This is a genomic window from Coprococcus eutactus, assembly GCF_001404675.1.
Lineage (GTDB): Bacteria > Bacillota > Clostridia > Lachnospirales > Lachnospiraceae > Coprococcus > Coprococcus aceti.
Genome location: NZ_CYXU01000001.1, coordinates 173015 through 230685 on the forward strand (window position 1 = coordinate 173015; position 57671 = coordinate 230685).

51 protein-coding genes and 1 riboswitch (2 of these 52 running past the window's edge) are annotated in these 57671 nt (G+C 44.5%); of the genes, 37 read left to right on the forward strand and 14 right to left on the reverse strand.

From position 1 onward, the window contains the following. The 8 genes from argJ to ARA78_RS00830 all read left to right on the forward strand — a co-directional run. Positions 1-700 carry the 3' portion of a bifunctional ornithine acetyltransferase/N-acetylglutamate synthase gene (gene argJ / locus ARA78_RS00795; protein WP_055279843.1) on the forward strand. 527 nt of this gene lie to the left of the window's left edge, so 700 of the gene's 1227 nt are visible here — the last part of the coding sequence; its start codon lies off the left edge, out of view; it ends in the stop codon at positions 698-700. A gap of 228 nt (positions 701-928) precedes the next feature. Further along, on the forward strand, positions 929-1819 hold the full coding sequence (argB, locus tag ARA78_RS00800; protein ID WP_015533199.1) for an acetylglutamate kinase: 891 nt from the start codon (positions 929-931) through the stop codon (positions 1817-1819). 328 nt (positions 1820-2147) lie between these two features. Continuing rightward, positions 2148-2765 carry a ComEA family DNA-binding protein gene (locus ARA78_RS00805; protein WP_055279844.1) on the forward strand — a complete coding sequence of 206 codons (618 nt, stop codon included), beginning with the start codon at positions 2148-2150 and terminating at the stop codon, positions 2763-2765. Positions 2766-2794: 29 nt separating this feature from the next. Further along, positions 2795-3481 carry a response regulator transcription factor gene (locus tag ARA78_RS00810; protein WP_055279845.1) on the forward strand — a complete coding sequence of 229 codons (687 nt, stop codon included), beginning with the start codon at positions 2795-2797 and terminating at the stop codon, positions 3479-3481. A gap of 1 nt (position 3482) precedes the next feature. Continuing rightward, positions 3483-4958 carry a sensor histidine kinase gene (locus ARA78_RS00815; RefSeq protein WP_022217180.1) on the forward strand — a complete coding sequence of 492 codons (1476 nt, stop codon included), beginning with the start codon at positions 3483-3485 and terminating at the stop codon, positions 4956-4958. 9 nt (positions 4959-4967) lie between these two features. Next, positions 4968-5903, forward strand: coding sequence for a GerMN domain-containing protein (locus ARA78_RS00820; protein ID WP_242849632.1), 936 nt, complete (start codon positions 4968-4970; stop codon positions 5901-5903). A 108-nt stretch (positions 5904-6011) separates the two neighbouring features. Next, positions 6012-8381: a DNA internalization-related competence protein ComEC/Rec2 gene (locus tag ARA78_RS00825; RefSeq protein WP_055279846.1), complete on the forward strand. Its 2370-nt coding sequence runs from the start codon at positions 6012-6014 to the stop codon at positions 8379-8381. Positions 8382-8462: 81 nt separating this feature from the next. Next, positions 8463-9413, forward strand: a complete 951-nt coding sequence (locus ARA78_RS00830; RefSeq protein ID WP_055279847.1) for a YitT family protein — start codon at positions 8463-8465, stop codon at positions 9411-9413. 90 nt (positions 9414-9503) lie between these two features. Here ARA78_RS00830 and pdxT read toward each other — a convergent pair whose 3' ends face one another. Together pdxT and pdxS are read right to left on the reverse strand one after the other, a co-directional pair. Beyond that, positions 9504-10067 (reverse strand): pyridoxal 5'-phosphate synthase glutaminase subunit PdxT, encoded by a 564-nt coding sequence (gene pdxT / locus ARA78_RS00835; RefSeq protein ID WP_055143955.1) that lies wholly within the window; start codon positions 10065-10067, stop codon positions 9504-9506. Between the two features lies 1 nt (position 10068). Further along, positions 10069-10947 (reverse strand): pyridoxal 5'-phosphate synthase lyase subunit PdxS, encoded by an 879-nt coding sequence (gene pdxS / locus ARA78_RS00840; RefSeq protein ID WP_004848658.1) that lies wholly within the window; start codon positions 10945-10947, stop codon positions 10069-10071. Between the two features lie 263 nt (positions 10948-11210). On the opposite strand from pdxS, the gene holA reads away from it, so the two are divergent. Continuing rightward, entirely contained in the window at positions 11211-12230 is a 1020-nt protein-coding gene (gene holA, locus ARA78_RS00845) for a DNA polymerase III subunit delta (RefSeq protein WP_015533192.1), read from the forward strand. Between the two features lie 153 nt (positions 12231-12383). Here holA and rpsT read toward each other — a convergent pair whose 3' ends face one another. After that, complete coding sequence (gene rpsT, locus ARA78_RS00850) at positions 12384-12647, reverse strand: 30S ribosomal protein S20 (protein WP_055143958.1); 264 nt, start codon at positions 12645-12647, stop codon at positions 12384-12386. A 297-nt stretch (positions 12648-12944) separates the two neighbouring features. Between rpsT and ARA78_RS00855 the strand changes: the two genes are divergently transcribed. The 5 genes from ARA78_RS00855 to ARA78_RS00875 all read left to right on the forward strand — a co-directional run bounded on the left by ARA78_RS00855 (position 12945) and on the right by ARA78_RS00875 (position 19873). Further along, on the forward strand, positions 12945-13625 hold the full coding sequence (locus ARA78_RS00855) for a hypothetical protein (protein ID WP_055143960.1): 681 nt from the start codon (positions 12945-12947) through the stop codon (positions 13623-13625). A 24-nt stretch (positions 13626-13649) separates the two neighbouring features. Next, positions 13650-16202 (forward strand): 1,4-alpha-glucan branching protein GlgB, encoded by a 2553-nt coding sequence (gene glgB, locus ARA78_RS00860; protein WP_022217186.1) that lies wholly within the window; start codon positions 13650-13652, stop codon positions 16200-16202. Positions 16203-16352: 150 nt separating this feature from the next. Beyond that, complete coding sequence (locus ARA78_RS00865; RefSeq protein WP_015533189.1) at positions 16353-16553, forward strand: cold-shock protein; 201 nt, start codon at positions 16353-16355, stop codon at positions 16551-16553. A gap of 389 nt (positions 16554-16942) precedes the next feature. Continuing rightward, positions 16943-17908, forward strand: coding sequence for a PfkB family carbohydrate kinase (locus tag ARA78_RS00870; RefSeq protein ID WP_055279848.1), 966 nt, complete (start codon positions 16943-16945; stop codon positions 17906-17908). A gap of 114 nt (positions 17909-18022) precedes the next feature. Continuing rightward, on the forward strand, positions 18023-19873 hold the full coding sequence (locus ARA78_RS00875; protein WP_055143964.1) for an alpha-amylase family protein: 1851 nt from the start codon (positions 18023-18025) through the stop codon (positions 19871-19873). Here the strand turns inward: ARA78_RS00875 and ARA78_RS00880 are convergent, their stop codons facing one another. Together ARA78_RS00880 and ARA78_RS00885 are read right to left on the reverse strand one after the other, a co-directional pair. After that, complete coding sequence (locus tag ARA78_RS00880) at positions 19874-20926, reverse strand: alpha/beta hydrolase (RefSeq protein ID WP_022217189.1); 1053 nt, start codon at positions 20924-20926, stop codon at positions 19874-19876. 98 nt (positions 20927-21024) lie between these two features. Further along, the gene (locus ARA78_RS00885) at positions 21025-21954 is read right to left on the reverse strand and encodes an AraC family transcriptional regulator (RefSeq protein WP_082423584.1); all 930 of its coding nucleotides are present in this window, start codon (positions 21952-21954) and stop codon (positions 21025-21027) included. Between the two features lie 81 nt (positions 21955-22035). On the opposite strand from ARA78_RS00885, the gene ARA78_RS00890 reads away from it, so the two are divergent. Beyond that, positions 22036-22293, forward strand: coding sequence for a hypothetical protein (locus ARA78_RS00890; protein ID WP_207641790.1), 258 nt, complete (start codon positions 22036-22038; stop codon positions 22291-22293). Then, positions 22290-22916 carry a hypothetical protein gene (locus ARA78_RS00895; protein WP_055279850.1) on the forward strand — a complete coding sequence of 209 codons (627 nt, stop codon included), beginning with the start codon at positions 22290-22292 and terminating at the stop codon, positions 22914-22916. The genes ARA78_RS00890 and ARA78_RS00895 overlap by 4 nt, the downstream gene beginning before the upstream one ends. Before the next feature lie 321 nt (positions 22917-23237). Here the strand turns inward: ARA78_RS00895 and ARA78_RS00900 are convergent, their stop codons facing one another. The 6 genes from ARA78_RS00900 to ARA78_RS00925 all read right to left on the reverse strand — a co-directional run bounded on the left by ARA78_RS00900 (position 23238) and on the right by ARA78_RS00925 (position 28462). After that, positions 23238-24173: a thiamine pyrophosphate-dependent enzyme gene (locus ARA78_RS00900; RefSeq protein WP_055143972.1), complete on the reverse strand. Its 936-nt coding sequence runs from the start codon at positions 24171-24173 to the stop codon at positions 23238-23240. 13 nt (positions 24174-24186) lie between these two features. After that, entirely contained in the window at positions 24187-25368 is a 1182-nt protein-coding gene (gene porA / locus ARA78_RS00905) for a pyruvate ferredoxin oxidoreductase, alpha subunit (protein ID WP_015533185.1), read from the reverse strand. Continuing rightward, entirely contained in the window at positions 25369-25671 is a 303-nt protein-coding gene (locus tag ARA78_RS00910) for a 4Fe-4S binding protein (RefSeq protein WP_004848700.1), read from the reverse strand. Next, positions 25671-26246, reverse strand: coding sequence for a 2-oxoacid:acceptor oxidoreductase family protein (locus tag ARA78_RS00915; RefSeq protein WP_022217194.1), 576 nt, complete (start codon positions 26244-26246; stop codon positions 25671-25673). The genes ARA78_RS00910 and ARA78_RS00915 overlap by 1 nt, the downstream gene beginning before the upstream one ends. Before the next feature lie 225 nt (positions 26247-26471). Next, a complete protein-coding gene (locus ARA78_RS00920; RefSeq protein ID WP_238050442.1) occupies positions 26472-27755 on the reverse strand; it encodes a sensor histidine kinase in 1284 nt (427 codons plus the stop codon). Beyond that, on the reverse strand, positions 27755-28462 hold the full coding sequence (locus ARA78_RS00925; protein ID WP_022217196.1) for a LytR/AlgR family response regulator transcription factor: 708 nt from the start codon (positions 28460-28462) through the stop codon (positions 27755-27757). The genes ARA78_RS00920 and ARA78_RS00925 overlap by 1 nt, the downstream gene beginning before the upstream one ends. A gap of 507 nt (positions 28463-28969) precedes the next feature. Between ARA78_RS00925 and ARA78_RS00930 the strand changes: the two genes are divergently transcribed. The 3 genes from ARA78_RS00930 to ARA78_RS14355 all read left to right on the forward strand — a co-directional run bounded on the left by ARA78_RS00930 (position 28970) and on the right by ARA78_RS14355 (position 32326). After that, positions 28970-31258: a hydratase gene (locus ARA78_RS00930; RefSeq protein ID WP_022217197.1), complete on the forward strand. Its 2289-nt coding sequence runs from the start codon at positions 28970-28972 to the stop codon at positions 31256-31258. A 225-nt stretch (positions 31259-31483) separates the two neighbouring features. Further along, complete coding sequence (locus ARA78_RS00935) at positions 31484-32122, forward strand: sugar O-acetyltransferase (protein WP_022217198.1); 639 nt, start codon at positions 31484-31486, stop codon at positions 32120-32122. 69 nt (positions 32123-32191) lie between these two features. Then, positions 32192-32326, forward strand: a complete 135-nt coding sequence (locus ARA78_RS14355; RefSeq protein WP_262563301.1) for a hypothetical protein — start codon at positions 32192-32194, stop codon at positions 32324-32326. A gap of 119 nt (positions 32327-32445) precedes the next feature. On the opposite strand, the gene ARA78_RS00940 is transcribed toward ARA78_RS14355, so the two are convergent. Together ARA78_RS00940 and ARA78_RS00945 are read right to left on the reverse strand one after the other, a co-directional pair. Further along, a complete protein-coding gene (locus ARA78_RS00940) occupies positions 32446-33402 on the reverse strand; it encodes an SPFH domain-containing protein (protein ID WP_022217199.1) in 957 nt (318 codons plus the stop codon). A gap of 53 nt (positions 33403-33455) precedes the next feature. After that, positions 33456-33902 carry an NfeD family protein gene (locus ARA78_RS00945; RefSeq protein WP_015533182.1) on the reverse strand — a complete coding sequence of 149 codons (447 nt, stop codon included), beginning with the start codon at positions 33900-33902 and terminating at the stop codon, positions 33456-33458. A 264-nt stretch (positions 33903-34166) separates the two neighbouring features. On the opposite strand from ARA78_RS00945, the gene ARA78_RS00950 reads away from it, so the two are divergent. Further along, positions 34167-35816: an AI-2E family transporter gene (locus ARA78_RS00950; protein ID WP_242849633.1), complete on the forward strand. Its 1650-nt coding sequence runs from the start codon at positions 34167-34169 to the stop codon at positions 35814-35816. Positions 35817-35886: 70 nt separating this feature from the next. Here ARA78_RS00950 and ARA78_RS00955 read toward each other — a convergent pair whose 3' ends face one another. Beyond that, complete coding sequence (locus ARA78_RS00955; protein WP_015533181.1) at positions 35887-36072, reverse strand: DUF4250 domain-containing protein; 186 nt, start codon at positions 36070-36072, stop codon at positions 35887-35889. A 169-nt stretch (positions 36073-36241) separates the two neighbouring features. On the opposite strand from ARA78_RS00955, the gene ARA78_RS00960 reads away from it, so the two are divergent. From ARA78_RS00960 to ARA78_RS01040, 17 genes are all read left to right on the forward strand, one after another. After that, positions 36242-37897 carry a putative polysaccharide biosynthesis protein gene (locus ARA78_RS00960; RefSeq protein ID WP_055279851.1) on the forward strand — a complete coding sequence of 552 codons (1656 nt, stop codon included), beginning with the start codon at positions 36242-36244 and terminating at the stop codon, positions 37895-37897. A 91-nt stretch (positions 37898-37988) separates the two neighbouring features. Beyond that, positions 37989-38627, forward strand: a complete 639-nt coding sequence (locus ARA78_RS00965; protein ID WP_055279852.1) for a chromate transporter — start codon at positions 37989-37991, stop codon at positions 38625-38627. Beyond that, positions 38627-39199, forward strand: a complete 573-nt coding sequence (locus ARA78_RS00970) for a chromate transporter (RefSeq protein ID WP_055279853.1) — start codon at positions 38627-38629, stop codon at positions 39197-39199. Before ARA78_RS00965 ends, ARA78_RS00970 begins: the two co-directional genes overlap by 1 nt. An 88-nt stretch (positions 39200-39287) precedes the next feature. Continuing rightward, a complete protein-coding gene (locus ARA78_RS00975) occupies positions 39288-39722 on the forward strand; it encodes a hypothetical protein (RefSeq protein WP_055272672.1) in 435 nt (144 codons plus the stop codon). A gap of 209 nt (positions 39723-39931) precedes the next feature. Then, complete coding sequence (locus ARA78_RS00980; RefSeq protein WP_055272674.1) at positions 39932-40381, forward strand: MarR family winged helix-turn-helix transcriptional regulator; 450 nt, start codon at positions 39932-39934, stop codon at positions 40379-40381. Beyond that, positions 40378-41727, forward strand: a complete 1350-nt coding sequence (locus tag ARA78_RS00985; RefSeq protein ID WP_055272676.1) for an MATE family efflux transporter — start codon at positions 40378-40380, stop codon at positions 41725-41727. Before ARA78_RS00980 ends, ARA78_RS00985 begins: the two co-directional genes overlap by 4 nt. 89 nt (positions 41728-41816) lie before the next feature. Beyond that, positions 41817-41919: riboswitch (cyclic di-GMP riboswitch) on the forward strand. A 170-nt stretch (positions 41920-42089) separates the two neighbouring features. Next, positions 42090-45305: a PAS domain-containing hybrid sensor histidine kinase/response regulator gene (locus ARA78_RS00990; RefSeq protein WP_330375964.1), complete on the forward strand. Its 3216-nt coding sequence runs from the start codon at positions 42090-42092 to the stop codon at positions 45303-45305. A gap of 257 nt (positions 45306-45562) precedes the next feature. Next, a complete protein-coding gene (gene ychF / locus ARA78_RS00995) occupies positions 45563-46660 on the forward strand; it encodes a redox-regulated ATPase YchF (protein ID WP_055223899.1) in 1098 nt (365 codons plus the stop codon). 24 nt (positions 46661-46684) lie between these two features. After that, positions 46685-47794 (forward strand): prolipoprotein diacylglyceryl transferase, encoded by a 1110-nt coding sequence (gene lgt / locus ARA78_RS01000; protein ID WP_055272677.1) that lies wholly within the window; start codon positions 46685-46687, stop codon positions 47792-47794. A gap of 318 nt (positions 47795-48112) precedes the next feature. Further along, positions 48113-48565 (forward strand): division/cell wall cluster transcriptional repressor MraZ, encoded by a 453-nt coding sequence (gene mraZ / locus ARA78_RS01005; RefSeq protein ID WP_015533171.1) that lies wholly within the window; start codon positions 48113-48115, stop codon positions 48563-48565. Between the two features lie 19 nt (positions 48566-48584). Further along, positions 48585-49520, forward strand: coding sequence for a 16S rRNA (cytosine(1402)-N(4))-methyltransferase RsmH (rsmH, locus tag ARA78_RS01010; protein ID WP_015533170.1), 936 nt, complete (start codon positions 48585-48587; stop codon positions 49518-49520). Positions 49521-49547: 27 nt separating this feature from the next. Then, positions 49548-50123, forward strand: coding sequence for a hypothetical protein (locus ARA78_RS01015; protein WP_015533169.1), 576 nt, complete (start codon positions 49548-49550; stop codon positions 50121-50123). A gap of 37 nt (positions 50124-50160) precedes the next feature. Beyond that, on the forward strand, positions 50161-52458 hold the full coding sequence (locus ARA78_RS01020) for a peptidoglycan D,D-transpeptidase FtsI family protein (RefSeq protein WP_022217209.1): 2298 nt from the start codon (positions 50161-50163) through the stop codon (positions 52456-52458). A gap of 189 nt (positions 52459-52647) precedes the next feature. Continuing rightward, entirely contained in the window at positions 52648-54393 is a 1746-nt protein-coding gene (locus ARA78_RS01025) for a peptidoglycan D,D-transpeptidase FtsI family protein (protein WP_055273052.1), read from the forward strand. A 70-nt stretch (positions 54394-54463) separates the two neighbouring features. Then, entirely contained in the window at positions 54464-55423 is a 960-nt protein-coding gene (gene mraY / locus ARA78_RS01030) for a phospho-N-acetylmuramoyl-pentapeptide-transferase (protein WP_015533167.1), read from the forward strand. A gap of 46 nt (positions 55424-55469) precedes the next feature. Further along, entirely contained in the window at positions 55470-56831 is a 1362-nt protein-coding gene (murD, locus tag ARA78_RS01035; protein ID WP_055272681.1) for a UDP-N-acetylmuramoyl-L-alanine--D-glutamate ligase, read from the forward strand. Between the two features lie 38 nt (positions 56832-56869). Further along, on the forward strand, positions 56870-57671 hold the 5' portion of the coding sequence (locus ARA78_RS01040) for an FtsW/RodA/SpoVE family cell cycle protein (RefSeq protein ID WP_242849634.1). 311 nt of this gene lie beyond the right edge of the window; only the first 802 of its 1113 coding nucleotides appear in the window; its start codon is at positions 56870-56872; its stop codon lies off the right edge, out of view.

Below are 57671 nucleotides of genomic sequence, written 5' to 3' on the forward strand. Positions count from 1 at the left end.
AGGCATGTGCAAGGGATCCGGAATGATCAATCCAAACCTTGGGACCGTACTCAGCTTCATCACGACAGATCTGAATATCAGCTCAGAGCTGCTAGGCAAGGTGCTGAAGTCAGATGTGGTCGATACATACAATATGGTGTCTGTGGATGGAGACATGTCTACAAATGACACGGTAATGATATTTGCAAATGGCATGGCGGGCAACGAGGAACTGCTGGAGACCGATGACGACTTTCCTGCATTTGTCGAGGCAATAAGATATATCAACCGCGCATTTGTCAGAGCGATAGCCTCGGACGGCGAGGGTGCTACCAAGATGTTTCAGGTGGATGTGTCGGGCATGCCGGATAAGGATACTGCAAGACATCTGGCAAAGGCGATAGTGGCCTCCAATCTTGTAAAGTGTGCCATGTACGGAGCTGATGCCAACTGGGGCAGAATAGTGTGCGCCATGGGACAGAGCGGCGTGAAGTTTGATCCGTACAGGGTGGATATAGAGATAGCCAGTGTGGCAGGACATCTTGAGATCGTAAAGCATGGAGTGACAACTGATTACGATGAGAAGGAAGCAAGCCACATACTCTCAGAGAAGCAGATAAAGCTCAAGGCGCATATGAATATGGGGGATGAGATGGCCACAGCGTGGGGCTGCGATCTCACATATGACTATATCAAGATAAATGCGGATTATAGAAAGTAAAATCCAGTGAGATAAGCCATATAAAAATGGAAGCAGGTTATAAGATAAAACATATTGCGTAAATTTAAAAATAGATTGTAGTCAATAAATCAAATAAGACTAAATTGAGACGATGCGTTAATCGTTGACATTGATCAGGCTGGAAGATAAAGTTGAAGGCAAAAGACAGATAAACCTAAGGTAGATAAACCGAAGATATATAAATATAGAAGAAAGAAGGACAGAAAAATGGTTATAGGTGATTACACAGTAGATCAGGTAATTGAGAAGGCACAGACACTGATAGAGGCTATGCCATATATCAAGAAATTCCAGGGCAAGACAGTGGTTGTAAAGTACGGCGGAAGCGCTATGCTTGACGAGAATCTCAAGTACAACGTTATCAAGGACGTTGCCATGCTGAAGCTTGTCGGCATGAAGCCGGTCATCGTACACGGTGGCGGCAAGGAGATCAGCAAATGGGTAGAGAAGGTCGGCAAGGAGGCAGAATTTATCAACGGTCTCCGTGTTACAGATGCAGAGACGATGGAGATCGCAGAGATGGTTCTCGGCAAGGTCAACAAGAGTCTTGTAAGTCTCATGCAGAAGATCGGACTTAAGGCAGTCGGAATCAGCGGCAAGGACGGCGGTATGTTTACAGTCAAGAAGAAGTTCCCTGGTGGCAAGGATATAGGTTATGTGGGAGAGATAACAAATGTTGACACATCCATCCTTACATCACTTATCGAGGATGATTTCATCCCGGTTATCGCACCTATAGGAGTGGATGAGAACTACGAGGATTACAACATCAATGCGGACGATGCTGCTTGTGCAGTAGCAACAGCTCTTGAGGCTGAGAAGCTTGTATTCCTCACAGATATCGAGGGAGTATTTATTGATCCAACAGACAAGTCAACACTTATCTCAGAGATGGATATACACGAGGCAAAGGACATCATAGAGAAGGGCGTTGTCGGCGGTGGTATGCTTCCAAAGCTTAACAACTGTATCGCAGCCATGGAAAATGGAGTTTCAAGAGTGCATATACTTGATGGCCGTCTCCAGCACTGCCTGCTTCTTGAGTTCTTCACCCAGAAGGGTATCGGAACTGCTATCCTCAAGGAGCCTTTATTCTAGGATGCGGGGCAGAATATAACAAAGCTTCAAATAATAAAATAGTAAATTATAAAACAGTATATATGACCATGGTGGACAGCCATCTGTAAGGATGGAAGAGCACCGGGCGTATATGCTGTTTTTTTATGTCTGATCTGAATCGGGGAGTTTATAAAAATGTTACATTTTTATGTATTGTAAAAAGTATCAATGAATAAGGGATAAAAGGGCTCTTTTGTGAAAAAAGTAACAAAAATGAAATAAAATAGAAATATATTGTTGTAAATTCAGAGGTGTTTAGATACAATAAACCTGTGTAATTCTGTGCTGACACAGGAGGTGTCGCACGATGAAGAAAATAATTAAAAATTTAGCATATTTATGCGTGCTGACAATGACATTATTGTGTTCCGGCTGTGGAGAAGAACAGGTAACTATATCCGGTAATTCAGAAGAGAATGTTACGGAGAAAGCTTCGCAGCAAGGCGCGGAAGAAGACGGAGCAGACGAGAGTCTAACGATACATTCAGAAACTCCAGAATACATAACAGTTTTTGTATGCGGAGCAGTGAAGAATGAGGGCGTATATGAGCTCGAAGCCGGATCCAGGGCGAATGATGGCCTTGAGGCGGCGGGAGGATTCTCCGATGACGCAGATACCGTTGCGGTGAATCTTGCAGATGTGCTTGAGGATGGTCAGAAGCTGTACTTTCCTGTCGGAGGTGAACAGCTTCCGGATGAGAGCGAAGCCGGGACAGATGCGTCGGAACAGAGACTGGTCAACATCAACAGTGCAGATGCTGCGGAACTTATGACGTTACCGGGAATAGGCGAGACGAAGGCCTCGCAGATTGTTGAGTACAGACGGAAGAATGGAGCATTTGCCTGCAAAGATGACCTTAAGAATGTCAGCGGCATAGGAGACAGTATATATGAGAAACTGGAGACATATATATCGACAGAGTAAATGAGTCTCGGGGTAGAAAGGATGTTAAGATGAAGAAAGTTCTTGTTGTGGATGATGAGAAGTTGATCGTTAAGGGGCTGAAGTTCAGCCTGGAACAGGACGATATGGAAGTGGATACAGCCTACGATGGCGGTGAAGCTATAGAGAAGATAAAGGCAAATGGTTACGATATAGTTCTGCTGGATATAATGATACCTGTATACACAGGAATAGAGGTTTGCCAGATGGTCAGAGAGTTTTCCAATGTTCCTATTATCATGCTCACTGCAAAGGGTGAGGACATGGATAAGATCATGGGACTCGAGTATGGTGCAGATGACTATATAACAAAGCCATTTAATATTCTTGAGGTGAAGGCCAGGATCAAGGCTATACTTAGAAGAAGCAACCGCAAGCAGGCACCTGCAAAACCGTCAAATGTAATGGAGATCAATGGAATGAAGGTTGAGCTTGACAGCAGACGTGTATTTGTCGGTGGTAAGGAGCTTAATCTGACAGCCAAGGAGTTTGACCTTCTTGAGCTGCTCATGGCGCATCCAAACAAGGTATATTCAAGAAATGAACTCCTGAATACGATCTGGGGAGATTCCTACCCGGGAGATGCGAGAACAGTTGATGTGCATGTTAGAAGACTTCGTGAGAAGATAGAAGCTAATCCGGGTGAGCCGGTATACATTCATACAAAATGGGGAGTAGGATATTTCTTCAAGGGCTGATATGAAAAAAAAGAAACGTGCAACAGTTGAAACAGAAAAAATTGAAGAGAAGAATACCGCCCAGGAGAGATCCAGAGTCAGTATCAGAGTGGGGCAGAGAACGATCATATCGCTTATAGTGGCAGTGAGTGTGGCAGTGATCGCCTATGCAGCACTGTGGATACTGGCGGGCACTGTGAATTCGAAGAGTGAGAGAAATCTTGACAGACACGCACAGGAGTGTGCAGAATACATTGCCCATATAGTGAATGAACACAAGGCGGAGGATGATATAGGGAGAGCCGTGGACGAGATAAAGACCATGGCTTATTCTCTCTCTGCCCGTATAGTTATAGTGGATACTGATTACAAGGTCGTGGTGGACTCCTATGGAAAAGACACCGGAAGATATCTGGTGGATGAGAACGTGTTCAGCGTAATGAAGGGGCAGCAGAAGTATATATCAGAGACAGAGGAAAATGTGTACAGACGCATAGTTCCAGTGATCAACAGTGAGGGCTATACAGATGCGGTGGCACTGATATCTCTTGAGACCGATGCTCTCGAGAACCTGTCAATATATATGAAGAGAAATGCAACTTATCTGTTTGCGATATCGTTGATACTTGGATTGATAGCTGCTTATTTTGCGGCTAAGTTATCAGTCAGGGATGTGAACCATGTCAGAAACGAGATAGAGGGAATGAAAGGCGGCAGCCTTGAACCGATGAGCGTGGACGGTATGTTCAGGGAGACACAGGAGCTGACAAAGGATATAAACGATATATTCAACAAGGCACAGCTTCTTGAGGAGTCCCGTCAGGAATTCGTGTCAAATGTCTCACATGAGTTAAAGACACCGATAACATCCATGAAGGTTCTGTCAGAGTCGCTGCTCACCCAGAGTGATGTGCCAGCGGAGATGTACAGAGAATTCATGGAGGATATAGTTCAGGAGATAGACAGGGAGGCAGAGATCATAAGTGATCTGCTTACACTCGTTAAGACTGACAAAGGCCCTGACAGCCTGAATAAAGAGCCTGTGGATATGAATGAATTTATGGATCTCATACTCAAGAGACTTAAGCCTCTGGCGGAGAAGAGAAGTATACAGCTTTCATTTGAGAGCTTTGGAGACATAAAGGCAGAGATAGACAAGGTGAAGTTTACTCTTGCGATCTCGAATCTGATAGAGAATGGAATAAAGTATAACGTTGATGGCGGTTGGATAAAGGTTTCGCTCAATTCAGACCACAGGAACTTCTATATCAAGGTAGCAGACTCCGGTGTAGGAATACCGGAGGATTGCATAAATCATATTTTTGAGAGATTCTACAGAGTAGACAAGGCGAGAAGTCGAGACACTGGTGGAACCGGTCTGGGACTAGCCATCACGAAGAATATAATTATCATGCACAAAGGAACTATAAATGTGTATAGTGAACCGGGAAAAGGAACTACATTTACGGTAAAGGTTCCATTACAGGCTCACGAGTAAGGGATTAATATGACGACGAAAAAAAGAATTATGCTCACTGCCGTGGTCATGGCTGCAGTGGTGATTCTTGTGGCGTGTGGAAGCGACAGCAAGAATGGCAGAAAGAAAAATTCAGCAGACAATTCAGATGAAAATCTGACTCTGTACTACGCAAACTCAACGTGGACTGATCTGTTCCCGGAGGTTTTCACCCGAGACCAGCTCGTCACGACGGAGAATCTTATCGACACTGTGATGAACGCATTGATGGACAGTGGGGAAATGACGGATAAACAGGTTCCGGTTCCCCAGGGCGTTACATACCAGAGATATACATATGACGGTCAGGCGACGATCAATCTTATGTTCAACGTTGACTGGGAGGCCACTGACACATATGAGATGGTGCTAAGCAAGGCTGCATTTGTGAGAACTCTGACACAGATCGAATCGGTGAAGAAAGTTGTGTATGAATACACTGACATTGCAAATGAGAACAGTATCGTGCGTGAGGAGCTCACAAATGATTCATTTTCAGATATGGACAACTTCATGAATCCACATGAAGAGTACAACATATATATGCCGGACAGCACAGGACAGAAGCTGGTTCAGAAGACCATAGATCTGGACAGATCAGCGCCTGAATCACTGGAGGAACAGATGGTTGCAGGACTGAGAATGAGTTACGATGGAACAGTTGTACCGCTCAATGAGAAAACTGTGGTTAAGAGTGTCACTGTGGATGATGCTGACGGTGTGTGTACGATAACATTTAATGAGAGCTTTGCGGATGGAACAGCAGGTGTGGACGATGAGATACTTGTGTATTCTGTTGTGGATTCCCTCATGGAGCTTGAAGATGTCAAGAGGGTACAGATAAATGTGGATAATACAAATAACAGATTGAACAACATCGATCTCAGCAGGAAATTTACTGCTGATTATTCAAAGCTTGAGAGATAAACAGAAGTTTGAACAAAACAGGAGGATACGAATATAAAGAGACCATTATTCTGGATAGCAGTATGCTTTGCGCTTGGAGAGGCGTATAAAGAGGCGGCTGACAGTTCAGTGCTTATAATTGGTCTGATCATATTGGCTGCACCGGTATTGTCGGTTTACATGGACAAAGCCGGTACAGCCATGTTTTTTTATAGTGGCAAAGCTCATTGTGATAAAGACAGAAAGAACAGGATCGTCAGATGCGTTCTGAGTATGATGATATTTGGAATGATCTCGTTGACCGGTTATATGAATGGCTGTGCTATGTCAAAGCAGGAGAGACTCGCAGAAGAGCTCGATGGGCAGCAGCCGGGCGGTATAGAAGGAAAGGTGTACGAGATCAGGCAGTCCGGCGATGAATGGCGGGTATATGTGTATGCGGAATGGATAACATTTGGCGGAGGCGACTCAGAAGAAACTGTGGAATACCGGGGAAGATCAAAGGTATTGCTGTACATGGAAGACGTGGAAAGCCTGAAGACCGGAATGAAGCTGACCTTAAGCTGCAGTCTGTCAAGGCCGGACTCTGCTGATAATCCGGGCGAATTCGATGCGCGGGAATATTATTCGCACAAGGGAATATATATAGTAGGAAAGGATATCTCCATTCTGGAGTGTGGAGAGGACTACAGCCGTATAGGAGACATTCTGTTCAGGCTGCGTATAAAGTCCGGGGAGATCATAGACAGTGTGTTTGGAGAGACGGATGGCTCGGTGATAAAGGCAATGCTACTGGGGGATAAGAGCGGCATTGACAGGGATACGAAGAAGCTGTTTCAGATGAATGGAATAGCTCATATTCTGGCGATATCCGGTGTGCACATAGCAATAATAGGAATGACATTATTCGGCGTGCTGCGAAGGCTTACAGGGTCATATATGGCATCAGGTATAATGGCTATATCCGTGATCGTACTTTACGGAGTTATGACCGGGATGGCGAGTTCAACTGTAAGAGCCATGATAATGATGGTGATATCTGTGATCGGTCAGGTAAAGGGGCGAAGCCCTGATATGCTTACATCCGCGGGAACCGCGTCAGTCATACAGGCGCTGATTGATCCGGGTATCATCCTTGATGCCGGATTTCAGTTGTCTTTTGCTGCAGTGCTGGGGATGGCGGTGCCTGGAGCACTTATGAAAAAGCTTATTCCAACTAAGAATAAGGTAGTCAGCACACTTGTAATGAATCTGGCGATAACACTTGCCACCGGACCGCTTGTTATATTCTATTATTACCAGTTTCCGCTGTATTCGATCTTTCTGAATCTGCTCATAGTGCCATTGGTTTCTGTGATAATATTCGTGAGTATCGTCGTGATTGCGGCTATGCTTATTTTTCCCGGGATACTACAGGGCAATGAGATGGCGGTGTGCATAGGAGCGTTTCCTGTGAAGCTGATACTTGCAATATACAGGCAGCTTTGCGAATGGGCGATGGAGCTTCCATTTTACAGTATAAATACAGGCCATGTGTCGGTTATGATGATCGTAGTATTTTATATGGCTATGGTTGGAGTGTTGATCCTGCTTGTAAGAGCAAAGAGCGCAGACTGCGCCAGGGTGAGGAGGCGGATGGTCTGTCTGTGCGCTGCTGTGATCATGACCCTGTGCTGCGTGTGTTACGAAGCAGCTTCATTTGACCGGGAGTTCAGAGTTGTATTTATGGATGTTGGTCAGGGAGACGGCATACTTATAAGGGCTGGCATGGGAGTAAATATATTGATAGATGGGGGCTCGTCGAGTAGCAATAAGGTTGGTGAGTACGTGATGGTGCCTGTTCTAAAGTTTTATGGTGCAGCTCATGTAGACTATGCATTTGTGACACACGGAGATAAGGATCATGTGTCCGGTATCCAATATCTTCTAAGCGATACGAACTCCGGTATCAGAATAGATAATCTTGTGGTTCCGATGTATGGTGATATTGAAAATATGGGTGAACTGCTTGAGCTGGCAGAGAAAAGAGGCGTAAATATCATATATATGGACGGCGGTTCTCAAATGTCCTGTGGCAAGGATGCAGCTAAGGTGTGGTTAAATTTCTTGCATCCGTCCGAAAAAACTGATATAAAAGATGCAAATGATCTTTCTGCGGTTATCCGTCTGGAGTATCGAGGGTACAGTGTTTTATTTACGGGAGACCTGGGAGAAGATGGAGAACGGGAGCTTATCTCGGAGGGCGGTGATCTGAGTGCTGATGTGTTGAAGGTCGGACATCACGGCAGCAGATATTCTACGAGTGGGGAGTTCCTGAGAGCAGTCGACCCGGATCTTGCGATCATATCGGCGGGGGAGAATAACCGATATGGTCATCCGCACGGGGAGACACTGGAGCGTTTGGATGCCTGTGGAGCTGATGTAATGAGTACCATAGACCATGGAGCTATATGTGTAGAGATAACGGATGGTGGAATTTCGGTAACCGGATACAGATGATCAGGGAGTTATGAGAATAAGAATTCTGAAAGGAGAACAGGGGAAGGAAGAAACGACTATGATGTGGAAAGGAAGATGAGTATGACAAAAAAACTAAAATTACTGCTGGAATTTGTAATGCTGACACTTGGCGCAGTTATAGCTGCATTTGCTATCGAAGAATTTCTCGTGCCGAACACCATACTTGACGGAGGCGTCATCGGTATAGGTATCATGATCAATAATCTCACAGAAGTGTCCCTGAGTATTCTGACGATCGTTCTTAATGTTCCGTTTCTTATAATAGGTTCAAGACAGCTTGGTAAGATGTTCATGGTGAAGTCCGGTTATTCCATGGCTGTATTCTCAGTATTTGTGGAGATATTCAAACCCCTTGAAAATGCAACCTCAGAGACCATACTTGCGGTGTGCTTCGGCGGTGTGATACTTGGACTTGGAGTTGGTATCATCATCAAGTTCGGCGGGTGCTTGGATGGAACGGAGACCGTGGCCATCATGCTGAACAAGAAAAAAGACTGGCCGGTTGGAAGAGTTGTTCTGGGCATGAATCTGATCATATATTCTATTGCGGGAATGCTCTTTGGTCTGGACAGGGCGATGTACAGTCTTCTTACATACTTTATAACATCAAAGGTGCTTGATATGGTTGAGACCGGTCTTGAGCAGGCGAAGGCAGCCATGATCATAACTGATGATGCCAGAGAGGTGGCAGACAAGATATACAAGAAGCTTGGAAGAACAGTTACCATCATGCAGGGCAAGGGAATGATAAGCGGCAACAAGACAGTGCTCTACTGTGTTATCACGAGATTTGAGATCGGTGAGCTGAAGAACATCATCAATTCCATAGATTCTTCTGCATTTGTCACAGTTACGGATGTGGCGGAGATCATCGGCAACCACATCAAGGATAATGAATACAAGGAGATCCTTGAGAAGATAGAGGAGAAGGAAGAACCGCACACAAAGCTTCCTGAGCATGAGAGTATGACGGACTTTGATGGCCTGGAGCATACCGGAAAAATAGATTAGAAAAAGCCTGTGACATATACCGGCAGATAACTGCTGTATATGTCACAGGCTTTTCTTTATTGATATATGTTTTAGACTGTAGTCAATATATTACTGGATACTGTCTACAAATGCCTTGTGGATCCTGTAGTCGCTGTCAAGCTCAGGGTGGAAGGAGAGGGCAAACTGGTTGCCGTACTTAACCGCCACGATCTTGTCATCAACTGTTGCAAGGACATCAACCTCAGGTGAAACCTCAGCCACATAAGGTGCACGGATGAAAGTCATAGGAACCTCACCGATACCTTTAAGCTCGGCCTCTGTGTGGAAGCTTCCAAGCTGTCTTCCGTAGGCATTTCTCTTTACTGTGACAGGGAGAGTGCCAAGGTGTACAGTGTCATCACCTTCGATGTGCTGTGCCAGAAGAATAAGTCCTGCACATGTGGCAAGAACCGGCATGCCGCCCTCGATCTGAGACTTTATAGTGTCGAACATGTCGCTGTCTCTGAGAAGCTTTCCTTGGACTGTGCTCTCACCGCCAGGAAGGATCAGGGCGTCATAAGGCTTGTTCAGATCTCCGGCATTTCTAAGTTCTAAGCATGATACGCCGAGCTCGGAAAGTACATGCTCATGCTCTGCGAAAGCTCCCTGTACTGCCAATACACCAACCTGCATATTACTTACCCCTTTCTGCCATGAGGATTGCGATCTCCTGCTCGTTGATACCAACCATAGCTTCACCAAGTCCCTCTGAAAGCTTTGCAACGAGATCAGCGTCATTGTAGTTTGTTGTTGCCTGAACGATGGCAGCAGCACGCTTAGCAGGGTCTCCTGACTTGAAGATACCTGAACCTACGAATACACCCTCAGCACCGAGCTGCATCATGAGAGCTGCGTCGGCAGGAGTAGCAACACCGCCGGCTGCGAAGTTTACAACTGGGAGACGGTGATTCTCATGTACGTACTGAACGAGATCGTAAGGAACCTCAAGCTTCTTAGCTGCCTCATACAGCTCATCTGTTCTCATGCTGACGATCTCAGCGATCTGGCTGTTCATCTTTCTCATATGTCTTACGGCCTGAACGATATCACCTGTACCAGGCTCGCCCTTAGTTCTGATCATTGAAGCACCCTCGTTGATTCTTCTGAGGGCCTCGCCGAGATCCTTGGCACCACATACAAAAGGAACCTTGAACTGTCTCTTGTCGATATGGTATACGTCATCTGCTGGTGAGAGAACCTCGCTCTCGTCGATGTAATCGATCTCGATGGCCTGAAGGATCTGAGCCTCTGCGAAATGTCCGATACGGCACTTAGCCATAACAGGGATTGATACAGCGTTCTGGATTCCCTTGATCATCTGTGGGTCACTCATACGTGATACACCACCTGCAGCTCTGATATCTGCTGGGATTCTCTCAAGTGCCATAACTGCACAAGCGCCGGCAGCCTCAGCGATCTTAGCCTGCTCAGGTGTTGTAACGTCCATGATAACTCCGCCCTTAAGCATCTGGGCAAGTTCCTTATTTAACTTATATCTTTCTGTTGTCTCCATGTTGAACCTCCGTTATAATTAGATTTGTGTTTATTGGAGTGAGTGTACATAAACTCACAATCTGTAGGTGATTATAAAACCAAAGTGACATTATAGAAATAATCAATATGTGATTATAAAAACAGGTCAGATAACCTCTGATATTATCAAAATACATAGAAAAACAGGTCAGATTTGCCACATAAGATATAATTATGGTAGAAACTGGTACTGTATTTTGAAAATCATATTGTGAGACATAAGCTTGATGAAGGAGAAACGTAATGGCTGCAACAAAGAAAAAAGAAAAAAAGAACGCGATGGCGGTCATAAACCAACATATAAAGACGGGGGAGTTTGCCAAGATATATCTTCTGTATGGGGAGGAGAGGTATCTCGTGAACCAGTACAGAGATAAGCTGCTGTCGGCTCTGACTGATAAGGACGATAATCTGAATTTTATGAAATTTGCCGGAAATGGGATCGATACATCTGAGCTTCTTGCATTCTGCAACGAGATGCCATTTTTTGCGGACAGAAGAGTTGTCCTTGTGGAGAACAGTGGTCTGTTCAAGAGCAGCAACGAGGATTTTGCAAAGAAGCTGGTGGAGATAGAGGATACATCAGTTGCCATATTTGTAGAGATGGATGTGGACACCAGGTATAAGCTGTTCAAGGCTGTGGACAAGAATGGAGAGGCTCTGGATTTTGCGACCCCTGATGAGAAGATGATGGTCACGTGGGTGAAGTCACTGTTCCGTGCCGATGGTGTTGCCACCACAGACACGGCGATATACAAGATAATCGAAGCTGCTAACATGGATATGAACTGTATCAAGAATGAGGTTGACAAGATGATAAGCTACGCCGGAGACACGAAGCAGGTCAGCGAGCATGATGTGGATCTTCTGTGCAGTCAGGATGCGGAGAGCAAGGTGTATCAGATGATAGACTTCATCATTGCAAAGCAGAAGGAGAAGGCTTGCAGTATGTATCACGATCTTCTTGAGAATAAGGAATCGGCGATCATGATAAACGCATGTATCATGAGACAGTTCAACAAGCTCCTTCTGGTAAAGATGGCATTATCAGATGGCGCGCAGGACGCCAGCCTGGCGAAGATCGCAGGATGCCCGGTGTGGGCAGTGAAGAATTACAAGGCTCAGTGCAGGGGCTACAGCATGGCACAGCTTAAAGACATAGTGGAGAACTGTCAGGACATGGACTACAAGCTCAAGACCGGACAGGTTATGGATAACGCGGCGATGGAGGTCATGATCGTGGAGCTGTGTGAGATGCAGTAGGAGACTGGTGATGATATTAGATATTGAGGCAAAAAAATAACCACTGTGAAAACAGTGGTTATTTTTTATATAACTATGATTGGTTCAAATATATGCAGCCGTTTAATATATCCAAATCCTTGTGTCAAAGTTATGTAGTTATCAGCCAGATGCTTAAGCCATCTTGTTAACTGCAACTGCAAGACGTGATACCTTACGAGCAGCGTTGTTCTTGTGGTAGATGCCCTTTGAAGCAGCCTTGTTGATCTCTGATGTAGCAACAACAAGTGCCTGCTGAGCAGCAGCCTTATCACCAGCAGCGATAGCAGCCTCAACCTTCTTGATAACTGTCTTAACCTTAGACCTGATCATCTTGTTTCTAAGTGTCTTCTTCTCGATAACATTGATTCTCTTCTTTGCAGATTTGATATTAGCCAAAATTCTTACCTCCATAAAATCTAATTAAATATAATAAGGTTTTACATTAAAACCGGACACGGACAATTCAATGTAAACATACTCACATATAATAGATGAAACGCAATTCGTTGTCAAGACTAAAAAACAAAAAATTGCGCATTTTCGCGGATTATTTTCATGTTGTTTCCTAAGAAAAATGAAGTAAAACAACGTGTTACTTTCCTTTACATAAAAAGGGGTAAATGGTATCATATATGCAGTGGGTCTTAATGATCCATACATATTATAATACAGGAAAAGCAGAGAAATATACAGATGTTTAAATATAGATTTTTTCAGGTGATAATGGCACTTTCGCTAGTCTTGCTGATCATCTCCACGGCGATAATGTGTTCGTTCAGCGTTTTCAGGGTTGCGGAGAAGAGCTACAAGCCGAGTAATAGCGGCACGATAAGTTCAGTCATGAATAACGGACAGACTGAGGAATTATCAGAATTTGATGCGTGGGTGGAATACAGTATCGTGCTGGATGCTCTGGATGGGGACAGCGAGCAGGAGTACAGGCTTGGCAACGTATATCTGTCCACTGAGAATGTGATGAGGCTTGAACAGCTTGCAGACATCAAATCCAAGGCAAGCAATGGTGTGTTCATATCCATTGTGCTTCTGGTGGCATGCTTTGTAGTCATAAGGAGAAGGAGACTGTATGAGTGTGTTGTATGGGGCGGCGCTGCAGGCGTTATAATAGGAATAATCAGCTTCATAGCCATGGCGGTATCCGGCAGCGGAATCATGTATGGAATAAGAAGAATGGTGTTTGGAGAAAGCTATGCGGAGCTTTTTCCGGGACACGATGTCCTGCCGGATATAATACCTGCCGGTACGGGAACGAAGGTTCTTTGGGTGTATGTTGGAACGATATTTGTTGGACTTGTGGTTACTATCATAGTCAGGGTTATAAGCTATAAGAAATCACGTCCACACAAATTCAGATAGAAGGTTACATAATGGGAGGTAGTTATGAGAAAAAGAATCGAGGAGTGGATAAACTGGGTGCTCTATGATGAGCTCATTGCCAGCAAGATCAATGCGCCAAAGCATTTGCTGGGAATCCATGATTATGGTGAAGGTCAGATAATCGTTGTGTACAAGCCGGGGGCGATCAGGGTAGAGGTTACATCGCGCACAGGTAAGAAGATACACACCATGGAACAGATGACAAATGAAGGACTGTTCGCCATTTATTTTGATAAGAAGGAGTACGATGGCAACAAGTACAATGTTGTCACCACATATGAGGATGGCACCATTATAAACAGTGCAGATCCATATTCATTTGAATCGCTTATCACGGATTTTGACACATACCTTTTTGCGGAGGGCAGACATTACAATATATATGAGAAGCTTGGCGCACACCCTATGACTATAGACGGTGTACGTGGAACCTACTTTGCAGTGTGGGCTCCTCATGCAAGACGTGTCAGTGTAGTCGGTGATTTCAATCTCTGGGATGGTAATGTAAATCCTATGCAGATCACAGCGAATGAGGGAATATACGAACTGTTCCTGCCGGGCGTGGAGCCGGGCGCTGTGTACAAGTATCAGATCATGACCAGATATGGTGAGATACTGTACAAAGCTGATCCATATGGCAACCAGTGTCAGATGAGACCGGAAAATGCCTCAGTGGTTGCAGACATAAGCAGCTATAAGTGGAAGGATACATCATGGATGAAGGATAGAAGCAAGATCAGCCGTACTGACAGAATGCGCATGCCTATGTCCATATACGAGATGCATCTCGGCTCATGGCACAAGAAGGTTGAGGATGACGATGCAGGCTTCTACACATACAGGGAGCTCGCTCCTATGGTGGCAGACTATCTCAATGAGATGGGATATACGCACGTAGAGCTCATGGGTATATCAGAGTATCCATTTGACGGCTCATGGGGCTACCAGGTTACAAATTACTACGCACCGACCAGCAGATATGGCGATGCCGTAGATTTTATGTATTTTGTTGATTACATGCACAGCAAGGGAATCAGTGTTATCCTAGACTGGGTGCCAGCACACTTTCCTAGGGATGCGCACGGACTTGGACGTTTTGATGGGATGCCTCTCTATGAGCATCCGGATCCAAGAAGAGGAGAGCATCCTGACTGGGGCACATATATATTTGACTATGGCCGCAATGAGGTGGCAAACTTCCTCACGGCAAATGCTCTGTTCTGGGTCGAGAAGTTCCATATAGACGGACTCCGCGTGGATGCTGTGGCATCCATGTTGTATCTCGACTATGGCAAGCAGGATGGACAGTGGCTGCCAAATGAACATGGTGGAAACGAGAACCTTGAGGCAATAGCACTTATGCAGAATATAAACAGCATCATGGAGGAGAGAAATCCGGGGGCATATCTAATAGCAGAGGAGTCAACAGCGTGGGCAGGTGTAACTGCTCCGGCATCCATGGACGGACTTGGTTTCCTGTTCAAGTGGAATATGGGATGGATGAATGACTTCCTTGAGTATATGCAGATGGATCCATATTTCAGACAGAACAACCAGAACATGCTGACTTTCAGTCTTTCGTATGCGTATGCTGAGAACTATGTTCTCGTCATATCCCATGACGAGGTAGTTCATCTCAAGCGTTCAATGATAGAAAAGATGCCTGGCAGCGAGGAGGACAAATTCGCAAATCTCAGAACTGCGTACGGATTCATGTATGGACATCCGGGCAAGAAGCTGCTCTTTATGGGGCAGGAATTTGCACAGCCTAGAGAGTGGAGTGAGGCGAGAAGCCTTGACTGGTTCGTCTTAGACAATCCGCTCAATCAGGGCATGGAGAGGTATGTCAAAGCGCTCAATAAGCTTTACAATACCAATGATGCGATGTATGCGAATGACACAGATCCAATGGGATTTGAGTGGACAGATTGCGATCACCCAGACATGAGCATACTTTCATTTGTAAGACGAGGCTCAACTCCGAAGAAGCAGCTGCTTTTCGTATGTAACTTCACTCCGGTTGAGAGAGATAATTACAGTATACCGGTTCCGTGCTACACGACATACAAGGAGATACTCAACTCAGATGATGTACAGTTTGGCGGAAAGGGCAGACTCAACGGCAAGCCGGTCAAGGCAGTGGACAAGAAGAATGCCAGAACTCCTTACAGTATAGACATCACGGTTCCGCCACTCTCAACAGTTGTGTTTGAGTACGATTACACGGATATGACACCTGAGCTTGAGAAGAAGGAAGCTGAGGCCAAGGCTGCTGCAAAGAAGCGTGTGGACGCAGCAAAGAGAAAGGCTGCAGCGGCACAGAAGAAGGCTGAGGAGATAAAGAAGGATGCCGAGAAGAAAGCGGCTGAGCTGAAGAAAGAGGCGGAGAAGAAGGCAGATGAGCTGAAAAAGGAAGCCGAGAAGAAGACTGCTGAGTTGAAAAAGGAGGCATCTGAGATCTCAGAAGAGGTAAAGGATGATATAGCAGATATAGAAAAGTCAGTGGTGGCTGTTGCTGATGACATCAAGAAAGATATAAAAGCACGCAAAAAATAAACTTGCAATATGAGACAACAGGTCATATAATGTCAGTGTAAGTGCAAAGGGGCACAGAACGATATCGTTCTGTGCCCCTTTTTTGTACATCAGGCGGGTGACGACCAGCCAGATCATAAGAATCCAGGTAGTTTTTAAGGAGGAAGCAGTATGAAGACAGGAAAAGTAAAATGGTTTAATGCAAAGAAAGGCTACGGCTTTATATGTGATGAGGATGGAGCAGATGTATTTGTACATTTCTCAGCACTGAATATGGAGGGCTTCAAGGTTCTTGAAGAGGGAGATACAGTAGAGTATGAGGTTGTGGACGGTGAAAAGGGTCCACAGGCGGCAAATGTGACAAAACTGTAAATACAATGCGGTATATGTCAAAACAGCCATATATTTAAAGCGAATACATGTTGAATTAGGAGAACATCCCCGGGTTATGATTACAGATGATCAGGGGATGTTTTTTATGAGCAACGAATTGGAGCATGCTATTGCGTAGAACTGAGATGAATATCTACAAGGCCTCGTGTTACATAAATACAAGAATATTATAGATGTCGCCATATGCTAAAATTGTATGTCTGCTATAATAAAAACAACACATATTTAAAAATCATCTTGACGGCTGGCGATGATAAAATGTAGAATACACATATATGGTGAAACATGTTTCATGCATTTGTTGTTGCTGATAAACAGTTAAATAAACAGGCACGTATTTATTTTAGATTATAAGGGGGATATGTACCATGAAGAGATTTGATGTTGTGGCACTTGGAGAACTGCTCATAGACTTTACACAGAACGGGCTCAGCGGCCAGGGCAATATGATGATGGAGGCCAATCCAGGCGGAGCACCATGTAATGTTCTCGCTATGCTGCAGAAGCTTGGCAAGAAGACTGCATTTGTTGGAAAAGTAGGGGATGATTTCCTTGGAAAAATGCTTGCCGGTGTTGTGGCTGATGCCGGGATCAATACTGACAATCTGAAGTTTGACAGGGATGTACACACAACACTTGCGTTTGTGCATACCTACGAGGACGGAGACAGAGACTTTTCATTTTACAGGAATCCGGGAGCGGATATCCTGTTAAGTGCAGATGAGGTGGATGAGAGTATCATAAAGGATGCCAGGCTGTTCCATTTCGGATCACTCTCACTGACATATGAAGTGTCACGTGCTGCAACACAGAAGGCTGTGGCTGCTGCAAAGGAGGCTGGATGCATCGTCACATTTGACCCGAACCTCAGGGAGCCTCTGTGGAAGACACTGGACGAGGCCCATGATCAGATTGACTGGGGTATGAGACAGTGTGATGTGCTCAAGATATCAGATAATGAGATACAGTGGTTCACAGGAAGAGAGGATTTTGACGAGGGTATAAAGATACTTCAGGACACATACAATATACCTTTGATACTTCTCTCCATGGGAAGAGATGGAAGCCGTGCATACTACGGGGATGTAGTCGCTGAGGCAAAGCCGTTTATCCAGGAGAATACTATAGAGACCACAGGCGCCGGGGACACTTTCTGTGCATGCGTGCTGAATTATGTACTTGATAATGGACTTGAAGATCTTGACACTGATAAGCTTACAGAGATGCTTGTATTCGCAAATGCTGCTGCATCGATCATCACAACACGCAAGGGAGCACTCAAGGTTATGCCGGAGAGATCCGAGGTTGAGAAGCTCATTGCCGAGAGACAGTAATAGATAAAAATACGGCAACAGATTAAAACAGGTTGTGTACGGTAATGATACAGATTATGTAAATAAAATGAGAATGATAAGTTAATTGACTATAGTCAGAAAAGGAGAAGATAAATGGCAGGTTCAAAGACAGTGAAAAAGACTGCAGAATATACAAAGAGATTTGATGAGAGATATGACGAGCTCAAGTGGCTCTACTGCGAGCTCTATAACAACAATATGGAGGCATTTGACTGGCTGTGCGATTCTCTGTATGGTTATTATCAGGAGAGAAATGCTGATCTCAAGAAGCTGGACAGAAGCCGTGTCAAGAATCCGGACTGGTATAAGCAGAATGATCTGTTAGGTATGATGATGTACACAAATGCATTCGCGGGAACGCTGAAGGGTGTAAAAGAAAAGCTTCCATATGTGAAGTCATGTGGTGTGAATTATCTTCATTTTATGCCGCTGCTGGAAAGCCCTAAGGGCAGAGATGACGGCGGATATGCTGTTGCGGATTTCAGAAAGGTAAAGCCTGAGCTTGGAACCATGGAGGATCTGGAGGACCTCACTGCAGAGTGTCACAGACAGGGTATAAGCTGCTGTCTGGATTTCGTAATGAACCATACAAGTGAGGATCATGAGTGGGCAAGGGCAGCGAGAAATGGAGATCCTGTTGCAAGATCCAGATATTTCTTCTATGATGATTGGTTCGTTCCTAACATATATGAGGAGACTGTGCCTGAGGTATTCCCAACTACGGCGCCTGGTAACTTCACATGGATAAATGACTGCAATCAGGTGGTCATGACTACATTTTACCCATACCAGTGGGATCTGAACTATGCAAATCCTATGGTGTTCAACGACATGGTCGGCAACATGCTCTATATGGCAAACCGAGGTATAGATGTCATCAGACTCGACGCTGTTCCGTATATATGGAAGCAGATAGGCACAAACTGCCGTAACCTTCCACAGGTTCACACTCTTGTCCGTATGATGAGGATAATCAGTGAGATAGTATGTCCGGGAGTCCTTCTTCTCGGAGAGGTCGTTATGGAGCCTTCCAAGGTAGTTCCATACTTTGGAACAGTTGACAAGCCAGAGTGCCATATGCTCTACAACGTGACAACCATGGCATCCACGTGGAATACGATAGCCACGAAGAATGTGGGACTCTTAAAGCGCCAGATGGATCAGGTGTGTGCACTTCCAAAGGATTATGTGTTCCTGAATTACCTCAGATGCCACGATGATATTGGCTGGGGACTTGACTATGACTGGCTGGCACAGTTCGGCATAGATGAGGTGGCACACAAGAAGTTCCTGAATGACTATTTCACAGGAAAGGGATACAACAGTGATTCCAGAGGTGAGCTCTATAACGATGATCCTAGACTCGGAGATGCCCGTCTGTGTGGAACAACAGCATCCCTGTCAGGCCTTGAGGCCGGCCAGTACGAGGCAAATGCAGACAAGATCGAACAGGCCATTGCCTGTGATCTCATGCTTCATGGATACCTGCTGGCACAGAGCGGAATCCCGGTTCTGTACAGCGGTGATGAGATAGGACAGACAAACGATTATACTTATAAGAATGATCCGGACAAATGTGCGGACAGCAGATATCTGCACAGAGGAAACTTCCCATGGGACAAGGTTGAAAATAAAGATCCTGTAGCCATGAAGATATTTGACGCGCTGCGCCACATGGAGGATATAAGAGCATCGCATGATGTATTTTCATGTAATGCAAATGTCTACACCATAGAGACAGGATGTGCAAGCGTCCTCGGAATAGTGAGGGAATATGCAGGACATGAGCTGAGGGCATTTTTCAACTTCAGCAACATGGATCAGCTCATCTGGACTATGCCTGATGATCAGGCTGACATATATACCGATCTCATATCAGGCAAGACACTCCGCGAGCTTGGAGCAGTCATGCCTAGATATGGATGCTGGTGGTTCTACAGATAGTTATTCGGAATCTTTTTTATAGAACATAAGAAGAGTATTTTTGATAGAAGGCTTAAAGACTGTGTTATGGTCATAGCCTTCTATTTTTTCGTAGGTTAGGTTTAAGCCAGAATAATTTCTCTCTTGTAAATCATTGTAGAAATCCTCGATAGAAGATATGAAGTTTTTATCCTCATCTGCACCTACGGTTACATAGACATTAGCATTTAGAGTCTGTGTTCTGTTGTAATATTCTTCTTCGTACGTAGACATAAATTTGCCGTCAGTATTTGCCCACATGGAAGGACTGCCAATATAATAATTTGTAAATGTATTCTTTCCTATAGTGTCATTATGAAACAGAGCGTAGTAAGCCCAGTATCCACCCAGGGAATGTCCTGTGAGAGTCATATTTTCAGGGTTTACAGAGTATATTTCTTCCAGGTAAGGAATCAGGTTATCTACAATAAAATGCAGGAATGAATCAGGGTTAGTCTGGAGATCTCTTTTTCTGATGACATCATAATTGTAAGTGTTTGGATACCCTATGCTGACAAGGATAACGTCCTGTATCTGGCCAGATGTCATAAGAGGTCTGAGTTCAGGGTGATCACTGAGTCTCCAGACTCCATCGGTCATAACAACCATTGGATATGAGCTTGCTTCGTTATAATCAGGTGGAAGAGATATATGGACAACAAAAGTGTCATCTATCTCAGCATCATAAATGGATAATTCGTTGATATAGTCTGCACAGGCGGGATCAAGAGTTGTCACCTCGTTATAATACATGTGCTCGGGAGAGAGTTTTCCCATGGTTATGCTGGCACGTTCCTCTGGAAGTAAACCTGTTGGAGTTGGCGCTTCTTTAGTAAGCTCCTCAGTTGTGATTTCTTTGACTGAGGTTTCACTTGTTGTTGCTTCTTCGATTGACGTATCTTCGGATGAAGAATAGCTGGTGACCGATTGGGTGACAGTAGAGTCATTCTTAGATGCTGACGAGTGCTGACACCCGGTGACAACTAATATAATAGCTATGCTGAATGTGGTCAAAATTGTTAATTCCTTTTTCATAAAAGGCCTCCTTTGATTGTATTTAGTAATTATCACATAAGTGAGAAATACTATAAAAACAATATCACAGGAGTTGCATTATGACCTGTCAGCAATGGTTAAACCTTGTCGGGGCGGATTTGCAGGAGAAGGTAATTTTGTTCCTTTTTTAATGATACATTGCTACACTCTAAGGTTATGTCAGGCGCTATGTTATAATGAGAAAATGGTAGAAATTCTGTGTAAATTTTATACCAAAGTGACTGCTGCCCGGCAGGAGTAGTATCTGAACAGTCAAAACAGATCCATTCGCCGTCAGGAATGCTTGTTATCGAATAATCGGATATATTTAATCCGGAAATTTCTTGTTTTGTGATCATTCGTCCAAATGTGTAATTAAAGCATGAAATTTCATTATTGAACTTATCAATATTTATAAAATCATTTGATCTGTAACCGAATAAGCAGTTATTTGGTTTTTCATCAGTGGATTTAATTTCCATTAGTTTATCCCAGCTTTGACTGCAGCATTCTCTTGTAAATTTTGAAATCAGAATATTATTTTTCGCGGTATCGAGGCTTGTGAAAACCCTGGAATAACCGGCAATACACATGTTGTTGATCTTAACGATTCTGTAGTTGAGCATAGATCCCCCATCTGCTGTGACCCTTAATACAATCCGGGTGAAATTATGGAGACCGGACTTATTATTTCGAACATAAGTTGGAGAGTTTCCATGAAAGCGTGTGAAAGCCTTCGTGAAGCTTTCGGGTGTGTCATATCCGTATTCAAGTGCAATATCAGTCACCGTGCGGTTGGATGAAATGAGTTCTTCTCCAGCCAGGGAAAGCCGGCGGTTTCTGATATATTCCCCTATAGTATATCCCGTGATTAGATGAAATACTTTTCTGAAGTTGTCGGGAGAAGAGTAAGCCTGCATGGCTATTGTATTTTGGTCCAATACTTCACCGTCAATAAGGTGAGTCTCAATATAATCAATTGCGTTAATAAGTCCTTCGGTCCAATTCAAATGGTTTTCTACCTCCATGTAATGTATGTATATCACTATAGCACATATTTGTAGTAAATTGTTATAATGGACATATGAAAGTCATATCGGTTTGTTAATATGCAGGTCAAGGAGGTGATGATGTATTGGATCAGTCAGGATTCACCAGAGAGATATGAAAAGCCGCGGATCGTGTTTCTGATAGTCTGTATATGGTATGATATAAAAAATATTTATCTAAAAGAAACCAAATGCGGAAAATCCCCCACTACATTAGTTAAGGAGGTAGGAGAGTTGGCCGGTCAAAAGAATAACAATGTGAATGACGGTTTAAATAGACATTTTGAAGAAGTCTATAAAAGACAAAACGTAGCGTGACCCTGTATCTGATATCAAAGTGCAAGGGATTTGATGATATAAATGATGTGCTGCAGGAAATGTATATGGAGTATTTCAGGACTATACAAAAGAAGGGGATTGAGTATGTTGATGACGAGGAAGCATTTCTGATAGCGCTGTGCAAAAGGAAGCTGTCGGTCGAGTTCGGTGATCTTGGAGTTTATGATGACCATCTTGATGTGAAAGTTGACAATGATGGCACATGGAGATTTGAATGGGAGCTAGGTGGAGATATCACTTCCGTGACAAGAGAGACACATACAGTCCTTGAAGATACAGGGGCTGTAGTCACCGAATGTGAGGTTTCCCAGATATCCATCAGGGCAGTGCTCGATATAAGCGGTGCAAAAAATATGACCTCAGACAAAAAATATGCGGCCCTTTCCGGTGTAAAGCTGAAAGACGGAACAATGCTTACAGATATTGTTGAATCGGGAAACGAAAATACAAACACATCTGGCGAATATGAACTTCTGTTTACCACAGACCGCATATTGGATGTAAGCCAGGTAGACAGCCTGCTGTTCTGGAAAACAACAACCGAAGATGGTGAGGATGTGCAATACACTCTCAATGATTTCTACGAGATGCCATTTAACTGATATTTTCCTTTTGTGTATACAACCAGAAAATACATATGGCGCAATATGCAACAATAAGCAGTTTAGAACTAAAAATAATAATAAGATAGGATGTTCTAAGAAATTAGTTTTAATTATCTATAACAACAGAAAATCCGTATATTGCAATATGCAACAATCGGTAGTGCAGATTGCCGATTTTCGACGGTCACAAGCTGGGGCGGAGATCCGCACCGCCCTTATCGCGGTCGGAGCCCCATGCTTATGTGACCTTAGTCGAAATGAGAGCAATCAAACGTGATTGTGCATATGCACTATACGGATTTTCGTCCGTCATACAATTTAATTCTTAGAACATCTATACAGCAGATCCTCCCAACGGCGGTCAACCTCCTGCTGATACTGAACGAGAAGGTGCTCGTTCTCAGGCTTGAACAGGTGCTTGAACCTGCCCTGCGTTCTCAGGAAGTCCTCGATAGGAAGCTTCTTCTTAGGAGAGTAGGAGAGGATCCATTTGCCCTCAATAACCTCGAACAGAGGCCAGTAACATGTCTCGACTGCCAGCTTGCAGATGTCCATGATCTTCTCTGTAGGGTATCTCCATCCTCTAGGACATGGTGACATGACGTTGAGGAAAGCTGCGCCAGGTGTGTATATGGCCTTCTCAGCCTTCTCATAGAGATCACGCATGTTGCCGAGAAGAGTAGACTGTCCAACATATGGGATGTCGTGGGCAGCCATGACCTGTGCGAGATCCTTTCTGTTCTGCATCTTACCATTTGACTGTGAGCCTACTGGTGTGGTTGTGGTGTCAGCATACATAGGAGTAGCTGATGAACGCTGGATACCGGTGTTCATGTATGCTCCGTTGTCGTAGCACACATATACCATGTCATGTCCACGCTCCATGGCACCTGACAGTGACTGAAGTCCGATGTCATAAGTTCCGCCATCACCGCCAAATGTGATGAATTTGTATGTGTCATCTATCTTGCCTTTTTTCTTCAGAACGTTGTACGCTGTCTCAACACCGGAGAGGGTTGCGCCTGCGTTCTCAAATGCGTTGTGTATGTAGCTGTCCTCGTAAGCTGTGTAAGGATACATGAAGGTTGAAACCTCAAGACATCCTGTGGCGTTACCGATGACCGCCTTGTCGCCTTCGTGAAGGGCGCGGAGTACAGTTCTGACAGTGATCGTACCACCGCAGCCTGCACACATTCTATGACCTGGAGCAAGACGCTCAGGCTTGTTCATTATTTCTTTAAAATTATATGCCATTTCATCTTACCTCCTACTGTCTAAGTCCTATGTACTGATACTGAGGAATCTCAGCACCGTTCTCTATCATGTCTTCAAGCTGTGCAAATACGCCCTTGGCGCTGTCCACAGTGTAGTCACGTCCGCCGAGACCGTAGATGTAGCTGACAGCCTTTGTGGTTGCCTGAATGTCATACAGGTGCTCCTTGACCTCTGCTGAGAGAGGCCCGCCGCCTGCTCTGAATCCTTCCGATCTGTCAAGGATTGCCACAGCCTTGGTGTGGGCGAGAGCCTTTGCAATCTCCTCACCAGGGAATGGTCTGAACACTCTGATCTTCAAGAGTCCGACCTTCTTGCCTTCGTTTCTCAGCTCATCTATAGCTTCCTTTGTTGTTCCGGCAGCAGAACCGATCATAACGATGGCGTAGTCAGCGTCGTCAAGTCTGTACTCCTCAAAGAATCCGTAGTGACGGCCTGTCATCTCCTCGAATTCCTTTGCAACGTCAAGAATAACCTGCTTTGCATTCTTCATGGCAGTGTTCTGAGCCATCTTAGTCTCCATATAGTAAGGAGATGTGGCGTAAGGACCGACAGCCATAGGCATCTCAGGATTTAACAGATACTGCTCAGGGGTGTATTCACCTACAAACTTCTTTACGAGATCATCCTCGATGAGGGTGATGTTTTCAACGGCATGGCTTGTGATGAAACCATCCTGACATATCATGATAGGAAGTCTGACATCCTTGTGCTCAGATATTCTGTATGCCTGAACAAAGTTGTCATATGCCTCCTGATTGTTCTCTGCGTATATCTGAAGCCAGCCTGTATCACGTGCGCCCATACTGTCTGAGTGGTCACAGTTGATGTTGATAGGGCCGGAGAGTGCTCTGTTTACAAGTGCGAGGGCAAGTGGAAGACGATTGGACGCTGCCACGTAGAGCTCCTCCCACATGAGAGCCATACCACATGATGATGTGGCTGTGAGTGTACGGCAGCCGGCAGCCTCTGCGCCGATCGCTGCACTCATGGCACTGTGCTCACTCTCTACCGGTATAAATTCTGTATCGATCTCTCCATTGGAGATAAATGTTGAAACGAACTGAGGTATCTCAGTTGAAGGTGTTATAGGAAATGCAGGCATAACATCCGGATTGATCTGCTTTATAGCATGTGCCACAGCCTCATTTCCTGAAAGACGTTCTCTTATAGCCATTTATTTGCCCTCCTTCATAGTGATTGCTCCGAATTTGCACTGGTATGCGCATATACCGCAGCCCTTGCAGTGCTCCAGGTCAAATGCGAGACGCTTGCCTGATACGACCGGAATGCATGAATCCGGACAGACAGGTGCGCACAGAAGACAGTGTACGCATTTGCTCTCGTCTAGGACAGGGGTTGAAGTCCTCCACTCACCTGTGTTAAATGCCTTGGATGTGCCACCGCCGTATACGTGGTTTCCAGGTGTGAGCTCTGTCCATTTGCTATTGTCATGTATCTTGCTTATATCTGTTCTCATTACTTCATTACCTCCCTGAAGGCGAGCTTTAATGCTTCCATGTTGCCCTCGATAACCTCTGGTTTCTTGGCAAATTTGTGCTGATATGACTGTCTCATATCTTCGAGGAAAGGTCCCTCCTCCATGATTCCGCTGACAGCAACGATGGCTGCAAGCATAGGAGAGTTAGGGAAATTCTTGCCGAGAGTCTTCATGGAGATCTCCTTGGCATCAAGTGTGTATACCCTGCCCTTGTAACCCTTGAGCAGTGGACGGACCTCGTCCGGAGTCTTAGGTGTATTTATAATGATGGCGCCATCCTCGGCGAGACCTGCAGTCACATGTACAGGTTCGATCAGAGATTCGTCAACTACAACCACATACTGTGGCTCGTAAATGTTGGAATGTACTCTGATAGGCTCACTGCTGATCCTGTTGTAGGCAGTGATAGGTGCGCCCATTCTCTCTGGACCATACTCAGGGAATCCCTGAACATATTTACCTGTTTTGAATGCCACATCTGCGAGGAGCAGGGCAGCAGTCTTGGCACCCTGACCACCACGTCCGTGCCATCTGATTTCGATAGTATCTTTCACTTTCACATCTCCTGTCAAAAATTTCTCATTAAGTTCCGTTTATTAGGAAAAATAATCCTTTTGATTATACCATTTATAGATAATAAGTAAAGAATAAAATTAAGGAAATAAGTCGAAAAACAAAAAAATTTAACGCGGATAACAGAAATACCTAAAAATGTTGGATTTAACGATGGGATAAGTTATCTGAAAACTATAAAAAAGCATTTGGAATCATAAAATTTATTATATGCTGACGACAAAGTGGATACAGTTCTGTCCATCCACCGTCTGATTGTCCAACAGTATTTCACCATGGTACTTGGATGTGAGCTGTTTCAGCTTGTAAAGTCCGATACCTCTGGAATAAGCTCCATCCTTCAGAGGCTTGGTCGAGTAGCCCTTTGCGAAGAAGTTCTTGCGCATTTCCGCGGTGAGCTGCGATCCGGCATTGAAGGTTTCCACGGTGGTAGTCTTGCCGTCAGAGTCTATGATGACTTTTATCATACCTCCGTCTTCAGTTGCGTCAAATGCATTGTCCACCAGAATGCTCATGACATCCAGAAGCTCAAATTCCGCTGCCTTGGATGTGAGTGTGGAATTTTTGACATCTATATCCAGATTGATATTATGCTCCTGCGCAAGGTTCATCTTGCTGAACAGAAAACCTGCGATCAGTTTCATGTTGATCCTCAGAAGATACGAATTCTTGATGACATGGTCATTGCAGGAGGTATCCAGCTCATTTGAAAGGGCAGCAGCGAGGGAATCATAATCAGTGTAACTGATCGGCAGCATGCTGATGGCCTGAAGCTCATTGTTGTAGTCATGCTGTCTCATGCGCACCTGATCTATCAGATCCTCTATAATAGGAAGATACTGTTCATATGACTGTAGTTGCTTCCGGGATTCTCTGAGGCTCATATAGTTCTTGTACATTCCCGAGTATAAAATGAGGATAAGTATGACTATAAACAGGAAAGTCATAAATATATTCATGAAGTCCTTAGGGGATATACGCTGGTATAAAACCATAGATACCATGAGGGCAAATACTGCGAGTATTATATTCCTGGATACCTGATTTTTCACTATAAGAGCATCGTACAGCTTATCCATATGTCCGAATTTGTATAAAAGTATAGCTATGATGAAAGCCATGGCTTCGGTTATATATGTTGAAGTGTTGGTGAATGGATTGTCCGTAAACTGCATGATGACAACCATCTGGATGAGGTTCAGTATAGTCATGATGATAAGTGTAATTGCGTATCCCGTTATGATCTTCATCGGCGGATATCGGAATACCAGAGAGTAGAATACAAAGCAGTATATGTATGTTATCAGTGTGAATATTAACATGGAGTCTGTAACTGTGGCAATCAGAGAGACTGGTAAAGTCAGCAGAAGCAAAGGTGGAAGTCTCTTTGCTATCTGGGAAAATTTTACATTATATATCGCCATCAAGAATACTAAAAATACAAAGGTATCAAACAGTATCTTGGAAAGAAAATCAAAATATGCAGCCATTATCTGTTCTCCTGGTAAGTTTCTATAATAGTTTTGTATTTGCGCCCGACCGGTATGGATTCTTGAGCCAGTTTCAGCGTTATAAGTGAATTGGATCTGTCGTAGCTCTGTATGTAGTCGGGATTGAAGTAATAGCTTTTGTGGCATCTGACCAGAGGTACATCACCAGCAGCCTGCAAAATTGACTCGAAGGTCGGGTTGGTGACGATAAAATCGCCGTCGGATGTGAAAATGTGCTTGTGGTGGCCGGATGCACATACATAAATTATTTCATCCATGCTTATATGGAAAAGTATTCCCTGGATATCCTTTACGCGGATCCTTGATGTCTGGTCGTCAGGCTGTGTGAGCACCGAGTTGATCCCTCCTACGACATCGATTCTGTCATAAGGCTTTGAGAAATAATACTGGCAATGATACTTGTTGATGACATCAAGGTTTGGAACGGTGATGTCGGTGATGAAGATGACAGGTGTGTCATTGTATTTGGGAATTCTTCGGAGATAACCACATACATCCAATCCGGTCTTTCCTCCACCGAGATCAATGTCCAGTAAAAAGATATCAATATCAAATGAATCTATTATTGTTATGGCATCGTTGTAAGTTGATGCAGTGTTGACAACAGCGTCTGCGTACTCTTCTTCAATTATATGTTTTAAGCCGGTAAGCTGGATATTGTCATCCTCAACAATCAGAAAATTCATAATCAAACACTCCTGTGAAAAATTGATAGATAAACAAAACTCTTAAATTATTAACATATCAGGAACATTCTATCATACAAATGGGAATTTCTACAATAGGTATAATTAAAGTATATGTGTGTTGTACACGAAAATTTATGTCGTTCAGGTTGTTATACGCGTCGTTTGTGTCGATTTTTGCCAAAACTATTGGAAAAATTATACAAATAGTATAGTGTATGTAACAGAGGATAATTAACTCTGAGGGGAGATTGATTATATAGTGTCAGATAGGATGTATCAGGTACAGGTATTTCGGTTAAGGGTATCTGTACAGTATATTCAATTTGATGCATAGGATCTGCCATATGTGCCTGAGCATGTATGGCAGATTTTTTGCGTTAAGCTGTAATATAATACTATTTAAAATTTGAAAATAATATGGTATGATGTAGAGAAACATGGGGTTTTGTATACATCTGTGTGCAATTCCATAAATGACAAAAAGCTATTACCAGGAGGAAGAGTATGATTAAATTATTTGACAACGGTGCTTATCTGTTACATGGTACAGAGCTGGTTGAGGATAATGCTGAGGCAGGTGCGGTTCTCGCATCAAAGCTTGGCAGTGCTCCATCAAAGGAAGAGGCATCAAAGAACACACTTGCTTACGGAATATTGGCTAAGCATAACACATCTGACAATATGGAGAATCTTAAGATCAAATTCGATAAGATGACTTCACATGATATAACATTTGTAGGAATCATCCAGACAGCAAGAGCATCAGGTCTTAAGGAGTTCCCTATACCATATGTACTTACAAACTGTCACAACTCACTGTGTGCCGTAGGTGGAACCATCAATGAGGATGACCATATGTTTGGCCTCTCATGTGCGAAGAAGTATGGCGGCGTGTATGTACCACCTCATCAGGCGGTCATCCATCAGTTTGCAAGAGAGATGCTGGCAGAGTGTGGCGCCATGATACTTGGATCAGACTCACATACACGTTACGGTGCTCTTGGTACTATGGCTATTGGAGAGGGCGGCGGTGAGCTCGCAAAGCAGCTCCTGTGTAAGACATACGATGTTGCAAAGCCGGGCGTTATCGCAATCTATCTCGACGGAGAGGTACAGAAGGGGGTTGGTCCTCAGGATGTGGCACTTGCCATCATCGGAGCAACATTTGGCTGCGGATATGTCAAGAATAAGGTCATGGAGTTCGTTGGTCCTGGTGTTGACAAGCTCTCAGCAGATTTCCGTATCGGTATTGATGTTATGACAACAGAGACAACATGTCTGTCATCAATATGGAAGACAGATGACAAGATAAAGGATTGGTATGACATTCACGGAAGAAGTGAGGCATACAAGGAGATGAATCCTGGCGATGTGGCTTACTATGACGGAGTCGTATATGTAGATCTGTCAACAGTTAAGCCAATGATAGCTATGCCATTCCACCCAAGCAACACATACACCATCGACGAGCTGAATGCAAACCTCATGGATATCCTTGATGATGTTGAGAAGCGTGCACTTGTAAGCCTTGACGGCAAGGTCGACTTTACACTCAAGGATAAGGTAAGAGATGGCAAGCTGTATGTTGAGCAGGGAATCATCGCCGGATGTGCCGGTGGTGGATATGAGAATATCTGCGATGCGGCTGATATCCTCAGAGGCAAGAGCATAGGCGCTGACGAGTTCACACTGTCAGTATATCCTGCAAGTACACCTATATATATGCAGCTTGCAAAGAACGGTGTTCTGGCTGATCTCATCGAGACAGGTTCTATCGTTAAGACAGCATTTTGTGGACCTTGCTTTGGTGCCGGTGATACACCTGCCAACAATGCATTCTCCATCAGACATTCAACAAGAAACTTCCCTAACAGAGAGGGCTCAAAGATACAGAATGGTCAGATCTCATCTGTTGCGCTTATGGATGCGCGTTCTATCGCAGCAACTGCAGCCAACAAGGGCTATCTGACATCAGCAACAGACCTTGCAGATATAGAGTACACACATCCAAAGTATTTCTTCGACAAGGCTATATACGACAGAAGAGTTTACAATGGTGTTGGAAAGGCTGATCCTTCGGTTGAGATCAAGTTTGGTCCAAACATCAAGGACTGGCCTGAGATGGTTCCTCTTACAGACAACCTTCTCCTCAAGGTGGCATCAGTTATACATGATCCTGTAACAACAACAGATGAGCTTATCCCATCAGGAGAGACTTCATCATACAGATCAAATCCTCTTGGACTTGCAGAGTTCACTCTGTCAAGAAAGGATCCTGAGTACGTTGGAAGAGCGAAGGCTATCCAGGCTGTAGAGAAGGTTCGTGAGGCAGGTGAGTGCATGGGTAAGGCATTCCCAGAGGTCAAGGAAGTTATGCATGCCATCAAGGAGAAGTTTGAGGACGTATGCGGAAGCAACACAGGTGTTGGAAGTACCATTTATGCTGTTAAGCCGGGTGACGGTTCAGCCCGTGAGCAGGCTGCATCATGCCAGAAGGTTCTCGGTGGATGGGCAAACATTGCAAAGGAATACGCTACAAAGAGATACAGATCAAACCTTATCAACTGGGGTATGCTTCCATTTGTCATCGATAAGGATTTTGACTTTGACAATGACGACTATGTATTCATCCCGGGAATCAAGGATGCGGTGAAGAACAAGACAGAGGTCATCAAGGCATATGTTGTGAACAAGGATTTTGCTGAGATAGAGCTGAGACTTGGAGAACTCACAGACGATGAGAGACAGATCATAACAGATGGCTGCCTCATCAATTACTACAAGTACAACTAAATGATATATATGGTGCCGAGTGCGCCATGTATGTACATTTGAATATAATGTATATACGACGATATAACAGGCATCATCATGGGCGCTTTAGTGCGGCTTGGTGGTGCCTGTTGCTTTCATATAGCCAGTGTGATCATGATGTGATAATCCACGATGTCAAAAAGAAACGGATTTACAACATGGCGGGTTTATGAAGACAAAAATAAAATACAGGAGGTATTTACAATGGGAAAATCAGAGCTGGAAAAGATGCACACATGTGAGCTTTATCTTCCGGGCGATGAGGATATCGCCAGAGAGCAGATAAAGTGTCTGGACAGATTATATGACTTCAATATGACCAGACCAACAGAGATGGTCAAGCGTCAGCAGATGCTCAAGGAGATGTTTGAGGAGATAGGAGACAACTGCTATATAGAGCCACCACTCCATGCAAACTGGGGCGGCAAATTTGTTCACTGGGGCAGCAATATATATGCGAATTTCAACCTTACAATGGTGGATGACACACATATTTACGTTGGTGACTACACCATGTTTGGACCAAATGTAACTCTGGCAACAGCGGGACATCCAATAAATCCTGAGCTCAGAAAACAGGGCTATCAGTACAATGCACCTATAACAATAGGCAAGAACTGCTGGATAGGTGCAGGAGTTACGATACTTCCGGGGGTAACTATAGGTGATAACACCGTCATAGGAGCTGGAAGTATGGTTGCCACAGATATCCCATCGAATGTTGTAGCTGTGGGTAATCCGTGTAAGGTACTCAGGGAAGTGAATGAGCGTGATGCAAAATATTATTTCAAGGATCACAGGATTGATTTCTTCCAGTATAACAATGTGAGCAAGAATGACTGATGAGGTATATTCAGTTGAGGATGGAGGGTACATACAGAAGGTGGAAACTGCGAGGGCTCGCTGGCTCCAATGTCTATGGTGAACAGCTATATGATCGTATCGGTAGAAAAGGGCAGGACTGGAAAGGTGCAGATCGTATATCAGTTGAATGATGTTGAGTCAGGAGAGAATATCAAATCTGTGTGGATAGAACTTCCGCAGTGATCATGATGACAGAAAAATACAAATAGTAATTACAAAGACGTGCACGAAAGATTCTTCAAAAAGAACTTTCATGCACGTCTTTTAATATCTGTCTTATTTATTTGTAATAGTCTGATATGTTACTGCTTTGATATGGCAGCAGCTTCAGTGCTCTTGGCAACCTCTACAATAGAAGAGGTGAGACCTGCGATTCCCTGTATCTCTGATGGGATGATGATCTTGGTAGCCTTGCCGTCTGCAGCCTTTGTAAATGCTTCCAGGCTCTTGAGAGTGATGACCTGATTTGTAGGCATTGACTCATTCAGTGCTCTGATACCATCTGCATTTGCCTGCTGTACAGCGAGGATAGCCTGTGCCTGACCTTCGGCTTCCTTGATAGTTGCTTCCTTCTTAGCCTCAGCACGGAGAATCTGAGAAGCCTTCTCAGCCTCGGCCTCAAGGATGACTGACTGCTTGTTACCTTCTGCGATGAGGATGGCTGACTTCTTCTCACCTTCAGCACGGAGGATCTGCTCACGTCTCTCACGCTCTGCCTTCATCTGCTTCTCCATGGCATCCTGAATAGCTGCAGGAGGGATGATGTTCTTGAGCTCTACTCTGTTGACCTTGATTCCCCAAGGATCAGTAGCCTCGTCAAGTGTTGCTCTCATCTTGGTGTTGATGGTCTCTCTTGATGTAAGTGTCTGGTCAAGCTCGAGATCACCGATGATGTTACGAAGTGTGGTAGCTGTCAGGTTCTCGATGGCCATGATAGGATTCTCAACTCCGTAGCTGAAAAGCTTAGGATCTGTGATCTGGAAGAATACGACTGTGTCGATCCTCATTGTTACGTTATCCTTTGTGATAACCGGCTGTGGAGCGAAGTCAACAACCTGCTCCTTGAGTGTAACCTTCTTGGCTACCTTATCGATAACAGGCATCTTCATGTGAAGTCCAACAGACCATGTTGCCTGATATGTTCCAAGTCTCTCAATTACATAAGCGTGTGCCTGTGGCACGATCTTGATCGTACTGCAAATAATAACGATTACGATCAGACATAAAATGATAATAAGTGAAATTCCTGCTCCGTCCATAATAATCTCCTTAATTAAAAATGTGTGTGTCTTAAGCTGATAAGCCCTTAGCTTTATATTGCCGGCTTTCCTGCCTTTTCTACGATTGCTTTGACTCCGGATATCTCGTCGATCACGACCTCGGTTCCGGTTTCAATGGTATCGCCATGTTTGGATCTTGCTGTCCACTCAACTCCGTTGATCAAGACCTGACCGGTGGACTTGAGATTGTCTATGTCAGCAGATACGATAACGTGTTTGCCGATAAGACTTTCTACGTTTGTCTTCACCAGTTGGTTGTCAAGATGCTTCTTGGCAATCGGTCTTGTCGTGAAGAAAAGAATAGTGGTGACAACAAGAAATGCAACGATCTGTAGTGGCAGCGATCCGCTGAAAAAAGCGATGATCATTGCCACCAGGGCTCCTCCACATGCCCAGATGGTTGTAAGTCCAAGCGATATGATCTCAGCAATGAGACATACGGCAAATATGATAAGCCAGGTTGCAATCTCCCAATTCATATAGAACACCTCCCTCGTTTAGGAAATCCTGGTATGCGATACTTTTCGCATTTGCCCTTGGCTAGTTCTCATTTTACTAAAAAACAGTAGGGTAAACAACATAAATTTTCTGAACATACTATCCCCTAAAGTGCATTATATGCACGAATTATAAAATTTATGAGATTAAGTGATAAATGTATGGTTAATTTTGCGTAAGCTGTATTGAACAGGTTTGGAAAAACTAATATAATAAACACATGCTAAAGAATGGGAGAGAAGAAGTTGGCTGTTAATAATAAGAAGAAAAGAATTCTCAACATAAGTCTGGCGGTCATAGGAATAATCGTTGTCGGACTCCTTTTTAATAAGATACTGGAGCAATGGTCGGGATTTCGTGCGATACTTGACAAGATATCGAGTGCATTTGCACCGATCATAGTGGGCGCAGTCATTGCGTTTCTCATGAACCCGATACTTGTTTTTTTCGACAGATTATTTCATACGATATTCCAGGAGAGAGTCATATCGGATAAGAAAAAATTGTTCAAGGTTTCGAGAACTTTGTCGGTTATTTTAACTACCATAGTGTTCCTTGGAATCATAACCGGAATAGTGTGGCTGGTGGTTCCTCAGCTCTACGACAGTATCAAGCAGCTTGTGGGCAACATGGATACCTATTATTCCAACCTTCAGACGATGGTGGAGAATATAAATGAGAAGTTCCAGAAGCTCAATATACCTGAGGATCAGATCAACAAGTATATGAACAATGCATATCTCAAGGTTCAGGATATGCTGAATACCAAGATCATGCCAAATGTGGACAAGATCGTGGTGAACATAGGAAGTGGAGTGTTCTCAGGACTTAAGTTCCTGTACAATTTCCTTATAGGCATTGTTGCTTCGATATATGTGATGGCAAACAAGGAATATCTTGCTTCAAGGGGAAAGAAGATAATATATGCGGTATTCAAGGTGAAGAATGCAAATACTATCCTTGACGGACTTTCAGAGATGAACAGGATATTTGGTCAGTTTATAAATGGAAAGATACTTGATTCACTTATTATAGGAATGATCATGTTCATAGTATCAACGATACTCAATCTGCCATATGCGGTTCTGATAAGTGTTATCGTTGGAGTGACAAATGTCATACCGTTCTTCGGACCTATCATAGGAGCTGTGCCATGTTTCTTCATCGTGCTCATTGCAGATCCTATAAAGAGTCTTGTGCTGCTCATTGTTATACTTGTACTGCAGCAGTTTGATGGAAATATCCTCGGACCGAAGATCATCGGAGATACCACAGGACTTTCAAGCTTCTGGGTGCTCACAGCGGTCATAGTTGGCGGCGGTTTGTTCGGATTCTTTGGAATGCTTCTCGGAGTTCCTGTATTTGCCTGCTGTTACATGTACATCAACAGGACATGCACTGCAAAGCTGCAGGAGAAGAATCTTGCGTTCAAGACATCCGAGTATGAGAAGATTCGCAGGATAGATGAGGAGACGGGAGAGCCGATATATATAACTGAGGAAGAAGAGGATATAAGGTTCAAGAAGAAGACGCCGGAGCAGAAGCTTGCGGAGCGTGAGAACAAAAGGAAGCTCAAGCAGAAGCAGCATATGCTTCAGTACCCATCAGATCTTCCAGATGATGAATATGTGAAGTCTGGCACTGCGCATGCAGATGATCAGTCTCAGGATGACGATGATTCAGATGATGATCCTATCAGTATATTTGATAAATTCATGCATGTTATGAAGAGCGTGGCCAGCAGGGCGGACGCTGAAAAGCTTGCAAATAATATAGTAGGAAGTGATGCAGAGCCTGATAAGGAAGCTGACAGCAAAGATGACGCTGAAGAAGTTGGAAATGGTCAGGCAAAACCGGAGAGTGATAAAAAAATTTCCGGGAATCAGGATAAATAAAACATAATATCAGCACGGGGAAAGCAGATGCTGTCCCTGTCTGACAAAAGAGAAAAGAACAGATTTGCTTTTACACAAATCTGTTCTTTTCTGCATCGTATGAATAGTCGATGGATGCGAGCTTACTCTTGATATCATCTGCATTTACACATAGTGAGCTGCAGAGCTCGTCAAGACTTGGATAGTCATCTCTGAGCTTCGTGTTGATGAAGCTGAGAAGCACCATAGGATCCTTTGGAAGTGAAGAGTATTCCATTGTTAAAGTTCCTCCTTGTGGTATATTGGGTCATAATATGCATCGTGTTTATAAATATTATGGTTGAATTAACTGCATAAAATTGGTATATATATAGTTTGTGATATATATCAAAGATACAAATTGAATTTTACAACAGTGATTTAGAAATGGCAATAAGGAGTTAGATATGAGTACAAATACCGGTACGGCAAAGAAAGGAAAGCTATCAGGAAAGGGAAGTAATCTGGCGCTTCAGGCAGGAATCCTGGCGGGAGCCGGAATCGTGTCGAGGATCATCGGCCTTCTGTACAGATCACCTCTGTATCAGATACTTGGAGATGAGGGAAATGGATATTATGGTTCAGCGTATGCAATATACGCCATGGTCATAATGATCGCCACATACAGTATTCCTACAGCAGTGTCGAAGCTTGTTGCCGGTAAGATAGCTATGGGACAGTACAAGAGTGCCAGACGTATATACTACTGTACATTTATATATGTAGTCATAGCGGGTGCTGTGGCGGCACTGATCACGTACTTTGGAGCCGAATGGTTTGTAAGTGACCAGCCAAATGCAGTCTTAAGTCTTAAGATACTTGCCCCTACTATATTTATATCGGGCTTTCTTGCAATATTCAGAGGATATCTGCAGGCATACAACACGATGGTGCCTACATCTATATCACAGATCATAGAGCAGCTTGCAAATGCAGTAGTCAGTATCGTCGCTGCGTATATGCTTGCAAAGCCATTTGCCGCTGGAACAACCGAGCATGCAAAGTATGGTTCTGCCGGAAGTGCCATGGGTACAGGTGCCGGAGTCCTTGGAGGATTGATATTCATACTGTTCGCTTATGCGAGAAGAAGAAAGGGTATCATGGAGTCTGTGAAGAACGATACAAGTCCAGGCACCGAATCCTATGGAAAGTTATTCAGAATAATCATTGCCACAGTCACACCTATCGTGGTGGCAGCAGTGGTGTATAACGTGCTCACACCTATAGACATGAAGGTATTCTATGTGGTCATGAAGATGAAGGGCATGGATTCCCTGGAGATGGCAAAGCTGTATGGAATTTACTCAGGACAGTATACAGTTCTCACGAACCTTCCGCTTGCCATAGCAGCTTCAGTTGGAATCGCATATATTCCGGGAATATCCGGTGCGTATGCAAGAAATGACATGCAGAAAACCAATAAACTTCTGAATCAGGCGCTCAGCATGTCCATGCTGGTCACCATACCGTGTGCGGTTGGAATGGGAGTCCTGGCTAAGCCTATAATACAGCTCCTGTTCTCAGGTGCGGATCCGATGGCAGCCAAATGTATGTATCTTGGATTCATATCCATAGTGTTCTTTGCACAGTCAACTGTAACCAATAGTGTGCTTCAGGCCATGGGTAAGGTGATGGCACCGGTTATCAATGCCACCCTTGCACTGGTGATACATGTGGTGGTTCTTGTGGTTATGCTGTACTGCACAGACTGGGCACTTTATGCACTGGTATTTGGTTCGATAGTGAACTCACTGCTCATATGTATATTCAACCAGCGTTCGCTCACAAAGTACAAGACCGGCAAGATGGACAACAGGCGAATATACGTTGCACCTACTATAGCATCTATCTTCATGGGTGTTGTTACGATCATTGTATATGAGGGCTGCAGGAAGCTTCTCGGCAACTGGGTGATCGCGATGTTTGTTGCAGTATTTGTGGCGATCATATTCTATGCGGTGGCTATACTCAAAGCCGGAGGATATACGGAGGAGGAACTTCTCAATATGCCTAAGGGAGGTCTTATTGTGAGGTTTGCGAAGAAGTTCAGACTGATAAAATAAAATGTTTGTATAAAAAATGTTTCCTAAATTTCTCGAATAGGCATATACTTGTACCTGGAGCGTGAAAACGTTTTCACGAGAAAGGTATATTATGGAAAGAGGAAAAAAGAGTAAGACTCTTCTGAAGATATTCATAACAACATTATATCTGAGCACCTTTACCTTCGGGGGTGGATACGTCATCGTGTCTCTTATGAAGAAAAAGTTTGTGGATGAAAAACATTGGATAGAACAGGATGAGATGCTTGATCTTGTAGCAATAGCTCAGTCGTCGCCGGGACCTATCGCAGTAAATGGATCGATAGCAGTGGGATACAAATTGTGCGGTATAGCAGGGGCACTGGTGGCTATAGTCGGAACTATCATTCCGCCATTTGTTATCATATCCATCATATCTTACTGTTACAGCGCGTTCAGGAGCAATTGGATGATAAGCCAGATGCTGGAGGGGATGCAGGCAGGTGTTGCTGCGGTTATCGCATCCGTCACATATGATATGGGAGCAGACATAGTAAAGCAGAAGGATGATCTGGAGATATTGATCATGATAGCTGCATTTGTTGCATCCTACATATTGGAGATAAATGTCGTGTTCATAGTAATTGTCTGTGGACTTGTCGGTGTTTGTAGAGGACAGCTTGAGAAAAGAAGAGGGCGTGGGCATAAAAAGACAGAGGATACCTCTGACGGAAATCCTGAAAAACATCCCGACAAAGGGGGGATGGAATAATGATCTATTTGCAGTTATTCCTAAGTTTCTTCCAGATAGGACTCTTCAGTTTCGGAGGAGGTTATGCCGCCATGCCGCTCATACAGGGACAGATAGTGAAGATACATGGGTGGATGACCATGTCAGAGTTTACAGATCTGATCACTATATCCCAGATGACACCGGGACCTATAGCTGTCAATTCGGCGACATTTGTGGGCCTTCGAGTGGCTGGATATGCAGGCGCTGTGGTTGCCACGCTTGGGTGTACACTTCCATCATGTATCATAGTTACTGTTATAGTAAGATTGTATCTCAAATATCGCAAACAGGATATCTTTCAGGAATTGCTCGGGGGCATAAGACCTGCGGTTGTGGCTATGATTGCGTCAGCGGGAGTTTCGATATTCGTGACGGCGGTATGGTCTGGGATTGACATGATAAGTCTCGCAGGAACTAAGTGGAATCTTGTGGTGATATTTGCAGTGAGTGTTGTTCTGCTCAGAAAATTCAAACTGAATCCTGTGTGGGTGATGCTGCTTTCCGGCGGGATGCAGGTGATCGTGGGGCTTGCTGGCAGATATCTGATCTGAGTAAAAGCATATTATAATTTTAATTAAATTGTAATGTGAAGAACTTTATTATAGTATGTAAAAAGTAGATGTAGTGGGGAGTTTGCATATGAAGAAGAAAATATTGATATGTCTGGTAGTACAACTCATATGCTGGAGCATTATGACGCTGTCTGATTACATGGAAGAGATGAATAATGACAGCAATAACCTGTTCGTTGTATTTGCGGTTCCGTCTGTATGTGTAGTTTTGTATATTATATTCAGGAGATGGATATACGATAATCAGAGAGTGAGGCTGAAAGACGTCGCCATAATATGTGTGGCGTGGTTGATCTTCGGGCTGATATTTGGACTTGGAATCAGTGTATTGGTCAACAATGAAATGTGGATAGTGCCGCAGGCTACAGGAGGATGGGAGCATCTGCTGAATGGGATCGAATATATGATGTTTTCAATGACTCTGGCGGGAATACCATTTGTGGTGGTGGTATTGATCGAATCGGTTATAGGGATAGTAAAGGTAGTTAGTAAAAAGGATTGAATAATTAAATGCTTCATCTGTGAGAGAATCAGGTGGAGCATTTTTTATGCATGGTGGCTAATGGCTTACGCAGGCATATGAATAGTTTATATATCCTATCCCTTGACAAAAAGAGAAAATGTGAATATACTTACCGATGATAATTACCTAAAGTAATTATACGAAATAACAATAAAATAATATTTGATAAATTTATAGGAAGGAATGCTATGACAAAGGAAAAGATAAAACAGGTGATGGATGCCTGCTATCAAGCTAAGAGAGTAAGAGATATGATGCCAAAGCTGCCAAATGGAGTCACACCGACTCATATACATTATCTTGATGTGATAACGAGATTTGAGAGGTCTGAGACTGATGTAAAGGTCAGTGATATAAGTGATGAGCTGGGGCTCCCAAGACCGGGCGTGACAAAGACGATAAAGGATATGGAACGCTTGGAATTTGTGGAAAAGAAGGCTTCAGAGGCGGATGGACGTTTTGTGTATATCAGGAGCACTCGGGCTGGCAGAGATCTGGTTTGCAAATATGTTGATGAGTATTTCGCAGGACTGGGGGAGTCTCTTGCCGATATCACAGATGAAGATGCAGATATTATGATAGCGACCATTGAAAAAATTTATGATGTTATGAGCAAAAGGAGTCAGAACATAAGATGAGTGTACAGGATAAAACAGATTTTACACAGGGAAGTATAATTAGAAAAATGCTCCCATTCATGGGGCCGATTCTTGGAGCACTGATACTTCAGGCTGCATATGGTGCGGTTGACCTGCTGGTGGTTGGAAGATTCGGTTCGACGGCGGGGCTTTCAGCCGTATCAACAGGCAGCCAGGTGCTCAATCTGGTTACATTTGTGATAACAGCACTTGCTATGGGTGTCACAGTGCTTATTGCCAGATATATAGGCGAAAAGAATACGGATCAGATAGGAGAGCTTCTTGGAGGCGCCACGACTATATTTGCAATACTTGCGGTGGTGTTGGCAGTTGTCATGGTGACGTTTGCAAGACCTTTGTCCGTGTTGATGCAGGCACCGGCAGAGGCGGTCACTCTTACATCATCGTACGTGAGGATATGCGGAGGCGGAATATTTTTCATTATGGCCTACAATGTGCTCACTGCGATATTCAGAGGTTTTGGAGACAGCAAATCACCTCTTATATTTGTGTTTGTGGCATGTATAGTAAATGTTATTGGTGATCTTATCCTGGTTGCGGGATGTCATCTTGACGCTGCGGGTGCAGCCATAGCAACAGTGGTTGCCCAGGCGGTCAGTGTTGTCCTTGCGCTTGTGCTGCTGAAGAAGAAAAAGCTTCCATTTAAGATGTCAAGAAAAGATTTCAGATTAAACAGACAGTGCAGAAGATTGCTTTCAGTTGGACTTCCGCTTGCAATGCAGGAATTTCTCACGCAGATGTCATTTCTGGCGCTGTGTGCATTTATCAACAGACTTGGCCTGGAGGCATCATCCGGATATGGAGTTGCCTGCAAGATAGTCAGCTTTGCCATGCTGGTACCAAGTTCGCTTATGCAGTCTATGGCTTCATTTGTATCGCAGAATGTCGGGGCTGGAAAAGAGGACAGAGCGAGAAAAGCGATGCTTACCGGTATGGGCATAGGACTCTCTGTCGGCGTGGTGGTATTCATTGGCGTGTGGTTCTTTGGTGACAAACTGACATCGATCTTTACCACTGACTCGGCTGTTATAAAGAGGGGCTTCGAGTACCTGAGGGGCTTTGCACCTGAGACTATACTTACCGCGGTTCTGTTCAGTATGATAGGATATTTCAATGGACATGAGAAGTCACTATGGGTCATGATACAGGGACTTATACAGACTCTGCTTGTGAGACTTCCACTGGCGTATTACATGAGTATACAGCCGGATGCGAGCCTTACAAATATAGGACTTGCAGCGCCGATAGCCACATGTGTCGGCATCGTGCTCAACGTCATATTCTACATCGTTATGTCAAAGAAGTGGAAAACGGAAAAGACCTGAAAATAATTAAATAAATGCTTGACAAATAAAACAAATGATTATAATACTTTAATCAGAGAATTGTAATCTATATGTAATGAATTTGAAAAATAAATATTTAGTAAACCCGTTGAAAAGCGGTGACACAAAGCCATATGGGTCTAAGGTCTGAAAACAGAGAACTGTTTCGGACTATGACAGCCGGTTGCAGTATAATTTCCCTGTTGGAACTAGTATGTACAAAGAGGAGTATAATTATATTTATTAAAAGCGACTGTCGGAGTGTATTCTTTGACAGTCGCTTTTTGTGTGATCCGAGCGCTTAAGATGTGTTAACTGAAATGTATTTATCATGTTATCAGAGAGGAAAGCGTGTAGTTAGAATGAATGATGAGAGAGTGTATGGTGAGGCTGGGGGCCTGGGTAATGCATCCATGATCGGAGAAGAGGCTTCGCGGACAATACAGAGAACGATAAATAACAACAATGCCGTTGGAACGATCATCGGCTATTATGATGACGAACTGACGATACTGTCGGTCAGTGATTTCATGCTGTATAACCTTGGTTACAGCTATGAGGAATTCCAGCGATGTACAGGAGGATCACTCAGGTCTGTGTTCTATGGAGAGAATACAAGTTTTCTGGACGCAGATCATTTACGCCAGATTAGAGGACTTGGAGAGGGGGAGATGCTGACAAGTGACGGAACCCCGGTGACTGTCAGGATATTCAAGGAGGATTCCGTGGACAGGGATGGAACGCCTGTATGGATAATGTCCGCAAGGCTTGATTGGGAGCATGAGAATGTGACTCTCATCAATGGCGCAATGAAGTCAGGTATGTGGTACTTTGATTTTGATGAGACTGGAGATCTGCAGGAAGTATATTGGAGCCATGCGTTCAGAACTATGCTGGGATATCACGACATCATAGATTTCCCGAATGACATATCTTCATGGACAAGACTGCTTCATCCGGCCGATAAGGACAGGGTATTGGACAGCCTGAAGGCTGTGGTCACTGATAAGACAAATGCATATAAATACGATGTGGAGTACAGGCTGCGGATGCTGGATGGAGATTATCAGTGGTTCCGTGCAAAGGCAGAGGTGATAAGGCGTACAGATGGCACAGCCCGCAGGATAACAGGTACATTTATAAATATTAACGTGGAGAAGGATCTGGAGATGCAGCAGAAGAGGGCAGCTGCTTTCCACAATGCCTTTACGAAGACCAATCTGTGTGAGTATTACGTGAATCTTGAGGAGAATACATTTGACTCCATGAAGGTTGAGCCGTCGCTTATGACCATCTTTGAGAGCAGTGATACATGGGATGAACTTATATCGGCATTTATAGACAATTACGTGTGCGAGGAGTTCAGGCATGAGGTTGCCAGGTTCTACGACAGAAGATATATAGCCAGAAGGCTTGGTGAGTGTGACGGGGAGCTGAGTCTGGAATGTGGCATCACTATACATGGAGAGAAGCACTGGACGAGGAATGTCATTCTCCGTGGAGATCGTGAGCAATCGCAGTATGCGATCATATTCCTGAGGGATATCACCGCGGCAAAACGGGAGGCTGAGATACACAGGCAGATGTCTGCGGACAATGAAGCTATGGGGCATCTCCTCCAGAGTGTCACAAGACTGGTGGATCATTTCGCTATATGCGATCTGGAAAATGACACATATGAATATTTCATGATAAATATAAAATCGGATTATCCGCCAGAGGGACGTTATAGTGATCTGATAAGGCGTGTAGAGAGCAGATATAAGACACTGCCTCCTGCTGATTCACTGACAGATCTGCTGAAGCCTGAGAATCTGAGAAATAACCTCACAAAGGCATCGGATGTGTATAAGTTTGAGTATTGCAATATGGAAGAGGAATGCTACAGGAGTGCGTCATTTGTGCCTATCGAGTGGAAGAAAGGTGTACTTACCAGAGTGCTGTGGGCATCCATGGATATAACTCAGGAGAAGAAGCAGGAAATTAAGGGACACAAGGCTCTTAAGGACGCGTATCAGGCCGCGGAGAGGGCGAACAGAGCGAAGACCGAATTCCTCACGAATATGTCGCATGACATAAGAACACCTATGAATGCGATAGTTGGCCTGACGGCTATTGCGGGAGCCAACATAGATCGTCCGGATAAGGTGCTTGAATGCCTGGGCAAGACAACCAGAGCCAGCAGACATTTGTTGGGATTGGTCAATGAAGTCCTCGATATGGCACGTATAGAGAGCGGGAGAATATCCCTGGCCGAGGAGGAGTTTAATCTCTCAGAGCTTGTGGACAATCTCATCTCTATGGCGAAATCAGAGATGGATGAGCACCATCACAGCCTTGAGGTGAATATAAAAAACATCGAGCATGAGGACGTATATGTCGACACACTGAGGATACAGCAGGTGTTTATGAACCTTATGAGCAACTCTGTCAAATATACCCCGGATGGAGGCCATATAGTATTCTCCATCGAGGAGCGGCCAAACGGCCAGTCGGAGCTTGGATGCTATGTGTTCAGCATAGAGGATGATGGCATTGGCATGGATGAGGATTTCCAGAAGATCATGTTCCAGCCATTTACCCGTGCTGATGATAACAGGACTACGAAGATCCAGGGCACAGGTCTTGGAATGGCGATCACACAGAATATAGTAAACATGATGAATGGCAATATTCAGGTTGACAGTGTCCTGAACAGGGGCACGAAGATCACAGTCACCATATTCCTAAGGCTTAAGGAGAGGGAGATCGACCAGATAAAGGAGCTGGCAGATCTGCCTGTGCTGGTGGTGGATGATGATGAGTTATGCTGTGAGAGTACGGTTCAGACTCTGGGTGAGATAGGAATTGCCGGAGAGTGGGTAACCTCGGGTGAGGAGGCTGTCGCCAGAGCATATGCAAGGCATGAGAGAAATGATGATTACTTTGCGATCATTATGGACTGGAAGATGCCAAAGATGGATGGCATTGAGGCAACGAGACGTATAAGAGAGCGTATTGGCAGGGATGTGACCATCATAGTGCTCACTTCATATGATTACAGTGAGATAGAGGATGAGGCAAGGGCAGCAGGTGTGGATGCATTTATTGCCAAGCCGTTGTTCCGTTCACGTCTTACGGCAACACTGGTTCGCATAGTGAATGAGAAAACGGATGGTTCCGCCAGGAATTACCTGAAGAATATCAGAAGATCTGATTATTCGGACAGGAGAGTCCTTCTTGTGGAGGACAATGATCTGAACAGTGAGATCGCATCGGAGATCATAGGAATGACGGGAGCCAGTGTGGAGATCGTTGAGAATGGCAGGGAGGCTGTGGAGAGGATAGAGAATGCCTCCGAGAACTGGTATGACATAGTGTTTATGGATGTTCAGATGCCGGTCATGAATGGGTATGAGGCCACCGCCGCTATAAGAGCACTGCCTGGAAGAAGAGGCCAGATTCCTATCATAGCCATGACCGCAAATGCATTTGCTGAGGATGTGCAGCTTGCAAAGAACACGGGGATGGATGAACACATAGCGAAACCGCTTGATTTTGAAAAATTGAACACAGTGATGGAGAAATATCTGAACTGATAAAATGTAGCAGCCAGCCGGGGGTGAACCCCGGCTGGCTGTTGTAGTTTTGAAGGAGGCACTGGGTAAAAAAATAGTTATGGGATTCCGATAATAATTATAAACATTGAAATTAAGCCACGGGTGTAGTACAATTACCGTGCTATTGGGGCTTTTTGCGCCCTGAAAACAGATGGTACACTAAATGGTACACCATATAATCGGCAAAGTCAGAATATCAAGCAAAATCAAGGCTTTAAGAAAGGAAAATAGAAAAAATGAAATTAGGAATCGTAGGACTCCCAAACGTGGGAAAAAGTACACTTTTCAATTCACTTACAAAGGCAGGCGCGGAATCAGCTAACTATCCGTTCTGTACAATAGATCCAAACGTAGGAATCGTTGCAGTGCCGGATGAGAGACTGGACAAGCTCACAGAGATGTACAACTCAGCCAAGACAACACCTGCTGTTATAGAATTTGTAGATATCGCGGGTCTTGTAAAGGGCGCATCAAAGGGAGAAGGACTTGGAAACCAGTTCCTTGCAAATATCAGAGAGGTTGATGCCATCGTTCACGTTGTAAGATGTTTTGAGGATACAAATGTCATCCACGTTGACGGTTCCGTAGACCCGATCAGAGATATAGAGACCATCAATCTGGAGCTGATATTCTCAGATATAGAGGTGCTCGACAGAAGGATCGCCAAGACCATCAGAGGTGCAAGAAATGACAAGATGCTTGCGAAGGAGCTTGACTTCCAGCAGAGGATCAAGGCTCACCTTGAGGATGGTAAGCTTGCAAAGACCATAGAGGTCGCAGATGAGGACGAGCAGGCGTGGATAGAGGAATATAACCTTCTCACATGGAAGCCTGTAATATTTGCCGCAAATGTAGGCGAGGAAGACATTGCGGACGATGGCGCTTCAAATGAGAACGTGCAGAAGGTAAAGGAATACGCAAAGGACTTCGATGCAGAGGTATTTGTAGTATGTGCACAGATAGAACAGGAGCTGGCAGAGCTTGATGATGAGGAGAAGAAGATGTTTCTCGAGGATCTTGGAGTTAAAGAGTCTGGTCTTGACAAGCTTATCAAGGCAAGCTACTCACTTCTTGGTCTTATCAGTTATCTGACAGCCGGAGAGACAGAGTCAAGGGCATGGACCATCAAGAAGGGAACGAAGGCACCTGGAGCAGCTGGCAAGATTCACTCAGACTTTGAGAGAGGATTTATCAAGGCGGAGGTTGTCAGCTACAAGGATCTCATGGACTGCGGAAGCATGCTTGCGGCCAAGGAGAAGGGCCTTGTAAGACAGGAAGGCAAGGAATATGTGGTTGAGGATGGAGATGTTATTCTCTTCAAGTTCAACGTGTAAATGAATCTAGGAGGATGTAACGATATGTCTCAGATATCAGAATATTTTAGAAGCATATTCTTTCCGAATCTTGGGATAACCCTCAGAAATATAGGTGACCACATCAATATAGGAAGCTTTGAGGTGAGGTTCTACGGGATCATCATCATGATAGGATTCCTGCTGGCATATGTACTTGTCACCAACGAGGCAAAGAGAACAAAACAGAATCCTGAAATGTATCTGGATTTCATACTTATACTTATCATCCCGGCCATACTTGGAGCAAGACTCTACTATATCCTGTTCAGACTTGACCAGTATATAGTGCAGGGTGATGTGGGAGCCACTATCAAAGCCATGCTGAATATCAGAGGCGGTGGACTTGCCATATATGGTGGAATCATCGCAGGAGTCATCACGGCGGTAATATTCTGCAAGGTGAGAAAAGTCAGCTTTGTACTCATGGCGGATACAGCCACTTTTGGAATACTGATCGGACAGATACTTGGAAGATTTGGAAACTTCTTCAACAGAGAAGCATTTGGCGCATATACGAACAGTAAGATGGCCATGGCGATTCCGCTTGATTACTACAGATCTGATGGCAATCTTGACTATCTGGAGAGAACCGGGGTCATCACACAGAAGATGCTGGACAATGTGATGAATATAGACGGAATGGACTGCATAACAGTCCACCCGACATTCCTGTATGAGTCCCTGTGGAATCTTTTGCTGCTTGTGTTCTTATTTATATATAGAAAGCACAAGAAATTCAAAGGAGAGTTCGCTCTCATATATGTGGGCGGATACGGACTTGGAAGATTTATCATCGAAGGTCTCAGAAGTGATTCCCTGATGATCGGCAATACAGGGATCAAGGTATCCCAGGCGCTTGCACTTGTATGCTTTGTAACTGCCGTGGTACTGCTTGTCATAAATTATGTAAGATGTGCCAAGCGTGGCTGGCCTGCTGCAGTTATGGGAGACGCCGCTGGCACAGAAGTGAAGATTAGTGGCGAATGTGATCCTGCGGATACAGAAGTGGAGACCAGTGGTGAAGCAGACGCTGCCGGTACAGAAGTGGAGACCAGTGGTGGATCAGATGACGCTGGAGAAAAAAAGAAAGATGACAAAGATGCCACAAAATAGCATTTCAGCGCAGAAAAAGTGGCAATAAAAATAATATAACAGGGAGACAATACAGATAAATACCCACAAGGTGGAGATATCCCCCACGAAATGGGAAAAAACTGGGATTTGTCCCCACCACAAAAAGCCTGTAGGTTTGACAGTGAAAACTGTTAGATCTACAGGCTTTTTTGCGTATTTGCACACACTTTTTTCATATAACAGGGTTGCAATTTGAGGGGCTATAGTATAGAATAGTGGTTACAAGTGGCATTACTGTGCAACTAAGTGGTGGAAAGTGGTGATTGAACCGGAGTTATACGAAAGGAGGAGATCGGGATGTCCAGATGCTTATCAGGTGAATATGAACATAAGCTTGATGCAAAAGGAAGACTGATCATGCCATTAAAACTTCGTTCGGAACTCGGGGAGTCATTCATGGTAACCAAAGGAATCGACTGCTGTCTCTATGTATATGGAATGACAGAGTGGGAGGAGTTCGTTGAGAAGCTGAACAAGCTTCCTATGACCAACAGAACGGCCAGAGCCTTCAAGAGAGGTTTCCTTGCCGGAGCGGTCAAGTGTGAGCCGGATGCACAGGGAAGAATACTTCTATCTCCGAAGCAGAGAGAATATGCTCATATAGACAAGGATGTGTATGTCATCGGTAACGGTGAGAAAGCGGAGATCTGGAGCAAGGAAGAGTGGGATGGCCCTGAGAACATGAGTGATAATCAGGCCAGCATGGACGAGCTTGCAGATGAGCTTGATGCACTTGATTTTAGTTTTTAGAAGAGAATGGTAATTGATTATGGAATTTGCGCACAAGTCGGTCTTGCTTGAGGAGACCATCGACAACCTGAATATCAAGCCGGATGGCATCTATGTGGATGGCACATTAGGGGGAGCCGGACACTCAGAGCAGATTGTGAAGAGGCTTGGTGAGGGCGGCAGGCTTATAGGTATCGACCAGGATGAGGATGCCATAGCTGCAGCGTCGAAGAGACTTGAGCCGTATGGGGATAAGGTGACCATAGTCAGGGATAATTACCAGAATTTCAGAAGAATATTGGATGAACTGAACATACAGAAGGTGGACGGGATACTCCTTGATCTGGGAGTGTCTTCATATCAACTCGATAATGCGGATAGAGGATTCACATATCGGGTTGATGCTCCACTGGATATGAGGATGGACAACAGGCAGACAAAGACTGCAAAGGATATAGTCAATGATTATTCCGAGGCTGAGCTGTTCCGTATACTTAAGGATTACGGAGAGGAGAGATATGCAAAGAGTATTGCATATCATATATGCAAGTACCGTGAGAACAAGGTGATAGAGACGACCGAAGAGCTCAACGATATAATCCGTGGCTCCATACCGGCAAAGGCAAGGAATGGACAGGGACATCCGTCCAAGCAGACATTTCAGGCGATCAGGATAGAGCTTAACAGGGAGCTTGATGTGCTCAGGGATTCAATAGACGGCATGATAGCAAGTCTGAATCCGGGAGGAAGATTGTGTATCATCACATTTCATTCCCTTGAGGACCGGATAGTGAAGCTAGCATTCAGGAAAAATGAAAATCCATGCATTTGTCCACCGAACTTTCCGGTGTGCACATGCGGAAGAAAGCCTCTCGGCAAGGTGATAACGAGAAAACCGATCATACCGGGAGAAAGGGAGCTTGAGGAGAATTCCAGATCAAAGAGCTCAAAGCTCAGAGTGTTTGAGGCAATTTGACAGATATAAATGAAAGAGGCGATATAGATGGCAGATAGAAGATACTACACAGAGGGTAGTTCTGCAAGACAACTGAATTATGATGACCGGGCTGGACGTAACAGATCCCGCGAAGCTGTAGTCAGAGGCTCAGCCGCTCCGGCGAGAAGACCACAGCCTTCAGTGAGACCTGAGAGGGCTCCACAGCCGGCGCGAAGAAAGAAACAGGGATCATCTCATCTGACTGACAGAGAGAGACGAGAGCTTGCAGCCAGAAAGGCACAGAGAAAGGCAGTTACAAATGCACAAATAAGATATACGGCGGGCATGGTTGCTGCGATAATCGTTGCGGTGGCGCTGTGCTGTTATCTTCTGAAACTTACATCAGATGTCAAGTCACAGAAGGAGTCAGTGGCAACGCTGAAGAGCCAGGTGGCAACACAGCTTGACGAGAATGCAAGCTACAGCGCAGGACTTGATTCCATGACAGATCTGGATGAGATATATAATATTGCAACTACTAAGCTCGGCATGGTATACTCACAGCCGGGACAAACATTATACTATTCACAGAATAATGATGATTACGTAGTACAGTACAAGGATGTCCCTAAGGCCAAGTAGTCTTAGGGATATTTAATTTTTAAGGTGGAAAGATAAAATGTCAAAGAGATCAAAGCTATTTTTAAAAGGGATGAGAAGAAAGACCAAGATCGCATATTTGCTGGTGGTGGGAGTTCTGGTGGCACTTACCATAAGAGTTGTGTACATCAACGTGGCAAATGGAAAGGAGTATTCGGAGGCGGTGGTTCTGCAGATGGACTACAATTCCACGGATATTCCGTATGAGAGAGGCGAGATACTGGACAGAAATGGAAATGTCCTTGCAAACAGTGAGAAGACCTACAGCCTGATACTTGAGCCTGTGAATATTCTGATCACGGAGAAGGGAAAGGCGGCAACAAGAGCTGCGGTGCTGGAGTATTTCGATGTGTCAGGAGACGATTTTGACAAGCACATTGCAAATGAGGATTCTTATTATGAGGTAGTCCTCAAGGATCTTCCATATACAAAGGTTAAGGCATTTGAGGATTACTGTAAGACCGATGAGGGCGCAGATGTCATAGGAGTGAGATTCGAGACGGTGTATAAGAGAAATTACCCAAATGGATCTCTGGCGTGTCACCTGCTCGGATACACCGCCAGCGGAAATGTTGGACAGGGTGGTATTGAGGGCTATTATAATGACTACTTAAACGGTGTGGATGGCAAGACTTACAGATATATGTCGGGCTCAGGCGGCGTTGACTCGGAGACTGTGGCAGCCCAGAATGGTGAGACAGTAGTATCCACCATAGATATGAATATACAGAAGATCATAGAGGACAACATCACTGAGTATATGCAGAATACAGGTGCTAAGCAGATAGGTATCATAGCAATGGATCCAAACAATGGCGAGATACTTGGAATGGCAAGCTCACGTACCTACGATCCAAATGACCCGATGAACACACAGGCGCTCAGGAACATGACAGTCACCGTCACCCAGGAGGTTGAGATCGAGGGTGCAGATGAGAATGCGGACAGCCTGATAAGCGTTGAGAGTGCAAAGAAAAATACAACAGCAACAACGGAGAGCAGCGAGGATGGCACTACCACAGAATCATCCACAGAAGCGACCACCGAACAGAAGAATGTAAAGACTGAGGAAGTGGAATACGATTTCTCAAAGATGTCGGATGAAGAGTTCCAGAGCACGATAGATGGATTTACATCAGACCAGTTATATGAGGCACTCAACTATGTATGGCAGAATTACTGTATAAGTGATGTGTTTGAGCCGGGTTCAACATACAAGGCATTTACCATAGCGGGAGCCATGGAGGATGGAGTGATCTCAGACGGAGATGAATTTCTCTGTGATGGTTCACAGGTCGTAGTCGAGGGAGAGAGCCCTATTTACTGTAGTTACAGAGCAGGACACGGAATGGTTGACGTCAAGAGAGCTCTGGCTGTTTCATGTAATGATGCGTTGATGCAGATAGCGGACAAGGAGGGACCAGAGACATTTGACAAATATCAGATGATATTTAACATTGGTTCCAAGACAGGAATAGATCTCGAAGGTGAGACGACAGGTATTAAGTACGATGTGGAGAATCTTAATCCTACAGAGCTTGCGACATCTTCATTTGGACAGGGTGTTACAACATCTATGATTCAGATGGCAGCGGGATTCTGTTCTGTAATAAACGGCGGAAATTATTATGTGCCACATGTTGTCAAGAGACTTCTGGATTCAGACGGAAATGTGGTTGAGAATATGGATCCGGTGCTTGTCAGAAAGACCATATCCAAGGAAGTGTCGGATTACATGAAGACATACCTCCAGGCGGTTGTTGAGGAAGGTACAGGATATGCGGCTGGAATAGAGGGCTACACCATCGGTGGTAAGACAGGTACAGCCGAGAAGCTTCCTCGAGGAAATGGAAAATACGTACTGTCATTCATAGGATTTACCCCTGTTGAGAATCCTCAGATAATGCTTTACGTTGTAGTTGATGAGCCTCATGTTGAGGATCAGTCAGGATCAGGAGCAGGAGCAAAGCTGTTCAATCAGGTTATGCAGGATCTCCTTCCATACCTGAATGTATACTCAACAAACGGAGATGATGTGGCTTATGACGGAACGGAGGAGCCGCTCTCATCAGCATTTGACACGGATACAGAGACTGCAGATACAGAGGCGGCAACAGAGGATGCGGCTGCTGAGGACACATCAGCGGAAGATACATCAGCGGAAGATACATCGACCGACGACACATCGGCGGATGACACGTCGTATGACGATACGGCAGACGACAGTTATACGGCGGACGATACATGGGAGGATGACAGCGGAACAGGCGACGGCACGGATACGTGGAGCGGTGACGAGGACTATTCCGGCGAATGATAATTTACATAGTAAACCAAAGCATCGAAGGTGCAGATACACCTCCGGTGCTTTTTTAATGCAGAGATAGATTTGTACACGAATAGGCGAATACATGAGGCATCCGGCTAATATGATAATAAAAAAGTCCGGGACCAAGAGTTGAAGGTATACAGTTATAACAGGCGGAGGATAAAGTTTGTGTTCGTTATGGCGGCCCTAGCGCTGGGAGTTATAGTTGGCCGTCTTGCATACATAATGCTCTACAGGGGAGAATATTATAGTGAGAAAGCAGATTCCCTGCATGAGAGGGAGAGAAGCATAAAAGCTCCCAGGGGAAGGATATACGACAGAAATGGCAATATCATAGCGGACAACAAGGCGGTGTGTTCAATATCCGTGATACACAGCCAGATAGAGGATGAGGCGGAGGTCACAGAGCTTCTTACAAGATATCTGGATAAGGATCCGGCAGACATCAGGAAGAAGGTGGAGAAGGTATCCTCAAGGGAGCTCATAGCGTCAAATGTAGACAAGGAGACCGGAAAAAAGATCAAGGCGGCTGCTGTTCCGGGGATCAAGGTGGACGAGGATTACAAGCGCAGCTATCCATATGATACCCTTGCATCGAAGGTTATAGGCTTCACCGGTGCTGATAATCAGGGAATACTGGGCCTTGAGGTGACATATGACAGTGTGCTCACAGGGACAAATGGAAGCATAAATGCGGTCACGGATGCAAGGGGAATAGAGCTTGCGGAATATTCAGAAACCAGGACAGAGCCCATTCCCGGAAATGATCTCGTGACAACACTGGATCTCAATATACAGAGATATGTGACACAGGCTGCAGAGAAAGTCCTGATCGAGAAAAAAGCAAACAGGGTGTGTGCAATAACGATCAATCCCCAAAATGGCGAGATATATGCCATGGTGGATGTGCCGGAATACAACCTGAACGAACCGTTCAAACTGGTTAAGCCAGAGAACGATGAAGAGACAGACACAGGGGAAGATGCAGAAAGGAATAACAGCGCATCCGGGACATCCATGTTGCTGCCTACAGCCGGCAATATGGATGAGCTGAACAATATGTGGAGAAATTATCTGATAAGCGACACATATGAGCCGGGATCAACCGCCAAGATAATAACACTGACGGCAGCACTCGAGAAGGGAGCGGTCGACAGCAGCTCAAACTTTTTCTGCCCGGGATATAAGATAGTTGAGGACAGAAGGATAAGGTGTAGCAAGACCACGGGCCATGGAAGCCAGAGCCTTAAGGAGGCGCTCATGAATTCCTGCAATCCGGCGTTTATGGAGATAGGAGAGAGAACAGGAGTGGATGGCATGTACGAGTATTATCACAAGCTGGGATTGTTCAGTCAGAGCGGAATAGACCTTCCCGGAGAGGCAAACTCCATCATGCATAAGAAGGAAAATGTAGGGCCGGTAGAGCTTGCCACCATGTCGTTTGGACAGTCATTCCAGGTGACTCCGATACAGTTCATATCTGCAGTGTGCACGGTTGTGAATGGAGGGCATACGGTAACTCCACATTTGGGAAAAAGGATAATAGACAGCAGTAAAGAAACTATTACAGCCATTGAATTTGACGAGCAGAGACAGGTTATAGATGAGGAGACATCACAGAAGATGCGGGAGATGCTTGAGGCAGTCGTTGCCGAGGGCGGCGGATCAAAGTGTGCCATAGAGGGCTGCAGGATAGGCGGAAAGACCGCCACGAGTGAGAAACTTCCCAGAGGAACAGGCAGATACATATCTTCTTTTATAGGATTTGCGCCGGCGGATGATCCTCAAGTCCTGACGGTCGTGCTAATAGATGAGCCCGAGGGCACATATTATGGAGGAACCATAGCGGCCCCTGTTGTGAGAGATATTTTTTTGAATATTCTTCCCTATTTGGGAATTGACAAAGCCACAAATGAGTATTAAATTTATCTCAGTCTGAAAACAGTTTAAGAAATACATAGTCCGCGGTGCGCGGGCAGGTAAGGAGTACAAAATGAATTTAGATTTAAAGATTGTTTTACCGGTAGTGATAGCATTCTGTATCAGCGTGGTGCTGTGCCCTATAGTTATACCGTTCCTGAAGAAGCTCAAGTTCGGTCAGTTTGTCAGGGATGACGGCCCACAGGCACATTTGAAGAAGGCCGGAACACCAACCATGGGTGGACTTATAATCCTTCTGTCACTTACGATCACGACGCTTATCTATATGAAGAAATATCCGGATGTCCTTCCGGTGCTTTTTGTGACACTTGGATTTGGACTTATCGGATTTATCGATGATTACATCAAAGTTGTTATGAAGAGATCAATGGGACTTCACGCATGGCAGAAGATGCTCGGACAGATTGTCGTTACGGGAGTATTTGCATATTATGTAGAGAAGTATTCAGATATCAACAATGAGCTTATAATACCATTCCTTGGCAAGACGGTTCAGCTCAACAGCACACTCTATGTGATACTGTTGTTCTTCATCGTGCTTGGAACAGTTAATGGTGCGAACTTCACAGATGGACTTGACGGACTTGCGTCATCAGTCACGGTTCTCATAGCCACATTCTTTGCGGTTGTAGCAGTGGGAACAGACTCAGGTGTTGCTCCGGTTGCCTGCGCAGCGGTTGGATGTCTTCTTGGCTTCCTTGTGTACAATGTGTACCCTGCAAAGGTATTCATGGGAGATACAGGTTCTCTGGCACTCGGTGGATTTGTTGCATCAACAGCGTATATGCTCAAGATGCCTATATTCATAGTTATAATAGCTTTCATATACTTCCTTGAAGTATTATCAGTTATAATACAGGTTGTTTCATTCAAGCTTACAGGCAAGAGAGTGTTCAGAATGGCACCTATACATCATCATTTTGAGCTCGGGGGATGGCCTGAGTCAAAGGTCGTTGCTATATTTTCTATAGTGACTGCAGTCCTCTGTGTGGTAGGTTTACTGGCTCTGTAATGTAGAAAGGAGAAAATGGTGCAGTGGTGCACCATGGTGAAATGATATGGAGATCAATACAGCGATAGTAGCAGGAACAGGAAAGAGTGGAATCAGTGCAACCAAGCTTCTGGTAAATCATGGAGTAAAGGTTTATCTGTTCGATGAGAACAAGGACAGAGATATAGAGGCGATAAAGGAGAAGACAGGCGATTCAGAACTCGTTCAGATAGAACTCGGCGAGCTTGGAGAGGATGCCCTCTCATCATCACAGCTCATGGTCATCAGTCCGGGAATCCCTGTTGATGCGCCATTTACAGATGTGGTGAGAAATGCGGGAATACCTATCTGGAGTGAGATAGAGCTGGCATACCATTATGGTAAGGGTAAGATAGCAGCCATAACAGGAACAAACGGCAAGACTACAACTACAGCCCTTGTGGGAGAGATAGTCAAGGCACACAATGCCAAGACCATCGTTGTGGGAAATATTGGAATACCTTACACAGAGCTGTGCGACACAATAGACGATGATTCAGATACAGTTGCAGAGATAAGCAGTTTCCAGCTTGAGACGGTTATAGATTTTCATCCGAATGTCAGTGCAATACTCAACCTGACTCCGGATCATCTGAACAGGCATTATACATTTGAGAATTATGGAAATGTAAAGTTTTCAATAACAAAGAATCAGACCATGGATGATGTGACAGTCCTAAACTATGATGATGAGCATACACGCGCCATGGGAGAGAAGGCAAAGGATCATTGCCATGTAGTATATTTCAGCAGACTGGAGAAGCCGGCCGGTGGAGTATATGTAGAGGATGGGGATATCATCCTCGAGGATGGCGATAAGAAGATCAATGTACTTGCCATTAAGGATCTTAAGCTCATGGGAGCTCACAATGTTGAGAATGTTCTGGCAGCAGTTGGAATATCATATTATATGGGAGTCCCTGTTGATGTTATTAGAGATGTTGCAACATCATTCAAGGCTGTTGCTCATAGAATAGAATATGTTGACACCGTCGATGGTGTCGCATACTACAATGATTCAAAGGGAACAAACCCTGATGCAGCCATAAAGGGAATACAGGCCATGGTGGCTCCTACATTCCTCATAGGTGGAGGCTACGACAAGGGTTCTGAGTACGACGAGTGGATAGAGGCGTTTGACGGCAAGGTAAAGTGGCTCGTTCTCATAGGCCAGACTGCGCAGAAGATAGCTGACTGTGCCAAGAGACATGGATTTAACTCAATTATATTTGAGGAGAATCTTCAGGATGCGGTAGCATATTGCCATGAGAATGCGGTTGACGGAGATGCGGTGCTTCTCTCACCTGCATGTGCAAGCTGGGGACAGTTTGACAACTACGAGCAGAGAGGCGATATGTTCAAGGAGTATGTAAGAAGCTATAAGGAGTGATCTGATTGCATGGAGGTCCTGAGGTTTCAGAAGATAGAGTGAGAGATGCACGAAAACGGTGTCCGGGAGGATATGTGGATGTGACCATGCTCCTGGCGCTGGGGATGATTCTGACATTTGGGCTTGCCATGATATACAGTACGAGCAGTTACAGGGCGTACGACCTGTACGGAGATCAGATGTACTTTTTTAAAAGACAGGCACTTTATATGTTGCTGGCGATCCTCGCCATGTACATAGTGTCAAGATATGACTACAGGCGGCTGCTCAGGCTGTCTGCGGTCATTTTGCTGTCATCACTTGTTCTTCAGGTGGTGGTGCTGATAATAGGAACGGCCAGCCATGGGTCAGCAAGATGGATATATATTGGACCTATAGGATTTCAGCCATCAGAATATGCCAAGACGGCGATCATAATCTACACCTCGGCGAGGGCTGCCGTGGAGAGCAAAAATCTGTGCAGACCGGGCTGCCTTATAAAGGTAATGATCCTGCCCGTGATCACCATAGCCCTGATCGGTGTGGAGAATCTCAGCACGGCTATAATCTGTTTTGCAATCCTTTTTGTAATATTGTTTGTGGGAAGCCCCAGGGTCAGACATTTTGTTCTGATCGGTATATTTGGTGTTGTCGGGAGTGTGCTTTTCATAATGTTCGCAGGCTACAGGGCGAACAGAGTCAAGATATGGCTTGATCCTGAAAATTACGCAGATGGCTATCAGACGGTTCAGTCGTTATATGCCGTTGGTTCCGGTGGACTGTTTGGAGTGGGCTTTGGGAGAAGTGTCCAAAAGATGGGGTTTATTCCGGAGTCACATAATGATATGATATTCTCAGTCG

Excerpts from the sequence above, each read along its gene's own strand:
- ARA78_RS00885 (WP_082423584.1), bottom strand. The coding sequence starts at position 21,954 with ATGGAGGTAGAAAACCATTTGAATTGGACCGAAGGACTTATTAACGCA.
- ARA78_RS01025 (WP_055273052.1), top strand. The coding sequence starts at position 52,648 with ATGGCGGCCCTAGCGCTGGGAGTTATAGTTGGCCGTCTTGCATACATA.
- ARA78_RS00930 (WP_022217197.1), top strand. The coding sequence starts at position 28,970 with ATGATTAAATTATTTGACAACGGTGCTTATCTGTTACATGGTACAGAG.
- ARA78_RS00975 (WP_055272672.1), top strand. The coding sequence starts at position 39,288 with ATGAAGAAGAAAATATTGATATGTCTGGTAGTACAACTCATATGCTGG.
- ychF (WP_055223899.1), top strand. The coding sequence starts at position 45,563 with ATGAAATTAGGAATCGTAGGACTCCCAAACGTGGGAAAAAGTACACTT.
- ARA78_RS01015 (WP_015533169.1), top strand. The coding sequence starts at position 49,548 with ATGGCAGATAGAAGATACTACACAGAGGGTAGTTCTGCAAGACAACTG.
- ARA78_RS00815 (WP_022217180.1), top strand. The coding sequence starts at position 3,483 with ATGAAAAAAAAGAAACGTGCAACAGTTGAAACAGAAAAAATTGAAGAG.
- rsmH (WP_015533170.1), top strand. The coding sequence starts at position 48,585 with ATGGAATTTGCGCACAAGTCGGTCTTGCTTGAGGAGACCATCGACAAC.
- ARA78_RS00875 (WP_055143964.1), top strand. The coding sequence starts at position 18,023 with ATGGCAGGTTCAAAGACAGTGAAAAAGACTGCAGAATATACAAAGAGA.
- ARA78_RS00880 (WP_022217189.1), bottom strand. The coding sequence starts at position 20,926 with ATGAAAAAGGAATTAACAATTTTGACCACATTCAGCATAGCTATTATA.
- ARA78_RS00865 (WP_015533189.1), top strand. The coding sequence starts at position 16,353 with ATGAAGACAGGAAAAGTAAAATGGTTTAATGCAAAGAAAGGCTACGGC.
- ARA78_RS00985 (WP_055272676.1), top strand. The coding sequence starts at position 40,378 with ATGAGTGTACAGGATAAAACAGATTTTACACAGGGAAGTATAATTAGA.
- porA (WP_015533185.1), bottom strand. The coding sequence starts at position 25,368 with ATGGCTATAAGAGAACGTCTTTCAGGAAATGAGGCTGTGGCACATGCT.
- ARA78_RS00965 (WP_055279852.1), top strand. The coding sequence starts at position 37,989 with ATGGAAAGAGGAAAAAAGAGTAAGACTCTTCTGAAGATATTCATAACA.
- holA (WP_015533192.1), top strand. The coding sequence starts at position 11,211 with ATGGCTGCAACAAAGAAAAAAGAAAAAAAGAACGCGATGGCGGTCATA.
- ARA78_RS00870 (WP_055279848.1), top strand. The coding sequence starts at position 16,943 with ATGAAGAGATTTGATGTTGTGGCACTTGGAGAACTGCTCATAGACTTT.
- mraY (WP_015533167.1), top strand. The coding sequence starts at position 54,464 with ATGAATTTAGATTTAAAGATTGTTTTACCGGTAGTGATAGCATTCTGT.
- ARA78_RS14355 (WP_262563301.1), top strand. The coding sequence starts at position 32,192 with ATGTCTATGGTGAACAGCTATATGATCGTATCGGTAGAAAAGGGCAGG.
- argB (WP_015533199.1), top strand. The coding sequence starts at position 929 with ATGGTTATAGGTGATTACACAGTAGATCAGGTAATTGAGAAGGCACAG.
- pdxS (WP_004848658.1), bottom strand. The coding sequence starts at position 10,947 with ATGGAGACAACAGAAAGATATAAGTTAAATAAGGAACTTGCCCAGATG.
- mraZ (WP_015533171.1), top strand. The coding sequence starts at position 48,113 with ATGTCCAGATGCTTATCAGGTGAATATGAACATAAGCTTGATGCAAAA.
- ARA78_RS00900 (WP_055143972.1), bottom strand. The coding sequence starts at position 24,173 with ATGGCATATAATTTTAAAGAAATAATGAACAAGCCTGAGCGTCTTGCT.
- ARA78_RS01020 (WP_022217209.1), top strand. The coding sequence starts at position 50,161 with ATGTCAAAGAGATCAAAGCTATTTTTAAAAGGGATGAGAAGAAAGACC.
- ARA78_RS00830 (WP_055279847.1), top strand. The coding sequence starts at position 8,463 with ATGACAAAAAAACTAAAATTACTGCTGGAATTTGTAATGCTGACACTT.
- ARA78_RS00890 (WP_207641790.1), top strand. The coding sequence starts at position 22,036 with ATGCAGGTCAAGGAGGTGATGATGTATTGGATCAGTCAGGATTCACCA.
- lgt (WP_055272677.1), top strand. The coding sequence starts at position 46,685 with ATGTCTCAGATATCAGAATATTTTAGAAGCATATTCTTTCCGAATCTT.
- ARA78_RS00820 (WP_242849632.1), top strand. The coding sequence starts at position 4,968 with ATGACGACGAAAAAAAGAATTATGCTCACTGCCGTGGTCATGGCTGCA.
- ARA78_RS00805 (WP_055279844.1), top strand. The coding sequence starts at position 2,148 with ATGAAGAAAATAATTAAAAATTTAGCATATTTATGCGTGCTGACAATG.
- ARA78_RS00940 (WP_022217199.1), bottom strand. The coding sequence starts at position 33,402 with ATGGACGGAGCAGGAATTTCACTTATTATCATTTTATGTCTGATCGTA.
- pdxT (WP_055143955.1), bottom strand. The coding sequence starts at position 10,067 with ATGCAGGTTGGTGTATTGGCAGTACAGGGAGCTTTCGCAGAGCATGAG.
- ARA78_RS00980 (WP_055272674.1), top strand. The coding sequence starts at position 39,932 with ATGACAAAGGAAAAGATAAAACAGGTGATGGATGCCTGCTATCAAGCT.
- ARA78_RS00945 (WP_015533182.1), bottom strand. The coding sequence starts at position 33,902 with ATGAATTGGGAGATTGCAACCTGGCTTATCATATTTGCCGTATGTCTC.
- ARA78_RS00935 (WP_022217198.1), top strand. The coding sequence starts at position 31,484 with ATGGGAAAATCAGAGCTGGAAAAGATGCACACATGTGAGCTTTATCTT.
- murD (WP_055272681.1), top strand. The coding sequence starts at position 55,470 with ATGGAGATCAATACAGCGATAGTAGCAGGAACAGGAAAGAGTGGAATC.
- glgB (WP_022217186.1), top strand. The coding sequence starts at position 13,650 with ATGAGAAAAAGAATCGAGGAGTGGATAAACTGGGTGCTCTATGATGAG.
- ARA78_RS00855 (WP_055143960.1), top strand. The coding sequence starts at position 12,945 with ATGTTTAAATATAGATTTTTTCAGGTGATAATGGCACTTTCGCTAGTC.
- ARA78_RS00810 (WP_055279845.1), top strand. The coding sequence starts at position 2,795 with ATGAAGAAAGTTCTTGTTGTGGATGATGAGAAGTTGATCGTTAAGGGG.
- ARA78_RS00970 (WP_055279853.1), top strand. The coding sequence starts at position 38,627 with ATGATCTATTTGCAGTTATTCCTAAGTTTCTTCCAGATAGGACTCTTC.
- ARA78_RS00925 (WP_022217196.1), bottom strand. The coding sequence starts at position 28,462 with ATGAATTTTCTGATTGTTGAGGATGACAATATCCAGCTTACCGGCTTA.
- ARA78_RS00960 (WP_055279851.1), top strand. The coding sequence starts at position 36,242 with ATGAGTACAAATACCGGTACGGCAAAGAAAGGAAAGCTATCAGGAAAG.
- ARA78_RS00910 (WP_004848700.1), bottom strand. The coding sequence starts at position 25,671 with ATGAGAACAGATATAAGCAAGATACATGACAATAGCAAATGGACAGAG.
- ARA78_RS00955 (WP_015533181.1), bottom strand. The coding sequence starts at position 36,072 with ATGGAATACTCTTCACTTCCAAAGGATCCTATGGTGCTTCTCAGCTTC.
- ARA78_RS00920 (WP_238050442.1), bottom strand. The coding sequence starts at position 27,755 with ATGGCTGCATATTTTGATTTTCTTTCCAAGATACTGTTTGATACCTTT.
- ARA78_RS00990 (WP_330375964.1), top strand. The coding sequence starts at position 42,090 with ATGAATGATGAGAGAGTGTATGGTGAGGCTGGGGGCCTGGGTAATGCA.